The organism is Pyxidicoccus trucidator, assembly GCF_010894435.1.
Lineage (GTDB): Bacteria > Myxococcota > Myxococcia > Myxococcales > Myxococcaceae > Myxococcus > Myxococcus trucidator.
The window spans coordinates 115,344-173,014 of sequence record NZ_JAAIXZ010000002.1 but is presented as its reverse complement, the minus strand read 5'-3'; the positions used below and the strand labels follow the sequence as shown (position 1 = coordinate 173,014).

At 71.4% G+C, this 57,671-nt stretch carries 34 protein-coding genes (2 of these 34 cut by a window edge); 23 read left to right on the top strand and 11 right to left on the bottom strand.

Annotated elements, in window-relative coordinates; translation table 11 throughout:
* From G4D85_RS07315 to G4D85_RS07285, 7 genes are all read left to right on the top strand, one after another.
* Positions 1-1,367: the end of an amino acid adenylation domain-containing protein gene (locus G4D85_RS07315; protein WP_205525458.1), read on the top strand. 1,525 nt of this gene lie to the left of the window's left edge; 1,367 of the gene's 2,892 nt are visible here — the last part of the coding sequence; its start codon lies beyond the left edge, outside the window; it ends in the stop codon at positions 1,365-1,367.
* A gap of 12 nt (positions 1,368-1,379) precedes the next feature.
* Positions 1,380-10,979 (top strand): non-ribosomal peptide synthetase, encoded by a 9,600-nt coding sequence (locus G4D85_RS07310; protein ID WP_275900278.1) that lies wholly within the window; start codon positions 1,380-1,382, stop codon positions 10,977-10,979.
* 21 nt (positions 10,980-11,000) lie between these two features.
* Positions 11,001-18,008 (top strand): non-ribosomal peptide synthetase, encoded by a 7,008-nt coding sequence (locus G4D85_RS07305; protein ID WP_164009422.1) that lies wholly within the window; start codon positions 11,001-11,003, stop codon positions 18,006-18,008.
* Positions 18,005-18,982, top strand: a complete 978-nt coding sequence (locus G4D85_RS07300; protein WP_164009415.1) for a class I SAM-dependent methyltransferase — start codon at positions 18,005-18,007, stop codon at positions 18,980-18,982. Before G4D85_RS07305 ends, G4D85_RS07300 begins: the two co-directional genes overlap by 4 nt.
* A gap of 14 nt (positions 18,983-18,996) precedes the next feature.
* Entirely contained in the window at positions 18,997-20,166 is a 1,170-nt protein-coding gene (locus G4D85_RS07295) for a 1-aminocyclopropane-1-carboxylate deaminase/D-cysteine desulfhydrase (RefSeq protein WP_164009413.1), read from the top strand.
* Positions 20,167-20,228: 62 nt separating this feature from the next.
* A complete protein-coding gene (locus tag G4D85_RS07290; protein ID WP_164009410.1) occupies positions 20,229-21,809 on the top strand; it encodes a formyltransferase family protein in 1,581 nt (526 codons plus the stop codon).
* Positions 21,810-21,930: 121 nt separating this feature from the next.
* Positions 21,931-22,701, top strand: a complete 771-nt coding sequence (locus G4D85_RS07285) for a phytanoyl-CoA dioxygenase family protein (RefSeq protein ID WP_164009408.1) — start codon at positions 21,931-21,933, stop codon at positions 22,699-22,701.
* A gap of 22 nt (positions 22,702-22,723) precedes the next feature.
* On the opposite strand, the gene G4D85_RS07280 is transcribed toward G4D85_RS07285, so the two are convergent.
* Together G4D85_RS07280 and G4D85_RS07275 are read right to left on the bottom strand one after the other, a co-directional pair.
* Complete coding sequence (locus G4D85_RS07280) at positions 22,724-23,431, bottom strand: SDR family oxidoreductase (protein WP_164009406.1); 708 nt, start codon at positions 23,429-23,431, stop codon at positions 22,724-22,726.
* Between the two features lie 2 nt (positions 23,432-23,433).
* Entirely contained in the window at positions 23,434-24,378 is a 945-nt protein-coding gene (locus G4D85_RS07275) for a cupin-like domain-containing protein (protein ID WP_164009404.1), read from the bottom strand.
* 444 nt (positions 24,379-24,822) lie between these two features.
* On the opposite strand from G4D85_RS07275, the gene G4D85_RS07270 reads away from it, so the two are divergent.
* Positions 24,823-25,227 carry a RidA family protein gene (locus G4D85_RS07270; RefSeq protein ID WP_164009402.1) on the top strand — a complete coding sequence of 135 codons (405 nt, stop codon included), beginning with the start codon at positions 24,823-24,825 and terminating at the stop codon, positions 25,225-25,227.
* A 105-nt stretch (positions 25,228-25,332) separates the two neighbouring features.
* On the opposite strand, the gene G4D85_RS07265 is transcribed toward G4D85_RS07270, so the two are convergent.
* The 4 genes from G4D85_RS07265 to G4D85_RS07250 all read right to left on the bottom strand — a co-directional run bounded on the left by G4D85_RS07265 (position 25,333) and on the right by G4D85_RS07250 (position 28,323).
* Entirely contained in the window at positions 25,333-26,136 is an 804-nt protein-coding gene (locus G4D85_RS07265) for an ABC transporter permease (protein WP_164009401.1), read from the bottom strand.
* A 4-nt stretch (positions 26,137-26,140) separates the two neighbouring features.
* Positions 26,141-26,944 carry an ABC transporter permease gene (locus G4D85_RS07260; protein WP_164009399.1) on the bottom strand — a complete coding sequence of 268 codons (804 nt, stop codon included), beginning with the start codon at positions 26,942-26,944 and terminating at the stop codon, positions 26,141-26,143.
* On the bottom strand, positions 26,941-27,963 hold the full coding sequence (locus G4D85_RS07255) for an ABC transporter ATP-binding protein (RefSeq protein WP_164009397.1): 1,023 nt from the start codon (positions 27,961-27,963) through the stop codon (positions 26,941-26,943). The genes G4D85_RS07260 and G4D85_RS07255 overlap by 4 nt, the downstream gene beginning before the upstream one ends.
* 177 nt (positions 27,964-28,140) lie before the next feature.
* Positions 28,141-28,323, bottom strand: coding sequence for a hypothetical protein (locus tag G4D85_RS07250; RefSeq protein ID WP_164009395.1), 183 nt, complete (start codon positions 28,321-28,323; stop codon positions 28,141-28,143).
* 264 nt (positions 28,324-28,587) lie between these two features.
* Here G4D85_RS07250 and pip point away from each other — a divergent pair, with 264 nt between their 5' ends.
* Positions 28,588-29,556 carry a prolyl aminopeptidase gene (pip, locus tag G4D85_RS07245; protein ID WP_164009393.1) on the top strand — a complete coding sequence of 323 codons (969 nt, stop codon included), beginning with the start codon at positions 28,588-28,590 and terminating at the stop codon, positions 29,554-29,556.
* 46 nt (positions 29,557-29,602) lie between these two features.
* On the top strand, positions 29,603-30,049 hold the full coding sequence (locus G4D85_RS07240; RefSeq protein ID WP_164009391.1) for a DUF697 domain-containing protein: 447 nt from the start codon (positions 29,603-29,605) through the stop codon (positions 30,047-30,049).
* 9 nt (positions 30,050-30,058) lie between these two features.
* On the opposite strand, the gene G4D85_RS07235 is transcribed toward G4D85_RS07240, so the two are convergent.
* On the bottom strand, positions 30,059-31,453 hold the full coding sequence (locus G4D85_RS07235; protein WP_205525457.1) for a M20/M25/M40 family metallo-hydrolase: 1,395 nt from the start codon (positions 31,451-31,453) through the stop codon (positions 30,059-30,061).
* A gap of 82 nt (positions 31,454-31,535) precedes the next feature.
* On the opposite strand from G4D85_RS07235, the gene G4D85_RS07230 reads away from it, so the two are divergent.
* From G4D85_RS07230 to G4D85_RS07215, 4 genes are all read left to right on the top strand, one after another.
* Positions 31,536-31,910: a response regulator gene (locus G4D85_RS07230; protein ID WP_164009388.1), complete on the top strand. Its 375-nt coding sequence runs from the start codon at positions 31,536-31,538 to the stop codon at positions 31,908-31,910.
* A 16-nt stretch (positions 31,911-31,926) separates the two neighbouring features.
* A complete protein-coding gene (locus tag G4D85_RS07225; protein ID WP_240359130.1) occupies positions 31,927-33,039 on the top strand; it encodes a TIGR02266 family protein in 1,113 nt (370 codons plus the stop codon).
* A 280-nt stretch (positions 33,040-33,319) separates the two neighbouring features.
* On the top strand, positions 33,320-34,966 hold the full coding sequence (locus G4D85_RS07220; RefSeq protein WP_205525456.1) for an ATP-binding protein: 1,647 nt from the start codon (positions 33,320-33,322) through the stop codon (positions 34,964-34,966).
* Between the two features lie 106 nt (positions 34,967-35,072).
* On the top strand, positions 35,073-35,702 hold the full coding sequence (locus G4D85_RS07215) for a TetR/AcrR family transcriptional regulator (protein ID WP_205525455.1): 630 nt from the start codon (positions 35,073-35,075) through the stop codon (positions 35,700-35,702).
* Positions 35,703-35,708: 6 nt separating this feature from the next.
* Here the strand turns inward: G4D85_RS07215 and G4D85_RS07210 are convergent, their stop codons facing one another.
* Positions 35,709-37,112, bottom strand: a complete 1,404-nt coding sequence (locus G4D85_RS07210) for an amidohydrolase family protein (protein ID WP_164009382.1) — start codon at positions 37,110-37,112, stop codon at positions 35,709-35,711.
* Positions 37,113-37,343: 231 nt separating this feature from the next.
* Between G4D85_RS07210 and G4D85_RS07205 the strand changes: the two genes are divergently transcribed.
* From G4D85_RS07205 to G4D85_RS07195, 3 genes are all read left to right on the top strand, one after another.
* Entirely contained in the window at positions 37,344-40,700 is a 3,357-nt protein-coding gene (locus G4D85_RS07205) for a hypothetical protein (RefSeq protein ID WP_164009381.1), read from the top strand.
* A gap of 164 nt (positions 40,701-40,864) precedes the next feature.
* Positions 40,865-41,842: a PhnD/SsuA/transferrin family substrate-binding protein gene (locus G4D85_RS07200; protein ID WP_164009380.1), complete on the top strand. Its 978-nt coding sequence runs from the start codon at positions 40,865-40,867 to the stop codon at positions 41,840-41,842.
* Positions 41,843-41,850: 8 nt separating this feature from the next.
* Positions 41,851-44,559 (top strand): ATP-binding protein, encoded by a 2,709-nt coding sequence (locus G4D85_RS07195; protein WP_164009379.1) that lies wholly within the window; start codon positions 41,851-41,853, stop codon positions 44,557-44,559.
* 22 nt (positions 44,560-44,581) lie between these two features.
* Here the strand turns inward: G4D85_RS07195 and G4D85_RS07190 are convergent, their stop codons facing one another.
* The gene (locus G4D85_RS07190) at positions 44,582-44,998 is read right to left on the bottom strand and encodes a hypothetical protein (protein ID WP_164009378.1); all 417 of its coding nucleotides are present in this window, start codon (positions 44,996-44,998) and stop codon (positions 44,582-44,584) included.
* A gap of 252 nt (positions 44,999-45,250) precedes the next feature.
* Between G4D85_RS07190 and G4D85_RS07185 the strand changes: the two genes are divergently transcribed.
* Together G4D85_RS07185 and G4D85_RS07180 are read left to right on the top strand one after the other, a co-directional pair.
* Positions 45,251-46,972: a hypothetical protein gene (locus G4D85_RS07185; RefSeq protein ID WP_164009377.1), complete on the top strand. Its 1,722-nt coding sequence runs from the start codon at positions 45,251-45,253 to the stop codon at positions 46,970-46,972.
* Between the two features lie 470 nt (positions 46,973-47,442).
* Entirely contained in the window at positions 47,443-51,519 is a 4,077-nt protein-coding gene (locus tag G4D85_RS07180) for a MopE-related protein (protein ID WP_164009376.1), read from the top strand.
* 100 nt (positions 51,520-51,619) lie between these two features.
* Here G4D85_RS07180 and G4D85_RS07175 read toward each other — a convergent pair whose 3' ends face one another.
* Positions 51,620-53,911 (bottom strand): zinc-dependent metalloprotease, encoded by a 2,292-nt coding sequence (locus G4D85_RS07175; protein ID WP_164009375.1) that lies wholly within the window; start codon positions 53,909-53,911, stop codon positions 51,620-51,622.
* 173 nt (positions 53,912-54,084) lie between these two features.
* Positions 54,085-54,972 carry a ferredoxin reductase domain-containing protein gene (locus G4D85_RS07170; protein WP_164009374.1) on the bottom strand — a complete coding sequence of 296 codons (888 nt, stop codon included), beginning with the start codon at positions 54,970-54,972 and terminating at the stop codon, positions 54,085-54,087.
* A gap of 326 nt (positions 54,973-55,298) precedes the next feature.
* On the opposite strand from G4D85_RS07170, the gene G4D85_RS07165 reads away from it, so the two are divergent.
* The 4 genes from G4D85_RS07165 to G4D85_RS07150 all read left to right on the top strand — a co-directional run.
* The gene (locus tag G4D85_RS07165) at positions 55,299-56,051 is read left to right on the top strand and encodes a lysophospholipid acyltransferase family protein (RefSeq protein WP_164009373.1); all 753 of its coding nucleotides are present in this window, start codon (positions 55,299-55,301) and stop codon (positions 56,049-56,051) included.
* Positions 56,052-56,141: 90 nt separating this feature from the next.
* Positions 56,142-57,059, top strand: coding sequence for a DUF2381 family protein (locus G4D85_RS07160; RefSeq protein ID WP_164009372.1), 918 nt, complete (start codon positions 56,142-56,144; stop codon positions 57,057-57,059).
* A gap of 157 nt (positions 57,060-57,216) precedes the next feature.
* Positions 57,217-57,567: a hypothetical protein gene (locus tag G4D85_RS07155; protein WP_338052875.1), complete on the top strand. Its 351-nt coding sequence runs from the start codon at positions 57,217-57,219 to the stop codon at positions 57,565-57,567.
* 90 nt (positions 57,568-57,657) lie between these two features.
* On the top strand, positions 57,658-57,671 hold the beginning of the coding sequence (locus tag G4D85_RS07150) for a THUMP domain-containing class I SAM-dependent RNA methyltransferase (protein ID WP_164009370.1). Its footprint extends 1,156 nt past the window's final position; 14 of the gene's 1,170 nt are visible here — the first part of the coding sequence; the start codon lies at positions 57,658-57,660; its stop codon lies off the right edge, out of view.

Genomic DNA, 57,671 nt, shown 5'->3' with positions numbered 1-57,671 from the left:
ACCTGCTCACGCTGCTGTCCTCGGCGGCGAGCGAGCCGCTGGCGCCGCTGGACCGGCTGGAGTTGCTCGACAAGGAGGAGCGGCGGCGCGTGCTCGTGGACTGGGGCGACCGGCTCGGCCGCTTCACCCCTCCGCGCTCGCTCTGGAACGACGTCCTCGCCTGGGCCCGCCGCACTCCGGACGCCATTGCCGTCACGGCGGGAGACCGCGACCTCACCTATCGCGCGCTGATGCAGGAGTCGGAGGCCCTGGCCGGGGAGCTGCGGCGGCGGGGCGTGCGGCGGGAGACGCCGGTCGTCGTGGGACTCCAGCGCTCGTGCGAGCTGGTCGTCGCGCTGCTGGCCGTTCTGCGCAGCGGCGGCGCCTACGTGGCGCTGGACCCGGAGACTCCGGCGGAGCGCGCGCAGTTCATCCTGAGAGATACCGGCGCGCCGGTGGTGCTGACGTCCTCCGCCTGGCGCCATGCCTTCGCGAGTGCCCCGGCGGAGGTGCTCGTCATCGACGGGGACGGGCTCCCGTTGCCGCGGGAGGAGGCCACGCCGGAAGCCGAGCCCCCGGGGGGCGCGGTCTGCCACATCATGTACACCTCCGGTACGACGGGGCGCCCCAAGGGCGTGCTCTCGACGGTGGAGGGCTTCTACAACCGGCTGGCCTGGTCGCTCCGGGCCTTCCCCGCCGGCCCCGGAGACTCGCTCCTCCAGACGGCCGCCGTCGGGTTCGACATCTCCGTCTGGGAGCTCCTCTTCCCGCTGGTCCGCGGGGCGAGGCTGGTGGCCTCGGAGCATGACCGCGCGGGCGTCCACCCGTATCTGCCGGACGTGCTGCGCCGCGAGCGCATCACGGTGGCGCACTTCGTCCCCTCGTTGCTCGGGGTGCTCCTGGAGGGACTGCCTCCGGGCACGGAGCTGCCCCTGCGGCACGTCATCTGCGGAGGCGAGGCGCTGACGCCGGCGCTGCGGCGCGCCTTCTTCGAGCGCCTGGACGCCGGGCTCTATCAGGCCTACGGACCGACCGAGGCGTCCATCAGCCTGACCCATTGGGACTGCCGCGATGGGCGCTACGAGGACTGCGTCCCGGTGGGGCATGCCATCGACGGCGCGCTGATGCTGCTGCTCGACGGGCACCTGCACCCCGTTGCCGAGGGGACGGTGGGCGAAGTGTACCTGGGAGGGCCGTCGCTGGCGCGGGGCTACCTCGGCCGGCCGGACCTGACCGCCGAGCGCTTCGTGCCGGACCCCTTCCACCCGGGCTGGCGGCTGTACCGCACGGGCGACCTGGGGCGGTGGCTTCCCGACGGCAGCGTCGAGCTGCTGGGCCGCTCCGACCACCAGGTGAAGATTCGCGGGCTGCGCATCGAGCCGGGCTAGGTCGAGGCCGCGCTGGAGGCCCACCCGCTCGTCCAGCGCGCGCTCGTGGCGGTGCACAAGGAGGCGGGCGGCGAGCCCCGGCTGGTGACGTGGGTCGTCCCCCGGCGCGAGGCGGGCGCCTGGGCGGGGCTGGCGCGCGTGCTCCAGCGCCACCTGGCCGAGCGCCTGCCGTCGCAGATGGTGCCCACCGGGTGGGAGTTCCTTGAACGACTGCCGCTGCTGCCCAGCGGCAAGGTGGACCGCGCCGCCCTGCCCCGGCCCGGCTCCACCCGACTGCTCGAGACGCCCTACCTGGGGCCGCGCAATGCCACGGAGGCACGGCTGGCGGCGCTCTTCTCCGAGGTGCTCGGCGTGCCGGAGGTGGGCGTCGAGGACGACTTCTTCGCGCTCGGAGGCCACTCGCTCGCGGCCACTCGCCTGCTGGCCGGCATCCACGCCACCTGGGGCGCGGAGCTGAAGCTCCGGGCCGTGTTCACCCAGCCGACGGTGGCGCAGCTCGCCGCCACCCTCGCCACGGCGCGCCAGGGCGCCGAGCCCTCCGTCATCCCAGCGCTCCCGCGCGGCGGCCTCCTGCCCCTGTCCTCCGCCCAGGAACGCATGCTCTTCCTGGAGCGGCTCTCCCCCGGCATGGCGCTGCACCATGTGCCCGTGGTCTTCCGCCTCTCGGGGCCGCTCGACGTGGCCGCCCTGCGCGCGTCGCTGGACCGGCTCTTCGCGAGGCACGAAGGCCTGCGCCTGCGCCTCCAGGACGGCGCGGAGCGCGCTCGGGCGGCCTTCCTTCCTCCGGGCCCCTTCCCGCTGGAAGAGGAGGACCTGTCCCACGGGGCGGAGGCGGACCACGCCTCGCGGCTGGACACCTCGCTCCGCGAGCTGCTGCGCCGTCCCATGCCGCTGGAGCACGGGCCGCTCATCCACGGCAGCCTGTTCCGGCTGGGCGCGCGGGAGCACGTGCTCGCGCTGGTGGTCCACCACCTCGTGGTGGACCGCTGGTCCACCGAGGTGCTCTGGTCCGAGCTGCGCACGCTCTACTCGGCGCTGCGCGCGGGTTCCGAGGCGGCGCTGCCGCCGCTGCCCATCCAGTACGCCGATTGGGCCGCCTGGCAGCGGCAGCGGAGCGAGTCGGGCGCGCTGGCCCCTGACCTCGACTGGTGGGCGTCCACGCTGGCGGAGCTGCCGGACGGGCTCTGGCTGGGAGGCGCGCGGCGGCAGCAGCGCGACGCGCTTCACCGGGGCGGGCGCCACGAGGCGCGCCTGCCGCCACAGGTGCTCCAGGCCGTGCGCGCGCTGGCCGAGCGCAGCGGCACCAGCGTCTTCGTGACGCTGCTGGCCGCGTTCCAGTTGCTGCTGCGCCGCTACTCAGAGCAGGACGACATCGTCGTCGGCACGCCCGTGGCCAACCGCGGCCAACCGCAGGTGGCGGGCGTGGCCGGCCTGTTCGTCAACACCGTGGTGGTGCGCACGCGCTTCGAGCCGGCGCTGAGCTTCCACGCGGTGCTCGCGCGGGTGCGCGAGGCGGCGCTGGGGGCGCTGGAGCACCAGGAGGCGCCCTTCGACAAGGTGGTGGAGCGGCTCGGCAGGCGCAAGGGCCTGGAGCGCGCCCCCTTCTTCCAGGTGATGTTCGTCCACCAGGAGCGGTGGCGCGGCCCGCTCGACCTGGACGGGGTGCGGTGCGAGCCGCTGTCCGTGCCGACGGGGCTGTCCACGTTCGACCTCACGCTCATCGCCGAGGAGCAGGCCGAGGGCCTCGCGCTGGAGCTCGAGTACGCGGCGGACCTGTTCGCGCCGCCCTTCATCGCACGCCTGGCCGAGCACTTCTCGCACCTGCTGGTGGAGCTGCTGGCCCGTCCCGACGCCCCGGTGGACACCCTGCCGCTGGCCCCGCCCGCGGGGCTGGAGCAGGCACGCGCCGCGGGCCGTGGGCCCACGGTGCCACGGGCCACCGGAGATGCCGCGCACCGCCGCTTCAGCGCGCAGGTGGCCCGGACGCCCGAGGCCATCGCCCTGGTGGACGGGGAGCGCTCGTACTCCTACCGTCAGCTCGAGGCCTGGTCCCACCGCATCGCGAACGCGCTGCTGCGGCGGGGCGTGCGCCCCGGCATGCGCGTCGCCCTGTGCATGGAGCGCTCGGCCGCCTACGTGGCCGCCCTGCTGGGGTGCCTCAAGGCCGGAGCGGCCTGGGTGCCCATGAATCCGGCGGATCCGCTGGCGCGGCTCCAGGCGCTGCTCGAGGATGCGCGGCCGGCGGCGGCCGTCGTGGCGCGAGCGCCGCGCGGCCTCTTCGACTCGCTGGGAGAGCAGGTGCTGGAGCTGGGCGGCGAGGTGGATGCGCTCGCCGGAGAGCCGGAGACGCCGCCGCCGGACGTGGTGACGCCGCACCACCCCGCCTACGTCATCTACACCTCCGGCTCCACCGGCACGCCCAAGGGCGTCGTCGTGCCGCACCGCGCGCTGCTCAACCACCTCGCGGCCACCTGCGAGCTGTTCGGGCTGGCGCCCGGTGACCGCGTGCTGCAGTTCGCGGCGCTGACGTTCGACGCGGCCGTAGAGGAAATCCTCCCCACGCTGGCCTCCGGCGCGACGCTGGTGCTGCGGACCGAGGCGATGCTGGACTCCGCGCCCGCCTTCCTGCGCGCGTGCGACGCGCTGGGCATCTCCGTGCTGGACCTGCCCACCGGGTGGTGGCACCACCTGGTGGCGAGGCGCGAGGAGGAGGACCTGCCGCTGCCGGCCGCGCTGCGCCTGGTCGTCATCGGCGGGGAGCGCGCACTCCCCGGCCGGGTGGCGGCATGGCGGCACCAGACCGCCTCACGCCCCTCCGCGCCGCGGCTGCTCAACACCTACGGCCCGACGGAGGCCGCCATCGTCGCCCTCCAGTGCGAGCTGTCCGGGGCCGAGGGCGACGAGGCCCCCATCGGCGTGCCCCTCCCCAACGTGGAAGCCCTGGTGCTGGACGCGCGGCTGCAGCCCGTCCCCTGGGGCATGCCGGGCGAGCTGTGCCTGGGCGGGGCATGCCTGGCGGATGGCTACCTCGGACGAGGCGCCCTCACCGCCGAGCGCTTCGTGCCCCACCCCTTCTCGCGCGTCCCCGGCGAGCGGCTGTACCGGACCGGGGACAAGGTGCGCTGGCGCGAGGATGGCCGGCTGGAGTTCCTCGGGCGCCTGGATGAGCAGGTCAAGGTCCGGGGCTTCCGCGTCGAGCCCGCCGAGGCGGCGGACGCGCTGACCTCGCATCCCTCCGTGGCCGACGCGGTAGTCGCGGCGGAAGCGCCGGAGGGCGGCGCGGTGCGCCTGGTCGCCTGGGTCGCCGCGCGGCCCGGGACGTCGCTGGACGTGGTGGAGCTCCAGCGACACCTGAGGGACCGGCTGCCGGACTACCTGGTGCCCTCCCTCTTCGTCCCCGTCGAGCGCATCCCCCGGCTGTCCAGTGGCAAGCCGGACCGGCGCGCGCTCCCGCCCTCCTCGCAGGCCGCGCAGGTGGCGGGCCCGAGCTTCGAGCCGCCGCGCACGCCGCTCGAGGCGGAGCTGTGCGCACTGTGGGGCGAGCTGCTGGGGCAGCCGCAAGTCGGCGTGCACGACGACTTCTTCGAGGCCGGCGGCCACTCGCTGAGCGCGGTGGAGCTCGTCTGGCGCATCCAGGCGCGCTACGGCGTGGAGGTGTCGCTGCGCGCGCTGTTCCAGACGCCGACCGTCGAGGGCCTGGCCCGCCTCCTCGAAGAGGCAGGCCCCCGGGCCACTCCGTCAGTCCTGGCCCCCGTGGCCGGGCCCCGGAGGACGTCGGCGCCGCTGTCCACCATCCAGGAGGGCATCTGGCTCCAGGAGCAGCTCGCTCCCGGCCTCTACAACGTTCCCATCGCCCTGCGGCTGCGGGGCGCGCTGGAAGTGCCCGCGCTCGAGCAGGCGCTGGCGGAGCTGGTGCGGCGCCACGCCATGCTGCGCGTGAGGCCGCGGGCCGGCGCGGACGGCGTCGAGCAGGTGCTCGACGCCGACTTCACGCCCGTGCTGACGCGGCGGGAGCTGCAGGGGCCGCACGCCCTGGGGCCCTATCTGGAGGAAGCCGCCGCGCGGCCCCTGCTCGCCGAGAACGCGCCGCTGTTCGCCGTGGAGCTGCTGAGGCTGGACGCGGAAGAGCACGTGCTGCTGCTGCGGATGCACCACCTGGTGGTGGATGGGTGGTCCGTCGGGCTGCTGCTGCGCGAGCTGGACGTGCTCTACACGGCCCGCCTCGCGGGGCGCGCCCCGGAGCTCGCACCGGTGTCTTTCGACTTCCTGGAGCGGGCCTTCCAAGAGCGCAGCCGCCCGCCGGAGGCGCGCACGCTCGCGTTCTGGAAGCAGCGGCTGGAGGCGGTGCCGCCCGTGGGCCCGCTTCCAGCGGACCGCGCCCCGGCCGGCCGCCGCGAAGCGCGCGCGCGGACGGACGTCACCCTCCACCTGCCCGCGCGGCGGGTGGCGGCGCTGAGGGCGCTCGGCCGGCAGCGCGGGACGACGCTCTTCACCACCCTGGTGGCCGCGCTGGAGGTCTGGCTCGCGCGCCACACCGGGGAGCAGGACCTCGTCGTCGGCGTGCCAGTCCTTGGACGGGATGACGCCGGCACCCGCCTGCTCGTCGCGCCCCTGGCGGACGCGCTGCCGCTGCGCGTGCGCCTGCCGCCCGGGGCCTGCTTCAACGACGTGCTGGCGCTGGTGCGGGACGCGGTACTGGAGGGCTGGGAGCACCGCGGCCTCACCTTCCCGCAGCTCGTCAAGCACCTGGCCCCGCCGCGACTGCCCGGCGTCCACCCGTTCTTCCAGGTGATGTTCGACCTGGAGGAGACGCAGGGGGACGTGCCCGCCTCGCTGGGGCCGCTGGCGCTCGAAGAGGTGCGGGCCGCGCCGCCGCTGGCCAAGTTCGACCTGGCCGTGTCCGCGCGCGTCCTCGCGGAAGGCGCGGCGCTGGAGCTGCAGTTCGCCGCCGACCTCTTCGAGCGCGCCACGGCCCACCGGCTGGCGGCCCGCCTGGAGCGGCTGCTGGAGTCCCTCTGCGAGGAGACGGAGCGGCCCCTGCGGTTGCTGCCCCTGCTGCCCGCCGGTGAGCGCCGCTTCGTGGTGGAGGACACCAACGACACGCAGGTGCGCTGGTCTCAGCCGGTGGACCTGCCGGCCCTCTTCGCCGCGCAGGCCCGGCGCACGCCGGACGCCCCCGCCGTCACCTCGGTGGCCGGCGCGCGCACCTACGCCCAGGTGCGGCGCCACGCCGCGCGCGTGGCCGCGGCCCTGCGCCGCCACGGCGTCGGTGCCGAGCAGCCCGTCGCGCTCTACCTGGACCGCGACCTGGAGCTGCCCTCCACCATCCTCGGCATCTGGCAGGCCGGGGGCGTCTACGTCCCCCTGGACCCGATGCAGCCGCCCGCGCGCCTCCAGCGCATCCTCGACGAGTGCGGAGCGCGGGTGCTGGTGACCCGGGCCGCGAGCGCCGGCGCGCTGGGCGGCACGGGGCGCCTGGTGCTGACGCTGGAGGAGCTGGAGACGGCGGCCGCTGACGCCGGGGAGGCCCCCGCGGTGGAGCTCTTCCCCGAGCAGGCCGCCTACGTCTTCTTCACCTCCGGCTCCACCGGGCAGCCGAAGGGCATCGTCGGCACCCACCAGGGCATCGCCAACCGGGTGCTCTGGTCGCTGGGCGTACATCCGGTGGGCCCTGGCGAGGCCCTGCTGCAGCTGGCCTCCATCGGCTTCGACATCGCGCTGTGGGAGATGTTCGGCCCCCTCGTCGCCGGAGGCCGGCTGGTCGTCGGCGAGCCCGGGATGCAGCGCAGCCTGGACCGCATCGCCGAGCTCATCGCCAGCGAGCACGTCACCACCATCCACTTCGTGCCCTCGTTGCTGGACCTGTTCCTCGAGTCCCCCGAGGCGGCGCGGGCGCTGACGGTGCGCCAGGTCATCTGCGGCGGCGAGCGGCTGGCGCCAGAGCTGCTGCAGCGCTTCCTGGCCGCATCGACCGCGAAGCTGCACCATGCCTATGGCCCCACGGAGGCCGCCATCAGCGTGGCCCACTGGGACTGCCGCAGCCCGGGCGCGCCGGCGGGCGTGGTGCCGCTGGGCCGGCCCATCGCGAACGCCCGGCTGTACGTGCTGGACGAGGCGCTGGAGCCCGTCGGCGTCGGCGTGCCCGGCGAGGCGTGGATTGGCGGCGGACTGGCGCTGGCGCGGGGCTACCTGGGTGCGCCGGCGGCCACCGCCGAGCGCTTCCTGCCGGACCCTCACGCCGCGGAGCCGGGCGCGCGGATGTACCGCACGGGGGACCGCGTGCGCCGGCTGGCGGACGGGACGCTCGAGTTCCTCGGCCGCCTGGACGCACAGCTGAAGATTCGCGGCGTGCGCGTGGAGCCGGCGGAGGTGGAGGCGGCGCTGCGCGAGCACCCGGAGGTGCGGCAGGCGGCCATCGTGGTCGAGCAGGCACCGGGCGGCGCGCCCGGGCTGCGCGCCTGCGTGGTGCCGGTGGACCGGGCCGCGCGCACGGGGGAGGCGTGGCGGCTGGAGCTGCGCGGCCACCTGGCCACGCGGCTGCCGGACGCCATGGTGCCGCGCACCTTCGTCTTGCTGGACGCGCTGCCCATCACCGCCAACGGGAAGCTCGACCTGGCGGCGCTGCGGCAGGCCCAGGCCGTCACGGCGGAGTCGGAGTCCACGGCTGGCACGGCGCGGCCCCGCACCGAGGCGGAGCAGCTGCTCGCCTCCATCTGGGCGGAGCTGCTGTCGCGCGACGCCGTGGGCATCCACGACGACTTCTTCCAGCTCGGCGGCGACTCGATTGCCATCATCCGCATGCTCTCCCGGGCGCGCGCGCGCGGGCTGCAGCTGGAGGTCCGGCAGGTCTTCGCCACGCCGACGGTGGCCGCGCTCGCGGCGGCGGCCACGCAGGTGGGACCCGCGCACGCGTCGCCCTCGCGGGACGGCGACGCGCACGTGCCGCTGACGCCCGTGCAGGCCCGCTTCTTCGCGCTCGCCCCCGTCCAGCCGCACCACGCGAACCAGGCGCTGCTGCTGTCGCTGGCGCCGTCCATCGCTCCCGGCGTGGTGCGTGCGGCGCTTGAGGCGCTGGCGGCCCGCCACGAGGGGCTCCGGCTGCGCTTCCGCTCCCTGGGCAATGGCCGCTGGGAGCAGCGCTGCGAGCCCGAGGCCCGGGCCGCCTCGAGCGTGCGCCTGGAGACGGTGCCGGCCGGGGCGGAGGGCCCGGCGGCGCGGCGCGAGGCCTTCACCGCGCGCGCGGCAGGGCTCCAGGCGGAGCTGGACCTGGAGCGGGGGCCGGTGCTCGCGGCGCTCCTGGAGGAGGGCCCGGAGCCCGCGCTGCTGCTGGTGGCCCACCACCTGGTGATTGACCACGCCTCCTGGTTCGTCCTGCTGGGGGAGCTGGAGGCGGCGTGCGAACAGCTCGAGCGCGGGGAGGCCCTGCTGCTACCGCTGCCCGCCATGGGCTATGCCCGCTGGGCGACGGCGCTCCATGCGCGCGCCAACGCCTCCGCGCTGGACGAGGAGCTGGAGGCCTGGCTGCGCGTGTTGCCGGCCCCGCCGCCCCTGCTGCCCCTGGACTTCCCGGAGGCCGCGGACACCGAGGGCACGGCCGCCATGGTGGCCGTGGAGCTGGATGCCGCGCGGACGGCGCGGCTGCTGGAGGGGGCGCGCGCCCACCGCCTTCAGGTGGACGAGGTGCTGCTGGCCGCGGTGGCGCTCGCCGTGGGCGAGGTGCTGGGGATGCCTCGCGTTCTGGTGGACCGCGAGCTGCATGGCCGTGACGCGCTGGAAGGGCTGGACGTCTTCCAGACGGTGGGCTGGTTCACCACGGTGCATCCGGTGCTGCTGACGCCCGGAGCCTCGGGGGACCTGGGGGCCGTGCTCCGGGCAGTGAAGGAGCAGCTGCGCTGGGTGCCGGACCGGGGCCGTGGCTTCGGCCTGCTGCGCTACCTGCGCGAGGGCGACGCGCGCGTGGCCGCGCTCGCGGCGCGCGACGCCGCCGCCATCGGCTTCAACTACCTGGGACGGATGGATGGCGGGCCGGAGCGGGGGCGCCTGACCCACGCGGGCGCGGCGCCCGGGCCGAGCGTGGCCGCCGCCAACCCGCGGGCCCACGCCCTGGAGGTGTCGGCCTGGCTGCGGGCCGGGGTGCTGCGGGTGGAGTGGGAGTACGGCCCCCGGCACCGCCCGGAGACGGCGGGCCGGCTGGCGGAGGCCTTCGGCGCGCGGCTGGAGGCCCTCGCCCACCAGCTGCAGCGGCCGGACGCCGTCGGCTACACGCCCTCGGACTTCCCGCTGGCGCGGCTCGACGCGCGAAGGCTGGAGGCCGCCCTGGGGCGCCGGCGCGACGTGGTGGCCGTCTACCCCCTCACGCCGCTCCAGTCCGGCATGCTGCTCTCGCAGCTCGTGTCCGCCGAGCAGCGCAGCTACTTCACCCAGCTCGTCTTCGAGCTGGAGGGACCCGTGGACGAGCGGGCGCTGCGGGAGGCGTGGGACGCCGTGGGCGCACACTACGAGGCCTTCCGCACCGGCTTCCTCTGGGAGGCGCTCGACGAGCCCCACCAGTTCGTCCGCGCCTCGGTGCCCCTGCGCTGGGAGCGGCGCGACCTGGCGGGGCTGGACGAGCCCGCCGCCCGCGACGCGCTGGAGGCGCTGCTGCGGGAGGACCGGAAGGAGGGCTTCCGCCTGGACGAGCCCTCGCTGTCCCGCGTCCACCTGCTGGCGCGCTCGCCCTCGCGGCGCTGGATGGTCTGGTCCCACCACCACATCGTGTTCGACGGCTGGAGCCTGCCCCAGGTCCTCGCGGCGCTGGCCCGCGCCTACGCCCAGCGCCTGCGCGGCGAGCCCGTGGCGCTCCCGCCCGCGCCGCCCTTCTCCGAGTACGTCCGCTGGCTGCAGGGGCGGGACGTCCAGGCCCGGGAGCGGTTCTGGCGGGAGCTGCTCGCCGGGATGCCGGCGCCCACCCCGCTGGTCCGCCTGGCCCCTGGCGCGCCCCGGGGGCCGCACCGCGCGCTCGAGCTGGCGCTGCCTCCAGGCGACACCTCGGCCCTGCGCACGGCCGCCGAGCGCCTGCGGCTGACACTGCACTCCGTGGTGCTGGGCACCTGGGCCCTGCTGCTACGCCAATACACGCGGCGCAGCGACCTTGTACTGGGAGTGGTGATGTCGGCGCGCCCTCCGGCGGTGCCCGACATCGAGCGGATGGTGGGGCTGTGCCTCAACACGCTGCCCCTGCGCCTGCAGCCCTCTCCCGACCGCGACCTGACGTCGTTCTTCTCCGACGTCCAGGAGCGGATGAGCCGGATGCAGGAGCATGTGGATACCCCACTGAGCTCCATCCAGGCCTGGGCCGGGCGTGCCTCGGGAGAGCAGCTCTTCGACCACATCGTCGTATTCGAGAGCTATCCAGGGGAGCGTGAGGGTGACTGGGTGGGGACCGGTGTGCAGGTGAGGACGCTCAAGGCGCTCGAATCCACGGAGTATCCCCTTGTCGTCACCGTGTTGCCGGGCGATAGCCTCACCTTCGATTTGACCTATTCGGCCGCGGTGGACGCCGCGGCCGTCGAACGTATCGCGCGGGACTTTGTCAGGCTCCTCACCAAGGTGGGTGAGGGGCTGAATCGCTAGCCAAGTGGTGAGGGTCGCGTAATGAGGATCGAAGAGCTGGACCTGCTTGGGGGAGATGAGCGCCGTCGTGTGCTCGTGGACTGGAACGCCACGGAGAAGGCCTTCCGGCACGATGCCTGTGTTCATGAGCTCTTCGAGGAGCAGGCGCGGTCGGCGCCGGAGCGCTGCGCCGTCGAGGCTGACGAGGGCTCGCTGACGTACGGGGAGCTCAACGCCCGGGCGGACGCGCTGGCCACGTTGCTCATGGAGGCGGGGACCCGGCCGGGAGCGCTGGTGGCCATTGCCCTGCCGCCCGGGCTGGGCCGCATCATCAGCGTGCTGGGAGTGCTGAAGGCGGGTGCCGCCTGGGTGCCGTTGGATCCGGGGCTGCCGCTGGAGCGGCTGCGCTTCATCCTCGAGGACACGCGGGCGCCGCTGGCGCTCGTCACCGCGTCGCTCGCGTCCCGGCTGCGCAGCGACGCCACGGCGCTGTGGACCTGGGAGTCCCTGGAGCCGAAGCTGGCCGCGGGGGGCCTGGCGCCGCGCCGGCGGGTGGTGCCCGGGCCGGCCTACGTCATCTACACCTCTGGCTCCACGGGGCGCCCCAAGGGGGCGGTGCTGCTGCACCCCGGCCTCACCAACCGGCTGCACTGGATGCAGCGCCAGTACGCGGTGTCGCCCGACGACCGCATCCTCCACAAGACGTCGTTCGGCTTCGACGTCTCCGTCTGGGAGCTGCTGCTGCCCCTGGTATGCGGCGCGCGCCTGGTGATGGCGCCGGCCGACGCGCAGAAGGACCTCCCCGCGCTGGTGGACCTCGTCCGCTCGCGGCGCGTCACCCTGACGCACTTCGTGCCCTCGGTGCTGGAGGCGTTCCTGGAGACGGAGGGCGTGGAGCGCTGCACGTCGCTGCGCGCCGTCATCGCCAGCGGCGAAGCGCTGCCGGTGTCCGTGGAGCGGCGCTTCTTCGAGAAGCTCGGCTGTGAGCTGCACAACCTGTACGGGCCGACGGAGGCGACCGTCGACGTGACGGCGTGGGCCTGTCAGCGGAACTCCACCTACGCGTCGGTGCCCATCGGCTTTCCCATCGACAACACCCAGGTCTACATCCTCGATGAGTCCCTGGAGCCGGTGCCCCCGGGCGTCGAGGGAGACCTGTACCTGGGCGGCATCCAGCTCGCCGCGGGGTACTGGAACCGGGCGGGGCTGACGGCGGAGCGCTTCGTGCCGCATCCGTTCGGCCGCAACCCGGGCGAGCGGCTGTACCGCACCGGAGACCTGGCGCGCTTCCGGGACGACGGCGCCATCGAGTTCATCGGCCGCCGGGACGACCAGGTGAAGCTGCGTGGCTTCCGCATCGAGCTGGGTGAGATTGCCGCGGTGATGGAGGAGCACGAGGGCGTGCGGCAGGGGGCGGTGGTGGTGCGGCAGGATGTGCCGGGCGTCCAGCGGCTCGTCGGCTACGTGGTCTGGCGTGACGCGGTGTCGGGCCCGGAGGCGACTGCTCGCGAGGAGGCGCTGCGCGAGCGCCTCGCGGTGCGGCTGCCGGAGTACATGGTGCCCTCGGACATCGTCTCGCTCGAGGCGTTTCCGCTCGGGGCGACGGGCAAGCTCGACCGCAAGCAGCTCCCGGCGCCCGAGGCGCTGAAGGGGGAAGGCGACGGCGGAGGGGCACCGAGGACGCCGGCGGAGCTGGTGCTGGCGGAGGTGTGGCGTGAGCTGCTGGGCCGCCAGTCGGTGGGCGTGCAGGAGCACTTCTTCCGCATCGGCGGGGACAGCATCTCCAGCATCCGGATGGTGGCGCGCGCGCGCCAGCGGGGCCTCCAGGTGGAGCTGCGCCAGGTGTTCGAGACGCCCACCATCGCGGGACTGGCCCGCACGGCGACCTTCATCACCTTGGAGGAGGATACCGGCAGCCCCGGTGAGGCGCCGCTGTCCGCGCCGCAGCGGGCGCTGCTCGGCGCGCCGGACGGCGCCGAGCGCCTGGTGCTACGGCTGGCGTCCTCGGTATCCGAGGAGACGCTGCGCAAGGCGTTGAGCGAGCTGGTGGCGCACCACGAGGTACTGCGGCTGCAGCGCGCCTCGGGGGCGAGCACCTGGCGCGCGGAGCCGCCTGCCGCAGCCGGGGTTCCCCTCCGGGTGGTGGACGTGGCGGCGGCCCCGGGCGGCGAGGCGTGGCTCCAGGTGCTGGACGCGGCCACGGCGGAGCTGTCCGCGGCGCTCGCGCCCGAGCGTGGCGCCGTGCTGGAGGCCGCGCTGCTGCGCGGCGCCGCGGGGGAGCGGCGCCTGTTGCTGGTGGCCCACCCGCTCGCCGTGGATGTGGGCTCGTGGCGGGCCCTCGTGGCCGGGCTCGAGGCCGCGGTGGCTCCGGAAGGCGCCGCCGTCCCCGTCCCCGGGGATGCGTACCGCCGCTGGTGCCAGGCGCGTGCGCGCCAGGCGGAGGCTCCGTCGGCCCCCGAGGAGGCTGGCGGAGGGCTGCGGCTGGCCACCGGCCGGGTGCGGCACGTGAGCGAGGTCGACGCCGCGACGACGGAGCTGCTCTTCGGACGCGCTGGCGAGGCGTACCGGACGCGGCCGGAGGAGCTGCTCTTCATCGCGCTCGCCCTCGCCTCGCGCGCCGTGGTGGGGAGCCCCACCCGCGCGCTCGTCGAGGAGGACCTGCGGTCCACCGCGGGCGGTGCGGAGGTGGGAGAGGCGCCCGGGCGCTACTGCCGGTGGGTGCCCGCCTCCCTCGAGGTGGGCTCGCCGGACGACCTGCCCGCGAGCATCAAGTCGCTCAAGGAGCGGGTGCGCACCGCGGGCCAGACGCCGGCTCCGGTGGGCACCGCGCCGGCCTTCCGCCTGCGGCTGGCGCCGCGGTGGGAGGCGGGACGGCTGTTCTCCGCCGATGCGGGGGCCTTCTCGCTGGTGGGAGGGGCCGGGTCCACGGTCGACCTCGGCTGCCGCCGGACGGAGCAGGGGACGCTGGAGCTGACCTGGCAGGCGGAGGCGTCGCTGGCGGAGGCCGGGGCGCTCGCCCGGCTCGCCTCGGCGTTCGCCGCCTCGCTGGGGCGCGTCGTCGAGCACTGCTCGCGGCCGGATGCCCATGGCCGGACGCCCTCGGACTTCCCGCTGGCCGGGCTGGACCAGGCCGCGCTCGACGCGCTGCTGGAGGGCCGGCCGCGCATCGAGGACATCTATCCGCTGTCGCCCATGCAGAGCGGCCTGCTGTTCCGCAGCCTGTACTGGCCGGGCTCGGACTCCTACTTCAACCAGAACGTGCTGGAGCTCGTCGGGCCGCTCAAGGAAGAGGCCCTGCGCGAGGCCTGGGCGTGCGTGGCCAACCGCTACGGCATCCTGAAGTCCGGCTTCCTCTGGGAGGGCTTCGATGAGCCGCTGCAGTACGTCTGCCGCGAGCCGCGCATCCCCTGGGAGGTCCACGACTGGACGGAGACACCGCCGGAGCAGCAGCCGGCGCGCCTCGACACGCTGATGGCGGAGGACCGGGCGCGCCTGCTCGACCTGGCCGAGGTGCCGCTGCTGCGCCTGCAGCTGGTGCGCCTGTCGCCGGAGCGCCACTACCTGCTGTGGAGCCACCACCACGTGCTGCTGGATGGCTGGTGCCTCGCGCTCATCTGGGGAGACGTCTTCCACTACTACGGCGCGCTGGCGGAGGGACGGCACCTGGAGCTGGCGCCGGTGCGGCCCTACCGTGACTACATCGCCTGGCTGAAGCAGCAGGCCACCACGGGCGCCCCGGAGCGCTTCTGGCGCGAGTACCTGGAGGGCTTCACGGAGCCCACGCGCCTGTCCCCGTACGAGCACCACTTCGAGGCCGCGTTCTACACGCGCGAGGTGCGGCTGACGCGGGCGCAGACGGACGCGCTGCAGGAGCTGGCGCGCTCGCAGGGCGTGACGATGAACACCATCACCCAGGCGGCATGGAGCCTGCTGGTGTCCCTGCACTCGGGGAAGCGTGACGTGGTGTTCGGCGCCTCCATCTCCGGCCGCCCGCCGGAGCTGGCCGGCGTGGAGCACATGGTGGGCCTGTTCATCAACACCGTGCCGCTGCGCGCGAGCCTGCACCCCCACCTGCGCGTCTCCGAGCTGCTGCGGCAGCTCCAGACGCGCATGGCGCGGGCCGTCCAGCATGGCCACGTGCCCCTGGCGCAAATCAAGGCGTGGAGCGAGGCCTCGGGTTCCACGGGGGCCCCGCTGTTCGACAGCCTCATCGCCTTCGAGAACTACCCGGAGGACAACCTGCCCACGGGCCGCATCGCGGGCCTGGAGGTGAAGGACCTGATGGCCATGGAGAAGACGGAGTACCCCATCGGCCTGATTGCCCTGCCCGGGGCGGAGCTGGTGCTGCACCTGAACTACGACACGGGCCACTTCGACCCGCCGGCCATCGAGCGCATCGAGCGCCAGTTCCTGCGGCTCCTGGAGGAGCTGGTCGCGCGGCCGGAGGGCCGGCTGGCGGACATCAGCGCGCTGGACGTGGAGCACGAGGGCCGGTGGCTCCAGGCGTGGAGCCAGCAGGCCGCGCCGGCCCCGAAGGGGCCGGAAACCCTCCACGGGTGGTTCGAGGCCCAGGCACTGCGCACGCCGCGCGCGGTGGCGGTGACGGATGGGACCCGGAGCCTCACGTACGCGGAGCTGGACCGGCGCGCCACGCGGCTCGCGGGTCAGCTGCGGCGGCAGGGGTGCCAGCGCGGCGCGCGCGTGGCGGTCTGCGCCCCCCGCTCGCTGGAGCTGGTGGTGGGCATGCTGGCCACGCTGAAGGCCGGCGGCGCCTACGTGCCCCTCGAGCCGAGCCTGCCGGCCGCGCGCATCGCCCTCATCCTCGAGGACGCGCGCCCGGTGGTGTCGCTCGTCACGGCGGGCACCGCGCAGCTGCTCCCCGCGGCGGGCGGGGCCCGGCTGATGCTGGACGCGGACGCGGTGGACGGCGGCGCCGAAAAGGACGGGTTCGTCCCGGAGCCGCTCTCCGGGCAGGACACGGCCTACGTCATGTATACCTCCGGCACCACGGGCCGGCCCAAGGGCGTGGTGGTGCCGCACGCCGGCATCGTCAACCGCATCACCTGGTCGCTCGGCGTCTACCCGCTCGGCGGTGAGGCCAGCCTGCTGCAGAACGCGGGTATCGGCTTCGACATCTCGGTGTGGGAGATGTTCTTCCCGCTCTTCTCGGGGGGGCGGCTGGTCGTCTTCCCCTCCGAGGGGCCGCTGGACATGGACCGGCTGGTCGCCCGGCTCCAGCAGGAGGCGGTCTCCGTGGTGCACTTCGTGCCCACGCTGCTCGAGCTGTTCCTCTCGAATCCCCAGGCCGCCCGGTGCACGTCGCTGCGGCACGTCGTCTGCGGCGGCGAGGCGCTCCCTCCCGCGCTGCGGGAGCGGTTCCTGGCGCTCGGCCTGTCCGCGACGCTGGACCACGCCTATGGCCCGACGGAGGCGTCCATCAGCGTCACCCACCACCGCTGCGTGGCGGGAGAGCGACAGGACGTGGTGCCGCTGGGCCACCCCATCTCCCATACGCGCGTCTACCTGCTCGACGGGGACCTGCGGCACGTGCCAGTGGGCGTGGACGGAGACCTCTACATCGGCGGCACGCCGCTGGCCCACGGCTACTCCGGGGAGCCCGCGATGTCCGCCGAGCGGTTCATTCCGGATCCGCACGCCGCGGAGCCGGGGGCCCGCATGTACCGGACGGGAGACCGGGCGCGCTTCCTGGACGAGGGGACGCTGGTCTTCCGGGGCCGGCGCGACAGCCAGGTGAAGCTGCGCGGCAACCGCATCGAGCTGGCGGAGATTGACGTGGCGCTGGGCCGCCACCCGCTCGCGCGGCAGGCGGTGACGCTGCTGGTGGAGCGTCCGGAGCCGCACCTGGTGACCTTCGTGGTGCTCACGGAGCCAGCGCGCGACGAGGCGGACGCGGCCGGGCAGCTGGCCTCGCTCCGGCTGCACCTGACCGAGCAGCTTCCCGCGGCGATGGTGCCCCAGGAGCTGGTGCCCCTGGCGGAGCTGCCGCTGACCCACAGCGGCAAGGTGGACCGGCGGGCCCTGCTGTCGCTGCGCCAGGTGGCGGAGTCCGGGGAGCAGCACGCGGGCTACGTGGCGCCGAGGGATGCGCTCGAGCAGAAGGTGGTGCGCGTCTGGGAGGAGGTGCTGGGCGTGCGCGGCATCGGCGTGCGCGACAGCTTCTTCGAGCTGGGCGGCCACTCGCTGCGGATGCTGCGCATGGTGTCGCGCATCCGCCGGGAGGTGCCGGAGCTGGCGTCCATGGAAATCATCCACCTCTTCAAGGCGCCGACCATCGAGGACCTCATCGAGCGCTACGGCCGCCGCCCCGGCAGCGGCTGGGCCAACCCGGTGTTCACCGTCCGGGCCCAGGGGCGCAACGCGCCGCTGTTCCTCGTGCACCCGGGCGAGGGGCTGGCCATTGCCTACGCGTCGCTGGCGCCGTACCTGGTCAACTGGCCCATCCACGCCATCAGCAACCCGCGCTTCGGAGAGCCGGACCGGGCCTGGCGGAGCATCGAGGAGATGGCCGCCGAGTACCTGACCTGGGTGGACAAGAGCCAGCTGTCGGGACCGGTGGTGCTGGGCGGGTGGTCCTTCGGTGGCACCGTGGCGCTGGAGATGGCGCGGCAGCGCACCGCGGCGGGCAAGCCCGTCGAGTGCGTGGTGCTCATCGACAGCCACCACTTCGGGGCCCTGCCCCCGCAGCCGGTGGACACGGCGGCCATCGAGGCGCAGCTCGCCGCGCGCGGCGTGGAGCCGGGCTCGCCTGACGGGCGGGCGCTGGCCTTCGAAATCCTCAACGCGGGCCAGCTGGCCACGCGCCACCGGCCGGCGCCCTACAGCGGGCGCGTGGTGCTGCTCAAGGCCGCGCAGGAGGACGAGGGGGTTTCGCTCGGCGCGCGCAATGGCTGGGAGGAGTCGCTGCTGCCCGGCCTGGAGGTGCGCGTCGTCCCGGGCAACCACCACCGCCTGTTCGAGCGCGACTTCGTGCAGACGACGTCCGACGCGCTGCGCCGGGCCCTGCTGCCGCGGGACGAGAGGTCGGAATGAGCACGCCCGCGGCCATCGACCGGGCCGCCCTCGAGCGGCGGCCTCCGGAGGTCGACTTCGAGCCCTTCGAGCGCAAGCCGTTCGACATCTTCTTCCTGGACGTGGGCGGCCACCGCTTCGTCGGCCACAAGCGCGAGGCGACGCTGCGGACCGGGGGCCCGGAGCCGCTGAAGATGAAGTGCTGCCTCGTGGAGGCCTCGATGCTGCTGGGGCTCTTCGTGCGCGAGCAGCTCACCCAGGAGGGGATTTCCGTCTTCTACCGGCCCATGAGCCTGGAGGAGCGGCAGGCCGTCTTCGCCGCCTTCACGGCGGATGCGCGCAATGACCTCTACTACCCGTACACGCACCTGGTGGCCGGCACGAGGGAGGAGCGGACCGCGCCTCCCGAGTACTGGAAGCCCACGCCGCGGCAGATGCAGCACCTGGACGCCGGCGAGGTGGTCCTGCGCGAGCACACCCTTCGCGTGCTGACCGGGCTCGGCATCACCCGGGGCACCGTCTATGACCCGGCGTGCTCGACGGGGGAGTTCCTCGGCTCGCTCAAGGCGGCCCTGCCGGGCCTGCGCACCGTGGCGCAGGACCTCAGTCCGGAGATGGTGGAGGTAGCGCGAGGCCGGGTGGATGAAATCCACGTGGGCGACGCGTGGGACTCCCCCGTGCCGCCCGGCAGCATGGACGTGGTGTTCTTCCGGCTGCTCAACTTCGATGTGATGACCACGCGGCGGGCCCACGAGCTGCTGCCTCGCGTGGCCAACCGGTGCCGGGACGGCGGGCGGCTCATCGTCTTCGGGCACACGCCCGTCCTGGTCGGCGCGCCCTTCTTCGAGCGCCTGGGGCTGACGGTGGAGCGGTGCAGCGCCAGCGAGGACCACGGCCGCGTCGCCTTCCAGTACTACGTGCTGCGCAAGGAGCGTCCCCTTCCGGTCGTCGGTCCGCTCTGGTCTGATGCGCTCGCCGCCCGGGCGTCCGGGTAGGAAGGGTGGCCGGCATGGGTGGCGGTGGGGAGGAGACGGGAGCGACGCGGCCGCTCGTCGCGCGCTTCCCGGGACTGGCTTCGCTTCCCTTCGCCCCCCTCGCCCACACCCCGACTCCCGTCCAGGCCCTCCACCGGCTTCAAGCCGTGGCGGGACTGGACGTGCCCATCCTGGTGAAGCGGGATGACCTGACGTCCGCCCTCTTCGGGGGCAACAAGGTGCGCAAGCTGGAGCTGCCGCTGGGCCAGGCCCTCGCGGCCGGCGCGACGGCCCTCCTCACCGCGGGCTCCGTCGGCTCCAACCACGTGCTGGCCACGGCCCTCCACGGCCAGCGGCTGGGCCTCAAGGTGGTGGGCCTGGTCCGCCCCCAGGCCGCTTCGACGCAGGTGCGGCGCAACCTGCTGCTGGCCCACCGCCATGGGGCGGAGCTGCTGCCGCTGGAGGCGGACGTCTCCCTGCGCAGCACGGGGGAGACGGTGCGCGCGCACCTGGACGCGCTCCGGAGTGAGGGCCACCGGCCGCGCTTCATCCCCTTCGTCGGCATGGACGAGTCCGGGGCGGTGGGCTACGTCAACGCCGCCTTCGAGCTGGTGGACGCAATCTCCGCGGGCAAGCTCCCACGGCCCGACTCCATCTACGTCGCGGTGGGCTCCTCGGGCACGGCCGTGGGACTGGCCCTGGGGCTCAAGGCGGCAGGACTGCCGGTGCGGGTGGTGGGCGTGCGCGTCGTCGGCGAGGCGGATGCCAGCGAGCAGCGCCTCGCCGAGCTCTTCGCGGCCACCTGCCGGCTGCTGCGCGGCGCGGACCCTTCCTTCCCGGAGCTGTCGCTCTCGCCAGGAGACATCCAGCTCCACCATGGCGCCGTCGGGCGCGGCTATGGCTGGCTCACCCAGGCGGGGCTGGAGACCGCCCGGCGGGTGCATGAGACGGAAGGACTGTGGCTGGACGGCTGCTACACCGCGAAGGCCTTCACCGCGCTCCTGGAGGACGTGCGCGGCGGCGTGGCGGGGCGCCAGCCCCTCTTCTGGCATACCTCCGACGGGCTGGGCTGGGGCTTCCGGCCCGAGAAGGACGAGTGGCGGGCGCTCCCCCCGGCGCTGCATGGCTACTTCCAGGAGGGCGACAGCTGCCAACCGCTGGACGCGTCCTTCGCCAGCCTGGAGCCTCTCCCCGCCGACGCCTGAGGCCGTGCGGACCCGATTCCACCGAGCCCCGCGTCGGCGAGGCGATATTCGCTCCACCCTCTATGAAACCCACGTTTTCGTGCTGCATCATCGGCAGGGGCGAGCTGGCCATCCAGTGCGCGGAGCTCCTGCTCGCCGAGGGGCACCGGCTCCAGGGCCTCATCTCCGAGGACCGCCGCATGGCCGCCTGGGCCGAGCAGCACCACATCCCCCGGGTTCCCACCAGCCGCGACCTCATCCCGGGCTCTCCGCTGGCGGACATCGACTACCTGTTCAGCATCATCACAGGGGAAATCCTCGAGGCCCCGGTGCTCTCGCTGCCGCGGCGGCTGGCCATCAACATCCACAACGGCCCCCTGCCCCGCTACGCCGGCGTCCATGCCACGTCGTGGGCCATCCTGAACGGCGAGCGCGTCTTCGGTGTCACCTGGCATGTGATGACCGAGCGCATCGACGCCGGTGACATCCTGAAGCAGGTCTTGTTCCCCGTGGGGGAGCGGGACACCGCGGAGACGCTGAGCCGCGCGGGCACCCGGGCGGCGGTGGAGTCCTTTCGCGAGCTCATCGCGGAGCTGGCCGCGGGCACCGCCGTGCGGCGCCCGCAGGACCTCACCCAGCGCACCTACTTCGCCTGGAGCCGCTGCCATCCCAGCCTCGGCAGGGTGTCGTGGGAACAGGAGGCGGAGGACATCGACCGCATCGTCCGCGCCCACACGCTGGGCATGGCGCCGAACGCGCTCGGGCTGCCCTGGTGTGTCATCGGGGGCGAGCCCTTCGTGCCGCGAGAGCTCGAGCCCACCGACGTCCGCTCGACGGCCGCGCCGGGCACGCTCCTCCAGGTGGGCGCCGTGCTGCGCATCGCCACGGCCACCCAGGACATGCTGCTGCGCTCGGTGAGCGACTTCGACGGCGGGCCCAGGAGCGCGGCGGCGCTGACCGCCACCTACGGGCTGCGCGAGGGAGACCGGCTGCCCCCGCCCGACGCGGCGAGCTGTCATGCCGTCGAGCACCTGCGGAGCCTGCGGCAGCCCCAAGAGGCATTCTGGCTGCGGGAGCTGGCGGCCGCGCCTCGCACGGAGCTCCCCGCCACCGGGGACGAGGGCCCGGACGTGGCCCAGGCGCTCACCCCACCGCCCACCCTGCCCCGGGAGGCAGAGGCCTCGTGGAGCGCGCCGCTGGAGCAATGCCTGCTCACCGCGCTCCTGGTGGAGCTGGCCCGTGAGGCCGGTGTGTCCACGGTCTGCGTCGGCCTCTCCACCCCGGCGACCCGGGCGGCCGGCGCGGGACTGGAGCGCTTCGTCGCCCGCTTCCTGCCGCTCACGGTGGAGCTGCGCCAGGACCTGCGCTTCCCGGAGGCCGTCCGCGCCGTCCAGGCGCGGGTGGCGCAACTGGAGGCCCATGCCCCCTGCGCCCGGGACCTGCCGCTGCGCTATCCCGCGCGAGGGCTGCTGCTGGCCCGCTCGGTGACGGTCCTCCTCGGGGGCCCGGAGGAGCCGCCGAAGCTCGAGGTGGCCTCCCGCTCGCGAGAAGCCCTGGGGCGGGTGGTCGCCCGCGCGCGGGCACTGCTGTCCGCCGTCGCCTCCGCGCCGGACCTTTCGCTGGCACACCTGGATGGGTCCGGGACGAAGGGCGCCAGCAGGTAGCGACAGGTGGGAAGGCACCCGCCCTGGCCGAGCCCCGGAGCGGGTGTGCTATTGACGCAGCGACCGGCCGGGCCATCATCCGAGAGCGGGAGCGGAACACATGCGGCAGGAGCAACAGCACTTGCAGGTTCTCACTCCAGAGCAGGCCACGTCCTTCCTGGAGCAGGGCTTCGTGGTCGTCCGGGAGGCCTTCCACCGCGACACCGCGGCGCAGTTGCTGCCGCATGTCTGGGCCCGGGTGGAGGAGCACCCCACGGACCGCTCGACGTGGAAGCGCGCCGGCACGCAGATTGAGTCCATCATCCACGACGGGCCCATCGCGGACCTCTTCACGCCCCGCTTCTGCGGCTCGCTGGATGACCTGCTCGGCAGCGGGCGCTGGTGGACGCGGCGCGACGGGATTGGCTGGGTGGTGCTGCGCTTTCCCGACTCCAGCGCCTCCTGGCAGGCCCCCGCCACGGGGTGGCACGTCGACGGCATCCACTTCCACCACCATCTGACGTCGCCCGAGCAGGGGCTCGTGGGCATCGAGATGCTGACCGACATCGAGCCCGGCGGCGGAGGGACGGCCGTGCGCGTCGGCTCTCACAAGGCGGTGGCCCGGCTGCTCCATGAGGCCGAGCCCGAGGGGCTGCCCTACGCCAGGATGCGCGCCATTGCGGAGTCGCTCCAGGACCTGCCCGCCGTGGAGGTGACGGGCCGGGCCGGGGACGTGCTCTGGATGCACCCGTTCATGGTCCACGCGCGCAGCCCCAACACGCGCGACACGGTGCGCATCGCCGCCAACCGCTGTGTCGGGCTCCACGAGCCGATGCGGCTCCAGCCCGAACACGCGGCGAGCGCCTCGCTGGTGGAGAAGGCCATCATCCAGGCGCTCGCCGAGCGCCGCTGAGCGGCGGCGCCGGGCGCGCGAGCTACCAGGGAATCTCCCGGCCGTCATGGGCGAAGAAGCGCCCCGACTCGACGGGCGTCAGCCGGTCGATGACGCCCCTCAGTCCCAGGACGCTCTCACGAGGGGTCAGCGTCGCCGCCGGCCCGCCCAGCCCCGTCTTCACCCAGCCGGGATGCAGGCTGACGACGATGATGCCCCGGGCGGCCAGGTCGATGGCGAGCGTCCGGACGACCATGTTCACCGCGGCCTTGGAGACCCGGTAGCCGTACCGGGTCCCCGTGTCGTTCTCGGTGATGCTGCCCATCTGGCTGCCGATGGAGACCATCGTGCGCTTGTGGCTGCGCGCCACCGGCTCCAGGAAGGCCTGCGCCATCTTCATCGTCGCGAAGGCGTTGACCCGCATGGAGCGCTCCCACGACTCGTACGAAGCGGTGGCCTGCTCCAGCGTGGCGCGCCGCTCGGCCCAGCCCGCATTGTTGACGAGCAGGTCCACGCGCTCCTCCTTCAGGAGCGCGCCGAGTGCGTCGATTTGCGCGGGCTCGCCCACGTCCAGGGCATGGACGTGGACGCTGGCGGGGAACCGCTGCTGCAGCTCCAGCAGCTCCCGGGCGGCCTCGGGAGCGCGGCAGGTGGCCAGCACCCGCCACCCGTCCGACGCATACTGGGTCGCGAACTCCAGCCCGATGCCGCGGTTGCTTCCGGTGATGAGGACTGTGCGCTCGGAAGCCATCCTCAGACGGCGTCAGCCTTGATCTTCGAGTCCTTGCTGAAGGTCTTCTTCGCCTTGAGCACGTGCTGGTAGAGGTACTTCCGGTACGGCTTCATGATGAGGCTGCGCCAGCCGATGGGCATGCCCCAGCGACGCAAGGGCGAGTCCCAGAAGTGCGCGATGACGATGCAGGGCTCGTGCGCCACCGTGAAGTGCCACCAGTGCGAGGGAATGAAGAGGGACTCCCCTGCCTTCAGGTCCACCTCGTAGGGGCTTGCGTGCTCGTAGAGCGGGAACTTCTTGAGGTCGATCTTGTCGAGCCCGCTCTCGAAGGGAATCTCGCTGCAGAAGACCGCCTCGTTCTCGTCGAACCAGGCCATGCCGCTGTCCTGCAGCTTGCGGGGATAGAGGAAGCGGGAGTCGTTCGGGTGGTAGAGGATGAACTTCTTCTGGCCGTGCGCCAGTTGCGCCACCACCTCGCGGCCGTTGTGCCAGTGAATGCCACGGAAGAAGCTGACGAACAGCGCACGGCGGGACGTCTCGCTGAAGGGCTCCGGGAGCTGGTCGAGCGACTCGGCGTTCGCGATGAAGTCCGGCGTCTTGTACTCCCCGCTCAGGGTCGGCAGGAACCGGCTGATGGAGAGCTGGCACACCGAGTAGCGCTGCGTCTCGGGGCTGTGCACCTTCTTCGCGTGCACCAGGGCTTCCGCGAGCTTCATCTGCGTGATTTCGAAGTCGTCATTCACCGTGGGGCCCTTGTCGCCCCAGTCGTAGACCGGGACGGGCGAGTCCCCCGCCACCCGCGCCAGGTAGTCGAAGTCCCACTTGAGCTGCGGCGGCGGAGACTTCTTCTGGACGATGACGACGGGACGGCCCTTCTCCAGGTAGTTCTTCCGGAAGAACTCCTCGGTGGGGTCCTCGATGCGCTCGATGGGAATGCTGTTCGTTGCCGAGTACGACTGGATCACATGGTCCTCCAGGAAGCCCTCGTCTAAGCCAAGCCATCCGAGGTAGGCATTGCCTACCATACGAGGGCACACGTGTGAGAGATGTTGAAAGCCTCCTGGGCGGCCCTGTCGCTCCAGGAGATGGGCGACGCTAGCATAAGTCCTCCCACCTCCACGTCGGCATGCGGCTGAAGAACGCCAGCTTGAGCGGGCCCCACGGGCCCTCAATCCGGTTGAGTTCCTCGGAGGTGTACTTTGGCAGTCCGATGGGACGCGCCGAGGCCCTGGACGACGCTCCTGTGCCTCGCAACCTCCCATGGTGAGGCGCGAGGGCCTCTTCCGCCCGTCACGCTTGACATTGCCTGGTGACAATTACATGCAGGGCGCTCAACCGCTCGCCATGGCGGCGGCACGCCTGCCGGGCGAGCACGCGTCGCGCGAGCGCATCCACCCTGGAGAGATGCCTTGGAGCGACGAGATCTCAATCCCCCCACCGTCTACAGCCTGCCTTCGCATTTCACGCAGGCGGTCAGCGTCCCGGTGACGAACGCGCGGCTGCTCTTCATCTCCGCGCAGCTGGCGCTGGACCCGCAGGGACAGCTCGTGGGCGCGGGGGACATGACCCGGCAGGCGGAGCAGGTCTTCGACAACCTGAAGGCCCTGCTGGCCGCGGAAGGCGCCACCCTGGACGACGTGACGAAGCTGACCATCTACGTCACGGACATCTCCCAGCGCGCCAAGGTGGGCGCCGTGCGCAGCCGCTACCTGACGGGCCGCAAGCCCGCCAACACCATCGTCGAGGTGCGCCGGCTCGCCTCGGATGACTGGCTCATCGCCATCGACGCCATCGCGGTGAAGCACGAGAGCTGACCCGCCGGGGATGACAGCTCTCCCAGGAGGATACGTCCCTCCTGGAAGAGTGGGTGCACGTCGGGCGCGCCGGGCACGCCTCCTGCCTGGCTCGCGGCCACGCTGCTAGCTGCTGGCGGAGGTGTAGTGGCCGATGGAGCGCAGCCACACGCGGCGGGCCACCCAGGCGAAGGCGACCGAGCCCACCACGGCGCCGACGAGGGACCTCGCCGGCAGCCGCCCCAGCATGGCCTCGGCGGGGAAGGTGGTCATCAGCGCCAGGGGGATGACGTAGGTAAAGACGAGCGTCAGCGCACCCTTCGCCACGCCCTGGAACATCGAGGACGGCCAGCGCGCGAAGTCGAAGATGGACGTGAAGAGGTACGTGAGGTTGTCCACGCGCACGACGAAGAAGGCCGCGCTCACCGTCAATATCCACAGCGAGTAGAGCAGCAGCGTGCTGGTGCCCAAGAGCAGCACCGAGGCCAGCACGCCCGTCAGCGACGGGGCGCGCCCCAGCTGCACGAAGGCGTAGACGAACAGCCCCAGCCCGGTGAGCACGTTGAAGGCACGCCAGGGCAGGAAGCGCTGGGTGGACACCAGGAACTGCGCGTCCGCGGGCTTGAGCAGCACGAAGTCCAGCGTGCCCTTGCGGATGTGCTCCACCACGCCCGTGAGGCTGGGGTTGATGGCGCCCTCGAGGATGCCCTGCAGGAGGGTGAACCAGCCCACCACCAGCAGCGCCTCGCCAAAGCCCCACCCCTCCACCACGGGCCGCTCGCCGTACACGACGAACAGCGGCGCCAGCGCGGTGAAGGTCCAGAAGAAGGAGGTGACTCCCTCGGTGAAGAAGTCCGCGCGGTACTGGAGCGCCAGCAGCCCGGAGGCTTTGAGCTGGATTCCCAACAACCGCAAGTAGCGCCGCACCATGCCCCTAGCCTCCAAACGCCGCGAAGCGCTTCACGCCCTGCTTCCACAGAACGACGGTCAACACGCCCAGCAGCGCCACCCAGGTCCACTGCGCTCCCAGCAGCACCAGCGCCTCGCGCCAGTCGTGCGCGCCCGTCATCAGCTCCACCGGAAGGCCAATCTGGTAGCGGAACGGCAGCCAGTTGATGAGGGTGCGCAGCCCCGCGGGCAGCAATTCCACCGGGTACATGTAGCCAGAGCAGACGAAGAAGAGCACCAGCCAGACCTCCATCACCTTCAGGCTGCTGCCCAGGAAGAAGCTGAGCGCGCCAATGGCGATATTGACCAGCAAGGTGATGGCCCACCCGCCCAGCACCGCCAGCACGAAGAACCCCCACTGCCACGCGTGCTGCGGCACCGCCTTGCTGCCCACCAGCACCACGCTGAGCACCATCACCGGCACGGCCACCAGCAGGCGCATGGGGAAGCCGGCGACGTTCTCCGCCGCGTACGCCCACAGCGGGGAGATGGGGCGTAGCAGGCGCATGGCCAGCGTGCCCTGCCGCACCTCCCAGTTGATGACCCAGGCGACCCAGACGCTGGTGAGCTGGCGCACCACGAAGGTGGCCAGGAAGTAACCCACGAAGTCCGCCTGCCCGAAGCGGCCCACCGGCGCGGTGCGCGCCACCGCCATCCAGAGCACCATGTTGACCAGCGGCAGGGTGGTGGACAGCACCCAGATGAACATCTCCGCGCGGTAGGCCACCGCCTCGGCGAAGCCCACCCGCAGCAGCGTGGGCATGGCGCGCAGCGTGGTGTGCAGGCTCATGCCGGCACCGACTCGCTCGCGGTGGCCTCGGCGGTCGCCACACGGCGCGCCTTGTTCTCCGCGAACAGCTCGCTCATGACCTCCTCCAGCGGCGCGTTCTCCACCGTGAGGTCCGTCACCGGCAGCCCCGCCAGCGCACGGGAGATGGTGGCGTTGACGGCCTCCTGCGGCACCTGGAGCACCACGGCGCCCGCCTCATGCAGCACCACCCGGCCCAGCAGTTCCAGGCGCGCGGCGTCCACCTGCTCGGCCAGCCGCAGCACCACGCGCTTCTCCGGGCGCACGCGCTGCACCAGCGCGTCCAGGCCGCCGTCATAGGACAGCGTCCCCTTGTCGATGACGATGACCCGGGGGCACAGCGCCGCCACGTCGTCCATGTAGTGGCTGGTGAGGATGAGCGTGGCGCCGTACTTCTCGTTGTACCCCTTGATGAACGTCCGCATGGTGGCCTGCATGGACACGTCCAGGCCGATGGTGGGCTCGTCGAGGAACAGCACGCGGGGCCGGTGGATGAGGGCCGCGGCCAGCTCGCACTTCATCCGCTCGCCCAGCGACAGCTGCCGGGTGGGCTTGCTGATGATGTCGCCGATGTCGAGCAGCGCCACCAGCTCGTCCATCGTCTGCTTGTACTGGACGGCGGGCACGTCGTAGATGGCGCGGTTGAGCTCGAAGGTCTCCGCCGGAGGAAGGTCCCAGAGCAGTTGCTGCTTCTGCCCCATGACGAGCATGATTTTCTTGAGGAAGGCCTCCTCCCGAAGCTGGGGCACGTGGCCATCCACCGTCACCTCGCCCTCCGAGGGGTGGAGCAGCCCGGCGAGGACCTTGAGCGTCGTCGTCTTCCCGGCGCCGTTGGGGCCCAGGAAGCCCACGCGCTCGCCGGGGCGGATGTCGAAGGAAATACCATCCACGGCCTTCACGGTGGTGTAGGTCCGGTGGAAGAGCGAGCGAAGGGCCGCCTTCAGGCCCGACGGGCGCTTGTGGACTTTGTAATGCTTGCGCAGGCCGCGGACGGAAATCATGTGCGGCGGGATTTAGCGCACTCGTTCCCGGGTGGCGACTTCTCAGTTCAAGCCCGGAAGCGGATGAAAGGAGTTGATGTGGCCACCCTCGGGAGGCGGCCCCACAGTCGAAGGTCTGGCCGGCATGGACGACCCGCGCCTCTTGGGCGCCTACCTGCTCTTCTACTGGCCGGTGTCCTACGCCCAGGCGCGGCCGGTGAGGACGTCCCGCATGTGGCGGAACGCCTTCACGCTGTCCTTCAGCGCGCTCCACGCGCCCTGCGCGAGCACGGTGGCCTGCACGCGCACGAGCCGCAGCCGGGGCTCCGGAGCCGGGGTACCGCGCGCCTGCGAGGGATTCATGAGGGAGGCGACGTTCATGGGGACACTCCTGGGGTTGGGAGTCATCGAGAGTGTCCACAGCGCCCGCAAAGTCAGCGTTGCGGCCGGGCAACTTCGCCGTCACATCGACCGACCTGGAGGGTGAGGCGCGGCGGGCTGGCCGGAGTCCTGGCGGGCCAGCGTCGTCCAGCGGACGTCTCCCTGTCCCGCGGGTGGAGACGGCGGACGGCGGACGTGGGGTCCGGTGGACGGGGGCGCTCTGGTACGGTGGCGGCACCCCGTCGTCACGGAGGAGTGAGTCTCGTGTCCGTCCCCCAGAGACCCTCACGCACCCTGTACCCGCCCCTCGAGCCCTACCGGAGCGGGCGCCTGCGCGTGTCCGCGCTCCACGAGCTGTACTTCGAGGAGAGCGGCAACCCCGGCGGCAAGCCGGTGGTCTTCGTCCACGGCGGTCCGGGCGGGGGGACGGATGCGCGGCAGCGGCGCTTCTTCGACCCGGACGCGTACCGCATCATCCTCTTCGACCAGCGCGGCTGCGGGAAGAGCACGCCCCATGCATCCCTGGAGGAGAACACCACCTGGGACCTGGTGGCCGACATGGAGCGGCTGCGCGAGCACCTGGGCCTCGTGCGGTGGCAGCTCTTCGGCGGCTCGTGGGGCAGCACGCTGGCGCTGGCCTACGCCCAGACGCACCCGGAGCGCGTCACGGAGCTGGTGCTGCGCGGCATCTTCCTCCTGCGCAAGCAGGAGATTGACTGGTTCTACCAGCGGGGCGCGGGCGCCATGTTCCCGGACGCCTGGGAGCACTACCTGGCCCCCATTCCCCCGGAGGAGCGCGGGGACCTGCTGGGCGCGTACGCACGGCGGCTGATGGGGGACGACGCCAGCGTCCAGCAGGAGGCCGCGCGCGCCTGGAGCGTGTGGGAGGGCCGCACGAGCTGCCTGTACCCCAACGCGGAGCTGGTGGCGCGCAACAGCGGGGACACCTTCGCCCTCGCCTTCGCCCGCATCGAGTGCCACTACTTCCTCAACCGGGGCTTCCTGCGCAGGGACACGCAGCTGCTCGACGAGGTGCACCGCATCCGCCACATCCCCGGCGTCATCGTCCAGGGGCGCTATGACGTGGTGTGCCCGCCGGAGAGCGCCTGGGCCCTGCACAAGGCGTGGCCGGAGGCGGAGCTCATCATCGTCCCGGACGCGGGCCACTCCGCGAACGAGCCCGGCAACACGGCCGCGCTGGTGGAGGCCACGGACCGCTTCCGCGGGCGCTGAGTCGGCTAGAGTCCTCCGGGTCCACACCACCGGGGGTTCAACTCACATGAGCGCAGAGAAGACAGCACGCAGCTGGGTCGAGGAGAGCGCCCTGCGCGCCGCGGGCGCCGCCGCCATTCCCATTCCCGTGCCGGGCGCGCACACCGCGCTCACGTCCGCCATCGAGGCGTACATGATCTTCCACGTCGCCGGCATCTACGGCGAGAAGCTCTCGCTCGGCGAGGCGCTCGGGCTCGTCCCCACGCTGGGCGCGGGCGTCGTCGCGCGCAAGGCGGCCAGCAGCGTCATCGGCGAGACGGTGGGCTGGATTCCCGTCGCCGGCTGGCTCCTCAAGGGTGCCGCCAGCGGGGGCACCGCCTTCGCCATGGGCGTGGCCGCGGTGAGCTACTTCGAGAAGAAGTACCCCGCCCGCGAGGCCGTCCCCTTCGAAACCGTGTCCATCAAGGACTGGGTGAAGAGCGCCCTGGCGCACCTGGGCTTCAAGCTGAAGTAGCCGCGGACGTCAGCGGCTGCCCAGCGCCGTGGCCAGCTCCTCGTAGATGTGGATGGCGCTGCGGATGGACTTCTCCCAGTCGCCCAGGTGCAGGCTCTCGTTCTCCGAGTGGGCGTACGTGTACGGGTCCTCCACGCCGATGAGCAGCGCGGGCACGCCGCCCAGTTCGCGCGCGAAGGGCTCCACGAAGGGAATGGACGCGCCGCAGCCAATGGCCACCGCCTTGCCGCCGTAGCCCTTCTCCAGCGCGCGGAACGCCGCCTGGAACGCGGGGTGCGACGGGTCCGTGTACCACCAGCCGGACGCGCCCTCGGTGTGGAACGACACGTCCAGCCCCCACGGGCACACCTTGCGCAGGTGCTCCTTCAGTCGCTGCTCCACGTCGCGCGGCTCCAGGTCCGGGACGATGCGGATGCCCACGCGCGCCCACGCCGAGTCGCAGATGATGTTGCGCGCGTCCTTGCGGCTGCTGGCCTGGATGGCGTTGATGGCGATGCTCGGCTGCCGCCAGTTCATCTCGAACGGGTGCTGCCCGCCGCCCAGCACCTGCGCGCCCGGCAGCAGCCCCACCTGCTCACGGAAGTACGCCTCGTTGCCCGGCAGCGAGTGGATGCTCGCGCGCTCCGCCTCCGTCAGCGGCCGCACCCGCTCGCGGATGCCTTCAATGGCGATGGAGCCGTCCGGGTGCGTCAGCGTGGCCAGCATCCGGCACAGCGCCATGACGGGGTCCGGCACGGGCCCGCCCCACATGCCCGAGTGCACCGCCTGCTTCAGCGCGCGCACCTCCACGTCCACCGTGACGAGCCCGCGCAGCGCGGTGGTGATGGACGGCAGCCCCGTGTCGAAGTTCGCCGTGTCCGTGAGGACAATCGCGTCCGCCTTCAGCAGCGCCGCGTGCTTCTGCAGGAAGGCGGACAGGTGGTTGCTGCCCACCTCCTCCTCGCCCTCGATGATGACCTTCACGTTGAGCGGCAGGCGACCGGCGCCCTTCAGCCACGCGTCCACCGCCGAGGTGTGCACGACGATGCCGGCCTTGTCGTCCGCCGTGCCACGTCCGTACAGCCGCCCGTCCCGCTCCGTGGGCTCGAAGGGCGCGCTCTTCCAGGCCGCCGCATCCCCCGCCGGCTGCACGTCGTGGTGCGCGTACAGCAGCAGCGTGGGCCTGCCCGGCGCCTTGAGCACCTCCCCGTAGACGTACGGGTGCGCCCCCTCGATTTCGAGGAGCTGAACGTTTTCAAACCCACGGTCCTTCAGCAGCCTCGCGGTGGCCTCGGCGCTGCGGCGGACCTCGGCCGGGTCGAAACCAGGGAATGAGACACTGGGAATCCGGACGAGGGCCTTGAGGTCCTCGAGGTAGGCGTGCTTCTGGGACTCGAAGTGGAAGAGTGCCTTGTCGGTGGACATGGCCACCGAATAGCCCAAAAGGCAGGCAAGCGCCTCCATGTGGTCCGTGCGGTCCGCACAGGGTCAGGTATCATGCGCTCCCATGCCAGAGACTCCGACCCTGCTGCTCGTGGACGACGACAGCTTCGTGCGCCGCATCCTCAAGGACGTCATCTCCGAAACGGGCATCGAGCTGCGGCTGCTCGAGGCCGCGGACGGTGAAGAGGGGCTGGCGGTGGCCGCGCGCGAAAAGCCCGCGGTCATGTTCCTGGACCTCTTCATGCCGAAGAAGAGCGGCCTGGAAGTGCTGGGCGCCATCAAGACCGTCTCGCCGCTGACACGGGTGCTGGTCATCAGCAGCATGGACGCCGAGCCCGTGGTGGAGCAAGCCATGGCAGCGGGCGCCGTGGGCTTCGTGGGCAAGCCCTTCCATCCGCTGGAAATCGCCTCGGCCGTGCGCCAGGCGCTGGCTCACTGATTCACGGGGTGTCTGCGTGTCGTCTCCTGCTGTGGGTTACTGGGTAGCAGACAACCTGGGTCGCGTGCTGGGCCCACTGGCGCTCCAGGCCCTGAGGGAGCTCATCTCCTCAGGGCGGCTGAAGGCCGCGGTGCGGGCCTCTCGCGACGGCAACACCTGGGTGGCCCTCCAGGAGCTGCCCGAGCTGCGGGACTTGTTCGCCGCCGCGCAGCCCACCCAATCGGTGGAGCAGCAGCAGGCCGAGCGCCTCCGCACGCAGCTGCGGGGCCTGCAGAACCTGGCGGCCCACGAAATCTTCGGCATCAAGCCGCACGCGAGCCTGGACGAGCTGCGACTGGCCTACTTCCGCATGGCCAAGCGCTTCACGCCGGACCACATGGCCCCGGACACGCATCCGGAGCTGAAGAAGGTGTCGGCGGAGATCTTCGACTTCCTCTCGCGCCGCATGCGCGAGGCGGAGGCCCTCTACACGCAGGGCGCGCAGCCGGCCCGTACGGTCGCCCCGCCCCGGCTGGACCTGGGAGGCGCCACCGCCGCGCCGCCCGTGGCGCCAGCGAGGCCTCCAGTCGCGCCGATGGCGCCTCCGGTGGCCGCCATGCCGCCCCGGCCACCGCCCGTGATGCACGCGGCGGCGCCCATGCCGGCGCGCGCGCCCATCGCGCCGCCACCCGCGCCCGCCGCACCCGCACCCGTCTACCGCACGCATCCGGCGCCCGCGCCGCAGCCGCCGCCCGCCTCCACCGTCCGCAAGGCGACGACGGCGCCCACCTACTCCAGCGCCGAGTTCGTGGGCCTGGAGCGGCGCTCGGACGACCGCATCCACGCCGACGTGAAGGTGTCACTGCAGAACGCGGGCATCTTCACCGACCACCGCATCATCAACCTGTCCTCGGGCGGCCTCTTCATCGCCACGGACAAGCCACTGCGGTTGGGGACCCAGGTGGAGCTGACGCTGCGCTTCGACGACCCGCCAAGGGTCATGACGCTGCGCAGCGCCGTCATCTGGGAGAACTCGATCGAGGACGGAAAGAACCCGCGCGGCTACGGACTGCGGCTCAGCCACCTCCGCAAGGAGGAGAAGGAATTCGTCCAGCAGTACCTGACCCGCGCGAAGCCCGTGAAGAAGTGAGGCTTCCGAACTTCGCGAACTTCGCGAGCTTCGCGAGCTTCGCCCGGCGCGACTAGAGCATCTGACCGAGGAACACCGCCCCGGTCATCACGAAGGCGGCCATCACCGCCATCACCGCCTTCAGCTCCAGGTCATCGCGGCCCATCACGTTCAGGAACCTCATTGTCGTTACCTCCAGTATTGCCCCTCGCCCTTTCCTACGGGGTGCGGGGGAACCCATTGCACATGCCCCCCGGGGCTCCCCGGGGACGGCTTGCGGACACTTGGAGCGCCCCCCAGGATGACGGCTGTGTCTCCCCCTTCTGCTGTGTCTTCCCCTCTCGTGGACTACCGGTTGCTCGACAGGTTGCCCGTCGCCGTCGCCGTGGTCCGGGGTGAGCGCCTGCTGCACGCCAACGCGGCCCTGGCGACCCTCTTTGGAGTGCCCGCCGCGGAGCTGCTGGCCCTTCCCGTCACCGAGATAATCGCCCGCTTCGTCCCCGAGGAGCGCGGGTGGGTGGAGCCCATCTACGAGACCTACTCCCGGGGTGGGAAGCGCCCCGAGCAGCCCATCTGGGTCCGCATACGGCGGGCCGACGGGCAGGCACGCACCGTGTCGGTACGGCACTCGCCGGGCCTGACGCCGGAAGACACCGTGGTGCTGGTGCAGGACGCGGAGGGCGAGAACTCCGTGCGGCGGCTCACCGAGGCGCTGGCGGCTGCGGCCGCGGAGATGATGCGCTGCCGGGACGAGCAGGCGGTGATGGAGAAGGCCGTGGAGGCCGTGCACCGCCAGGGCTTCTACGTGTCCATCCTGTTGCTGGAAGGCGACATCTTCCGGCATGGGCCCATGCGCCAGGAGGACGCCAGCGTGGCCGCGGCGGAGCGGATGTACGGCATGCGCATTGGCGACGTGCGCATCCCCCGCGACGCCATGCCGCACTTCCGGGAGCTGCTCCAGCGGCGCAAGGCGGCCTTCCACCCGGACGCCTTCGCCATCGCGAGCCGCATCCACTCGCCCGAGGTGATGGAGAACATCCGCCAGCTCTACCCTCCGGAGACCCAGGGCCTGGACGCGCCCATCCTCGTGGAGGGCGAGCCGTTCGGCATCCTCTCCGTGCAGGGCACCACCATCACCCCGGGGGCCGCGGGCACGCTGGAGCTGTTCGCGCAGCTGCTGGGCAGCGCGCTGGAGAACGTGCGCCACCACCAGAGCATGACGATGCGGCTGGAGGAGGTGTCCCGGCTCCAGGACGAGCTGGTGGCGCGCGAGCGGCTGACGGTGCTGGGAGAGGCCGCGGGCGTGGTGGCCCACGAGGTGCGCAACCCGCTGGGCGCCGTCCTCAACGCGGTGGCGGTGCTGCGGCGCGAGGCGCACCTGGGCCCCACCGGGCAGGCCGCGGTGGGCATGCTGGAGGAAGAGGTCATCCGGCTGGAGGACATCGTCAAGGACCTGCTGGACGTGGTGCGCCCGCTGGAGCCGCGCCCCCGGCCGGTGCAGCTGGGCGAGCTGGTGCGCCGCGCGCTGGGGCAGCTCCACGGTCCCCCGGACGCGCCCACGCTGCGCTTCGTCGTGGACGAGGCGCCGGACATGCCCGACCTCGAAGGCGACGAGACGCTGCTCCAGCTCGCGGTGACGCACCTGGTGCGCAACGCGGTGCAGGCGTCACCCACCGGCGGCAAGGTGCGGATGTCGGTGGCGCCGTCGGAGAGAGGCGTGTGCCTGGTGGTGGAGGACGAGGGCCCCGGCATCCCCGACGTGGACCCGCGCCGCGTCTTCGAGCCCTTCTTCCTCACCCGCGCCAACGGGCGGGGGCTGGGGCTGGCCATCGTCCGGCGCGTGGTGCTGGCGCACGGAGGCACCGTGCGCGCCATGGCCCGGCCCGAAGGCGGCGCGCGCTTCGAGTTGCAGCTGCCCCTGGAGGCGGGCCGCATCTCTCCGGTGTAGCGCCGCGCCCGGGGCGGCGGCCTGCCCTATGCTCGGGGGCATGACTTCCGACGAGAGCAGCCCACGGGGACCGCGTGGGCGTCCTCCACGCCTCTCGAGAGACCTCGTGGTGGCAACCGCCGTCGCCGTCGTCCGGGAGCAGGGGCTGCGACAGCTCTCCATGCGGACGCTGGCCGAGCGGCTCGGGGCCACCCCCATGGCCGTGTACAAACACGTCGAGAGCCGCGACGCGCTCGCGCTCCTGACTGTCGAGGCCATCTTCCAACCCCTCACGCTCCCGGATGAGCGCCTGGAGCCCGTGCCCTGGCTCCGGGAGCTGGCGGCGCGGGTGCGCGCCCTCGGCCTGGCGCACCGGGGCGTCATGGAGTTCCTGCTGGATGAGGGCCCCGTGGCCCACACCACGCTCGTCATCCTCGACAGGACGGTCCGCAAGCTGCACGACGCGGGGCTCCCCTGGGACGAGGCGGGAGCGCTGCACAACACCTTCTTCTCCTGGCTGGCGGGAGCGGTCCGCAGGCAGGAGCCCTCCCCTTCCTTCCAGCGGTTCTTCGACGCGGCGGCGGCGCTGCCCGCCTCGGACTACCCCGGCCTCGCCCACAGCCTGCCGCACATGCGGGCCACGGAAGTCGAGCGCGAGTTCGAGGCCAGCCTGGGCTTCATGCTCGAGGGAATCCAGCGGCGCATCGACGCACGGACGGCCCCGGCCCCGAAGCCTCCACGGCCCGGCCAGGACTGAGCGCCCTCAGGCGTCCTTCGTCACGCCACCGCTTCCGGTGTCCCAGTGCCTGTCGAGCTCCCCCCGCTCGGCGAGGAGCGCGGCCGCTCCGCCCACGCGGGCGAGCACCGCGTCGCGCGCGGCGACCACCCGGCGCCGGACCGACGCCACGTCGACATCGACCAGGGCGCCCTGGAGCTTCACCCACCTGCCGCGGACCATCACCGACTCGACATTGCCCGCATGGGCCTGGAGCACCACCGCGTCCCGGGCGCGGTTGAGCGGCGTCAGGTTCAGCGCGTCGGCGGAGAGGACCACCAGGTCCGCCTGCTTGCCGGGACGGAGCGAGCCCGTGACGTGTCCCAGGCCCAGGGCCTGCGCGGCCTCGAGCGTCACCATCTGGAGGACGCGAGCGGCCTTGAGCTCGAGCTCCCGGGGCAGGCCCACCCGCTCGTTCGTCCTCCCGCGCTCCACCTGCAAGGCCAGCCGCATCGCGGTGAACAAGTCTCCACCGTTGCTGGAGACGACGTCGCAGCCGAGCGTCGTCCGGACGCCGCGGCGCAGCGCCCGCCCGGTGATGGGAAAGCCCATGCCCATCTGCAGCTCGCTCTCCGGCGTCACCGCGAGGGAGCCGCCGCTCCCGGCGATGCGCGCAAGGTCCTCGTCGGAGCTCCACGTGCAGTGGACGAAGAGCAGGTCCGGGCCGAGCAGCCCCTCGTCCGCCATCCGCTGGACTTCGCTCGGGCCCGACACGGGCCACGCGGAGCAATGGGCGGTGATGGGGACGCCAAGCTCGCGCGCCGAGTGGAGCTCGGCCCTGCTCTGCTCCCAGGGGACCTGCATCTCCGTCAGGGCAACGCCCAGCCGCACCAGGCCGTCATCCGAGGCCAGGCGCGTGCGCCGCAGGCGCCGGGCCTCCTGGAGCCGGCTCGCGTGCGTCGGCAGCGCGGGACTGTCGCCGGGCCCCGCCGCATAGCCGTACGCGAAGAGCGCCCGGATGCGGGCCTCCTCCAGCGCGGCGAGCGCGGCGTCCGCGTGCTCGGGGGACTGCATGCAGTGGGAGTAGTCGACGAGGGTGGTGATGCCCGCGTCGAGGGCCTCCAGCGCTCCGGCCAGGTTGGCGGCATGGAGGTCTTCGGGTCGGAACGCGGGGGCGAGCTTCACGCGGACCGCCGCCAGGTAGTCCATCACCGTCCAGTCCGCCCCGAGCGCGCGCAGCGGCGTCTGCCACGTGTGCCGATGCGTATCGATGAGGCCCGGCATGACGAGCTTCCCGCGCAGGTCGACCACGCGGCAGTCGTCGACGCGCAGCTCGGGGGCGAGCGCGACGATGAGCCCGTCCTCGACCAGGACGTCGCCGCGCGGCAGGTCCTCCTGCCCGGGCTCACAGGTGATGACCTCCGCCCCACGAAGCAGCCATCGGTCGCCCATGCGGTGCTCCTCCTGTCACGTTGACTTAGTATACGCCGTATACCAAACCCTGGCGACCGGGGGGCTCCAGGGCCGGAGCTGGCACGCCCCGCCTTCACCCAGGGTCATCGCGCCTGCACTGGCAAGCAGGTAGGCGCCTGTGTGCCACCCTGATTGTCGGGGCTAGGCAACTTCCCGGCTTATCGGCCGATGATTGGATCAGGAATTTTCCAATTCTTGAGGTTCCAATACATGGTCGCACCAACCAGCGGCGTAAGCGGTAGCAGCAGCACCGGGGCATCGGGGAACGACGCGGCGGCGGCAGCGGCAGCAGCCGAAGCAGCGCGTCGCCGTGCCGAAGAGGCCCGCAAGGCCGCTGAAGCCGCCCGCAAGGCCGCCGAGGCCGCCGCCCGCGCCGCCGCCGAGGCCGCGAAGGCCGCCGCCGCCGCCAAGAAGGCCGCCGAGGCCGCCAAGCAGCAGGCCGCCGACAAGACGAAGACGCCCCCGGAGCAGAAGAAGGCCGCCGAGGCCTCCAAGCTCGCCGAGGAGCAGGCCGCCGCCGCCGCCAAGGCCTCCCAGCAGAAGGCCCAGGCGCTCCAGAAGGCCGAAGAGAACGTCGCCATCACCGCCAAGAAGGCGGCGACGGAGATGACGAAGGCGAATGAAATCGCCAAGCGGGAGAAGGTCGCCGAGCCCTTCACCGAGAAGGACATCAAGGGCACCGAGCCCAAGAAGAACGAGCTGGCCTCCGCCTTCGAGGGCACCCGCCGCAAGGCGGACCTGGAGAAGCTGCTGGGCGTCAAGGCGCCCACGGCCGCCGAGACGCAGCAGCGGCTCGACGGGGAGAAGCAGTTCGACATCCTCAACAGCAAGCCGGAGAACCGCGCCGCGCTGGAGCAGCTCGGCATCAAGAACGGCCAGGACCTGGTCAACTTCGGCGACCGGCTGGAGGGACAGGCGACGACGGGGACCGGCCCTCGCGCCAACGACGTCCCGCTCAAGGACGTGAAGGACCAGGAGGCCCTGGGCCGCATCATCTCCGCGGCGGGTGAGACGCGCACCAACGCGGAGCTGAAGAAGACGCTGAAGGATCCGCTCTTCGCTTCGGAGGTCAAGGAGGGCAAGACGCCGAAGGAGGCCAAGGAGTCCGTCGAAATCGCCGACGCCCTGAAGCTGTCCGAGCGCGAGTTCAAGAACGTCTTCCGCAATGACAGCGCCCGCGGCGCGGCCCGCACGCTGGTCGACCCGAAGTCCTCGCCCGACCAGCGGCTGTCCGCCGCCCTCTCCCTGGGCTCCTCCATCACCCAGGGGCTCCCGCCCGAGAAGGTGAAGGAAGTCCTCGGCAACATCGGTGAGCGCATCCCCGGCAACGATTTGCTCAACCGGGGCAATGCCCAGCTCGGCAACGCCAAGGCCGCGGTCGACGCCTACACGGCGCTCTTCGACCCGAAGGCCTCGGATGCCGCCAAGGCCAAGGCCGGCGTGGCCCTGGCCACCGCGGCCAAGAACCTGCTCGGCGCCGAGGGGACACAGGCCATGAAGGACCTGGCGCCCGCGCTGCGCAAGCTCGACGGCCCCGCGCGCTTTGCCGGCGCCGGCCTCACGCTGATGGACCCGAACGCGAAGCCGGAGGACAAGGCGCTCGCCGCGCTCCAGCTCGCCGGAGAGGCCCCGGGCGCGTGGCGGGACGGCAAGGAGTTCCTCAAGACGCTCCGCGAGGCGAAGGTCCCCAACCCGGAGGGCCTGGTCACCGACGCCCAGTCGCTCGCCAACCGCACGCTGGGCGACCTGCCGGACGACCTGAAGAACAAGCTCACCGCCAACCAGGTCAGCGAGCTGGGCCAGGCCGGCAGCAAGGTGGACATCAAGGACCTCACCCCGCTGCTGCAGAAGCTCGACGCGAGCAACGCGGAGGGGCTGGACAACGTCCTCAAGCAGGTCAACAACGCCGCCAACCCGGAAGAGGCGAAGCGCTTCCTCAGCGCGGTGAACGGGCTGGACCCGAAGGTCACCGCCGAGGCGCTCAAGAACCCGGCCACCGCGGAGAAGCTCTTCAAGCTGTCCGGGAAGATGCCGCTGGACGCCACCACCGACCACCTCGGCGAGGCGCTCAAGCTGGCGAAGTCGCCGGGGGACCTCGACAAGCTCCTCACCTCGCTCGACGGGGTGGACGCGGCCGACGCCAACAAGCTCGCCAAGAGCCTGAAGGGGCTGGACGCCTCCGAGTTCAGCAAGCTCGTCAACAAGGACGGCGCGCTGGACGACCTGGCCAAGACGGTGAAGCACCTGGACGGCCAGGACCTCGACACCTTCGTGAAGCTCACGAAGAACATGGACGCGGACGGCATCGCCAACCTGGCGAAGTTCGCGGGCAAGGCCGACCCCTCCATCATCAACAACGTGCTGAAGGTGGCGGGCCCCCTCCTGGAGCACATGGACGGCCGCACCGTCGGCCAGCTCGGCAAGGCGCTCTCGCAGGGCCTCGACATGATGAGCGGCCTGCTCGGGAGGATGGGCGTCACCGTCACGGGTGAGGTCGCCGGCAAGGTCCTGAAGAACCTGAGCAAGATCGTCCCGGGCCTCGGCGCGCTGCCGGGCCTCTACGACGCGGCGATGCTCACCAAGGAGTCCGCCGAGCTCTACTCGAAGAACAAGGACCTGAGCTTCCTGGCGGCGACGGGCGCCAAGCTCAACGCGCTGGACGCGATTGGCGGCCTCGTCCTCGACGCGACGGGAGTCGGCGTCGGCGTGGACCTGGCGGCCGGCGCGGTGCTCGGCGTGGCGGAGCTCGCCATCGACATCGGCCTGCACTCCGAGAAGGCGAAGATGGAGCAGGCCGAGCAGCAGGGGAAGGAGTACGAGGCGCCGGACTGGGTGAAGGGCGTCAACCTCGTCTCCGCCGTCGCCACCGGCCCCGCGGGCATCGCCCACATGGTCGGCCACTACGGCCCGAAGGAATCCTTCGAGATGGCCAAGTGGGGCCTGCAGCAGGGTGGGAAGATCGCCGAGAAGGCCTGGGACGTGATGAAGCACGTCGGCGGGAAGTTCGTCGAGTTCGCCGGCGAGGCCGTCGAGGCGCTGAAGAACCTGGGCGAAGCGGGCGTGGACAAGCTGGAGGACCTGGCCAAGGGCACCGGCGAGCTCGCGGAAGCCGCGGCGGAGAAGGCCCAGCAGGCGCTGAAGGACGTGGCGAAGACCACGGGCGAGGCGGCGAAGAAGGCGGCCGAGGCCATCTCCCGCGGCGTCGACGCGGGGGCGACGTGGGCGAAGGACGCCGCCACCGAGCTGCTCAAGGACGGGGTCGGCGCCATGAAGGACGTGGCGAAGGCCTGGGCCGACGGGATGTCCGACGGCGCGAAGGCGGTGGTCGACGGCCTCGAGAACCTGGGTGAGGAGGGCATCGAAGCGCTGCAGGACCTGGGCAGCCTGGGCGGTGACGTGGCGGAGTACACCGTGGGCAAGCTCAAGAACCTGGCCGACGCCGGCTTCGACGCGGCGAAGGATGCACTCGGCGTGATTGGAGACCTGGGCGGCAAGGCCGGTGACCTGGCCAAGGACGTGCTGGGAGGGTTCGGCGACGCCGCCAAGAAGTTCATCCCCGGCATCTAGGCCGCTCGCGACACGGCATCACCCGAAGGCCCCGGTGCTTCACGCGCCGGGGCCTTCTGTTTTCACCGCTTGGAGAACAGGCCACGGAAGCGGCCGGCCGCTCTCTTCGCGCTCGGCAGAAGTCCGCGCGGTGACGATGTTTCCCCAGATACCGGGGGAGAGTGATGTCGCGATTCGTCATGGGGCTGCTGGCCCTGAGCCTGCTGGGGTCCACCCTGCTGCTCTCCGGGTGTACCGGACGTGACGCCCCGGAGTCCTCGCCCGCCGCCGGGCAGACGACCGCTTCCGCGCTGGAAGCGAGGCCTCGCGAGCAGCGGCTCCCCGGGCCGCCCATCCGCATCGCGATGAGCGCGGCGTTCGTGTCCGAGTCGGGCATCGGCGTCTACTCGAAGCTCGCGGACTGGCTCGCGGGGCAGCTCGGCCGGCAGGTCGAGTTCGTGAGCGGCTTCTCATACGGCACCATCAGCGAGATGATCGACGACGGCGCCGTGGACGCGGCCTTCATCTGTGGCTACCCCTACGTGCTCAAGCAGGACGGGCCCGACCCCACCATCGACGTGCTGGCCGCTCCGGTGATGAAGGCCCCCCGCTACGGCAACCAGCCCCTCTATTTCTCCGACCTCATCGTCCGGAGCGACAGCGGCTTCCGCCGGTTCGAGGACCTGAAGGGCGCGACGCTCGTCTACAACGAGGAGAGCTCGAACTCCGGCTACAACATGCCCCGCTCCTTCCTCATCGAGCGCGGGCTCACGGAGGGCTTCTTCGGGAAGGTCCTCCGCTCGGGCTCGCATGAGGAGTCCATCCGGATGGTGGCGAGCGGCGAGGCCGATGCGAGCTTCGTCGACAGCCTGGTGCTCGACTACGACCGGGAGCTGCACTTCGGCTCCGCCGCCGACGTCCGGGTGCTGATGTCGCTGGGGCCCGAGGCCATCCCCCCGGTGGTTGTCTCGACGACGATGGAGCCCGAGCTGCGGCGGCGCATGGGCTTCGCGCTGACGCACATGCACGAGGATGCGGGGGGGCGCCAGATTCTCGACGAGGCGTTGATCAGCCGCTTCGAACCCGTGGAGGATGCTCATTACGATGGAATCCGCCGACGCCATGCGCTCGCGCAGCGTGCCGGGTTCCTGAGTCTCAAGTGAGGCGCACCATGCGGTTCGGGGGAGACCTGGCGCGGCTGCGGTCCGGATTGATGCTGCGGATCGCCCTGCTGCTCTCCCTGTTCCTGCTCTTCCTGGGCGTGTCGCAGGGGCTCATGGCCGAGGTGGCCCGGACCCGGCGCGCGGATGCCGCCACGCTCAACGTCGCGGGCTCGCTCCGGATGCTGGCCGAGCGCTACACCCGTGAGACGAACCTGGCCCTGGTGGGGCTGTCCCAAAGGGATTGGCCGCTCCTCATGGAGGAACGCGCAGAGGCGCAGCTGACCGCCCGGCAGTTCCACGAGAGCGTGCGGGCCCTGCTCGCGGGTGGCACCGTGGAGCTGGGAGGACTCCAGGTCGCCATTCCCGCGGTGCGGGACCCGGACATCCTGGGCGCGCTGAGGACGCTCGATGAGGACTTCCGCGAGCTGGAGCACGCGGGCGTCCTGGCGCTCCGCGCCGAGCGCAGCGAGCTGACGGACAACCCGCACATCGACAGCATCCAGCAGAAGTCGGACGAGCTCGTCGAGCAGACCGACCGGTATGTGGCCCGGCTCCAGCGACGGAGCGACCAGACGATGGGGCGGCTGCGGTGGTTGCAAGGGGGAACGCTCCTGGCGGGCCTGGGCCTGTTCGCCGTGCTCCTGCTGTTCGTGTACCGCCGCGTCGTGCTGCCGCTCGACGCGTCGGTGCGGGCCGTCCAGCGGAGCGAGGAGATGCACCGGGCCCTGTTCGAAGGTGCGCTCGTGGGGCTGTGGCAGGTGTCCGGCGGCCGCTTCGTCCGCGTCAACCGGCTGGCGGCGGGCCTGTTCGGGAAGACGGAGCCGGCCGGGCTCGAAGGCCGTACCCTGGATGACGTGCTCGGAGCCGCGGCGACGCCGTTCCGCGCGCAGCTCGCCGGAGGGGGCACGGTCCGGGAGCATGAGCTCGAGCTCTCCGACGGGAAGGGAGGATGCCGCTGGCTGGCGTTCTCGGCGTCCCAGAGCTCGGACCGAGACCTCATCGAAGGCACGGTGGTCGACATCACCCCCCGGAGACGGGCCGAGCAGGCGCTTCGGAAGACCCAGGCACGGCTGCTCGAGGCGGCACACCGCGCGGGACAGCTTCAAATCGTCAGCTCGCTCGTCGAGTACTCACAGGCCCTCATCTTCGTGAAGGACTCGCAGGGGCGGTTCCTCAGCATCAATCGCCGGCTCGCGGAGGTCATCGGCGCTCGCGAGAGGGAGGAGCTGCTCGGGCGGACCGACGCGGAGCTCTTCCCGGCGGAGGTGGCGCAGCGCTTGCGGGAGTCGGACCGCGAGGTGCTCGAGGCGGACGCCGCCCGCGAGTCCGAGGACATCTTCCCGGGGCCTGATGGGCCTCATACCTACCTGGTGCAGAGGTTCCCGCTGAGGGACGCGACCGGGGCCGTCCACGCGGTGTGCGGCATCGCCACCGACATCACCGAGCGCAAGCGGGCCGAGGAGTTCCTGCAACTGCTGTCGGACACCAGCCGCCGGCTGGCCTCCTCCCTGGACTTCGAGGTGACGCTCGACACGGTGGCGCACCTGCTGGTCCCCACGCTGGCGAGGACCTGCGTGCTCCTGGTGCAGGAGGCCGGGAACGGCGAGCCCGCCCACTGGCGGGAGGTGTTCGCCGACGCCGATGCGGAACGGGAGCGGCGCATGCGGGCGCGGGGGCTGGGAGTCTCGCCGGAGCAGCTCGAACGCTGGCTCCAGGCCGCGCGTGACGGACGCGGCGCGTGCACCCCCGTCCGGGGGTCCCCGCCCGAGGCCCCTCCCTCCTGGGTGACGCCGCTGCGGGTCCGGGGTGAGGTGCTGGGCCTGTATGTGCTCTACCCCGAACCGGGGCGCCTGACGTACTCCGCGGCGGAGCTGGCGCTCATCGAGGAGGTCTCCCAGCGCGGGGGACTGGCCATCGACGCGGCGAGGCTGTACCGCCGCTCACGCGAGGCGACGCAGGCGCGGGAGGAGTTCCTCTCCATCGCCTCCCACGAGCTGAAGACTCCGCTCACCTCACTCAAGCTGCACCTGCAGTCCGTCGAGCGGGAGGCGATGCGCTCCAGGCCAGGGCCCGAGTCCGCGCGAATCACCCGGCTGCTCCACCTGGCGGACCGCCAGCTCAACCGGCTGAGGGAGCACATCGACAACCTGCTCGACGTGTCGCGCATCCTCACCGGGCGGATGGAGCTGAACTTCGGGGACGTGGAGCTGTCAGAAGTGGTGGGTGACGTGTTCGCGGGGCTCGACGAGGAGCTCACCCGGAGCCGCATCCCCATCCGGTTCGAGCACGACGGGCCCATCCACGCGCGGTGGGACCGCCCCCGCATCGAGCAGGTGGTGGCGAACCTGGTGGGCAACGCCATCAAGTATGGCGAGCAGAAGCCGGTGCGGGTGTCCGCGCGGGCCCAGGAGGACCGGGTGTGGCTGAGGGTGCAGGACCATGGGCCGGGCATCGCCCCGAAGGACCGGGAGCGCATCTTCCAGGTCTTCGAGCGGGCGGTGCGGGGGACGAACATCTCCGGCTTCGGCCTGGGGCTCTATGTGACGCGGCAGATAGTCCAGGCGCACGGGGGCTCCATCCAGGTGGAGGAGACACCGGGAGGAGGCACCACCTTCGTCGTCGAGCTGCCGGTCGACCCGGAGTCGCCGACGGCGCCGGCGGGCGGGTTGCGCCAGCCGGGCCTGGGCTCCGGAGGTGAGAGCCACGCGATGTGCTGAGCGGGCCCGGGCACCGCCTGGCTCAGGGCTGGTACGTGCGAATCGAAATCGCCGTCATGTGCGTCATGAGCAGGTACTGCTGGCCCATGCGCCGCAGCTGCGGACCGAACTCGGGGCGCTCCGCGCTCGCCTGCTCGATGAGCCACGTCAGGGACGTCTCCGCCGACTTCAGCCCCGCGAGGATGTCCTTCGGGTCGACGCCGCCCGCGATGCGCTTCTTGAAGGCCGCCGTCTGGCTCTCGACGTACGCCTCGGGCGTCCGGTTCACGAGCCCGCTGATGAGGTTGTCGAAGGAAGCCCCGACCGCCACCAGCGTGGGCTCGCGCGGCGCCTCGGTGTACGACTTGAGCTCGGCCGCGCAGAGGCTGTCGTAGAAGTGCAGGACGGCGCGTTCGCGATTCTCTCGGTAGAAGGTCTCTAGATGCTGCTCGGGCGTCACGGTCAGACTCCAGGACGTGGCGCGCGGGGGGGGGTGTGGGGGGCACAAGCGCGGACGTCTCCCGCGATAGTAGGGGCTCGGGCGGCCCGGTTTCACCAGGGTCGACAACGCCCCCGGCAGCCAGCCCGGTCGGTCGCTTCTCGGGAGCACGGTTCTCCGGGCACGCGGCGGCCAGGGCCGCTGGACGGAAGAGCGGGCCCTGGCGAATGATGTGTCGCGCCGCTTTCCTTGGGATTTCCTGAAAGAGACCTCATGACTCTTCACCGCGCCCTGGTCGTGCTCCCGCTCCTCGCACTCCTCGGGTGCGGCGACACGACGCCGGAGCTGGCGGCCCAGGCGCGGACCTCCGCGACGCTCATCGCCGATACGGCACTCCAGCCGACTTCGGACGGCTCCAGCGTCAACGTCACCGCGGGGGATGGCTCGACGGCGGGGCTCTACCTGAAGGTCACCGATACATCCGACCAGAGCTTCGTGCGCGCGAAGACGGGCTTCAGCACCGGCGACATCACCTTCGGGCTCCCAGCCGCGCCCGCGGGCACGCTGGCCCGGGTGGAGGTGCTCGTCCGGACGGGCAATGTGGGGACGACCGCTGCCTCGGGAACGCTCCAGTTCGAGGTGCTCGACGGCGCCACGTCGCTCGGCACCTTCACGAAGACGCTCGCCAGCGCCACGACCACGACTGATGACACGGGCACCGTCCTCACCTCCCGCACGCTGACGGGCCAGAGCCAGCTCCGCGTGAAGGTGACGCTGACGAACACCTCGGGCGCGGTGAAGCTCGCCCGGCTCTCCCTCAACCTCGTGTACCGCCCGGCGCCGGCGGCCGTCTCGGGAGCGATGACGCGCTCCGGGGTTCCGCCCGCGAGCGCCACCTATGTCTCCAGCGCCATCGTCATGCTGAACTGGAAGGACCTGGAGACGGCCGACCAGGTCTTCAACTGGGTGCCCCTCCGGAACGCCGTGGCCAACGTCACCTCGGGCACGAGCGTGACGAACGTGAAACTCCGCATCATGGCGGGCATCGCCGCGCCTGCCTTCGCCAAGCGGGCGAACGACGGCGCGGGCCCCCAGTTCGTCAATGCCCCGGCCACGTCGGAAGGCCCGGCCGTCGACTGCTCCGGCGCCGGTGAAGGCGGCGTGGGCGGCTACTACCCCGCGGGCGCGGGGTGTGTGCCGTTCTTCTGGTCCCAGGCGTACCTGGCCGAGTACCGCGAGTTCATGAGCGCGCTCCAGGCGGAGCTGCTGTCGAACCCGACGACGTATGGCGGCAGGACGTTGGACCAGCTCGTCAGCACCGTCGTCGACTCCGCCTGCATGACGGCGTACGCCGAGCCGTTCTACCGGGCGCAGAAGCAAGGGTACACCCACCAGCGCCTGGCCAACGCCGGCCTGTCGCACCAGACCGACCTCGACTGCCACCTGGGAGCCATCGACGTGCACCGCGACGTCTTCGGCACGTCCCGCCGCACGGCATTGGCCATCAACAAGTGGGACGTCGTGCAGCCGGGCTGCACCGTCAGCAGCACGGCCGACGAGTGCCGCCTCCAGGTCTGGTCCAACAGCGCGCCCTGGGGTGTCCGCGAGCTCCTGGAGGGCTACGCGAAGTCCCAGCTCACGTTCGGCGGCGAGCTGCTCCTGGAGGTGCAGAACAACGGCATCGGCGAGGTGGCCACCGACAGGTGCACGGGCACGGGCACCGGGCAGACGAGCTACTTCTGCTACCTCCGCGACTACAGCGGGCCCCGGGGCGTGCAGACGGAGAACTGGCAGAACCTCAACTCGAGCTGCACGGACCTGTACCTCGCCCTGGACAACGCCGTGGCCATGAACAGCCACTTCGCCGAGCTTCCCGGCGGCTTCGGCGTCTGCAACCACAGCATCCTCGCCTGCTACGACGAGAAGCTGCGCGACTTGCAGGCAGGCCAGCCGAATGGCTGCGACTGCGTCTCGACGCCGTCCTGCCGGCAGTAGTCGGGGCGCCTCCGTCCCACCTGCCTGTCAGGACGACAGGGCCACGCGGTACACGCCGTCCGCCGGGTAGCGCACAGATTCTCTGCATCGTTTTCCCCCTCGTCGGCTCCCTTGAGCCGAGGGGGTGGTCTGCGCTGCCTGCGCCAATGAGCCTGGGTCGAGCCGAACACCCTCTCATGCACCGCAGAGAGAGCAATCTGTCCATGGCCCGTAAGCAATCACCACCCAGTAGCAAAAACAGCCCAGCCGCGTCTGTCCTCATGACGCCAGGCTGAGGCGACAAAAACCACCGCCTCTCGCTCCATTCCCCAGGTCAGGACGCACAGGACACGCCTCCGCGCGGGGGGTGCACGCACCCTCCGGTAGGAGGTGTGTCTCGTCACGTCCTGTCTGGGGAATGGAGTCCCACCCAACGTCATCGCCTGGCCCGGGAGAGGCAGGGCGCATGGATGACGCTCAGGAGCAGTGACTTGAAACGACAATGTCTGGAAGTGCCGCGCAGCCGCCTGACGTGGTGTACCGCCGTCCTCCTCCTGGCCTCCCTGGGCTGTGGCGGGCCGGAGCCGGTGCCTGGCAGCGAGGAAGCTCCCGCCACGACGCGCCAGGGATTGGCCGCCGTGCGGGTGCCTCAGACGGTGGCCGCGGGCGCCTATCACTCGCTGTTCCTGCGCAAGGACGGTGAGGTCTGGGCCTGGGGTCAGAACACGGCCGGGCAGCTCGGCACGGGGAACACCAGCACCACGCCCCTGCCCCAGCCCTCGCGGGTGAACGGGCTGCCGCCCATCAAGGCCCTGGCGGCGGGTGTCGCCCACTCGCTGGCGCTGGATGTGGACGGCAACGTGTGGGTGTGGGGGCAGAACGCCTCCGGGCAGGTGGGCCTCGGTATCGCCGGGGGTACGGTGCTGGTGCCGACGAAGGTGACGCTGCCCGGCATCCAGGCCATCGCGGCCAACGGCAGCTTCTCGCTCGCGCTGGGGACGGATGGCCGGCTGTGGGCCTGGGGCCAGAATACGTCCGGCCAGATTGGCACGGGCGCCACCAGCCCCTCGGTGGCCACGCCCGTGGTGGTGGCGGGCCTGCCCACCATCCGGTCCATGGCCGCCGGCCTGAACCACGCGCTGGCGCTGGATGCGGACGGCAAGGTGTGGGGCTGGGGGCAGAACACGGCCGGGCAGGTGGGCACCGGAGCCACCAGCACCAACGTCCTGGTGCCGACGCAGGCGGCGGGGCTGCCGCGCGCCACGGCCATTGCCGCGGGCGGGAGCCACTCCCTCGTCATTGACGAGCAGTTCGGCAACGTGTGGGCCTGGGGTCAGAACACCTTCGGCCAGGTGGGCACCGGCAGCACCAGCACCACGCCGGTGCTGGCGCCCACGGCAGTCACTGGCCTGTTCGCCGTCAAGGCCATCTCCGCGGGCCACTTCTTCTCCCTCGCCATCATGGGTGACGGCTTCGTGAAGGCCTGGGGCCACAACGTCTCCGGTCAGCTCGGCAACGGCGGCACGGTGAACAGCGCCGTGCCGGTGAGCGTGACGGGAGTGGCGGATGCGAAGGCCCTGGCGGCCGGCGCCCAGCACGCGGTGGCGCTGCGGCCGGGGTGCCCGGTGTGGGCCTGGGGCAACAACGGCCAGGGACAGCTCGGTACGGGCAGCACCTCGACGGTGGCGACGACCGCCCCCGTGTCGGCCCTGATCACCAACACGTTCTACTTCGACGGTGACATGGACGGGTTCGGGGACGAGTACGTCGTCGAGTACGCGTGTGAGCCCTCCCCTGGCTTCGTGGAGGAAATCGACTGCGACGACTACATGCCGACCACCTACCCGGGGGCTCCGGAGGAGTGCAACGGCGTGGATGACAGCTGTGATGAAGCCGTGGACGAGGGCAACCCGCGCGGCGGCGAGACCTGCGCGACGGGGAAGCCGGGCGTGTGCGGCGCGGGGACGACCGCCTGCGTCGCCGGCAACGTGGCCTGCGAGCAGGTCCAGGCCGCGTCCGCCGAGCAGTGCGACAGCCTGGACAACGACTGTGACGGCGAGTCTGACGAAGGCAACCCGGGTGGACTGCAGGCGTGCTCCACGGGGCTGCAAGGCGTGTGCGGCGAGGGCGTGACGTACTGCACCCACGGCGCCATCGACTGCGTGCAGAAGGAGGATGCCTCGGCCGAGCTCTGCGACAGCAAGGACAACGACTGCAACGGGCAGCCGGACGACGGCCTGTCCTTCGTGGCGTGGTACCGCGACCAGGACGGCGACGACTACGGCCTGACGGACCAGGCGGTGCAGGCCTGCGCGAAGCCCTCGGGCCACGCGCCGAACCCGGGCGACTGCAATGACACCAACGCAGTCTTCAACCCTGGCGCCATCGAGGTGTGCGACGGCATGGACAACGACTGCGATACGCAGGCCGACGAAGGGCTGCCCACCCAGGCCTGGTACCGCGACGCGGATGGCGACGGCACCGGCAACGCGGGCGAGACCGTGCAGAACTGCCGTCAGCCCGCGGGCTTCGTCGCGGACGCGACCGACTGCAATGACGCCAGCGCGGCCATCAAGCCCGGCGGCACGGAGGTCTGCGACGCACTGGACAACGACTGTGACGCCCAGGTGGACGAGGGGCTGATGGGCGCCTGGTACCGCGACGCGGACGGTGACGGCTTCGGCGATGCGGCGCAGGAGACACAGGCCTGCGCGAAGCCCACGGGCTACGTGGCGAGCTCCAGCGACTGCAATGACTCCAACGCGGCCATCAAGCCGGGCGCAACGGAGGTGTGCGACTCCGTGGACAACAACTGCAGCGGCGCGGTGGACGAGGGCGTTGCCATCCTGACCTGGTACCGGGACGCGGATGGCGACACCTACGGCACCTCGACCAACACCCTGCAGACGTGCAGCCAGCCCTCGGGCTACGTGGCGGCCGCGGGCGACTGCAACGACGCCAGCGCGAGCATCAAGCCCGGTGCGACGGAGGTGTGTGACAGCGCCGACAACAACTGCAATGGCTCGACGGATGAGGGGGTCGGCTCGACCTTCTACCGCGACGCGGACGGTGACGGCCACGGCAACGCGGGCCTGCCGACGCAGGCGTGCTCGCAGCCCTCCGGCTACGTGTCGAACACCACCGACTGCAACGACTCCAGCGCGAGCATCAAGCCCGGGGCCACGGAGGTGTGCGACAGCGCCGACAACAACTGCAACGGCACGGTGGACGAGGGCGTCGGCTCGACCTGGTACCGCGATGCGGATGGCGACGGCTACGGCAATGCCAGCCAGTCGAGCAATGCGTGCTCGCAGCCCTCGGGGTACGTCTCCAACGTCGGCGACTGCAACGACTCCAGCGCGAGCATCAAGCCCGGAGCCACGGAGGTTTGCGACGGCGTGGACAACAACTGCAGCGGCACGGCGGACGAAGGCGTGGGCTCGACCTTCTACCGCGACGCCGACAGCGACGGCTACGGCACTGCCAGCCAGTCAACCCAGGCGTGCTCGCAGCCCGCGGGCTACGTCTCCAGCTCCAGCGACTGCAACGACTCCAACGCCGGCATCCGGCCTGGTGCCTCCGAGACCTGTGATGGTGCCGACAACAACTGCAACGGCACGGTGGATGAAGGCGTGAAGTCGACCTGGTTCCGCGACGCGGACAGCGATGGCTACGGCAATTTGAACCAGTCCACGCAGGCGTGCTCGAAGCCCTCGGGCTACGTCTCCAACGCCGGCGACTGCAACGACTCCAGCGGGAGCATCAGCCCCAGCGCCTGGGAGGTCTGCGACGGCTCTGACAACGACTGCAATGGCTCGGTGGACGACGGAGTCGGCTCGACCTGGTACCGCGATGTGGATGGCGACGGCTACGGCAACTCCAATAATACGAGAGAGGCGTGCTCGCGGCCCTCGGGCTACGTCTCCAACGACGGCGACTGCAACGACTCCAGCTCGAGCACCCGGCCTGGAGCCACGGAGTTGTGCGACAGCATCGACAACAACTGCAACGGCATGGGTGACGAGCCCGCGAAGCAGACCTACTACCGCGACGCCGACGGCGACAGCTACGGCACTTCGAGCGTGTCGACGCAGCAGTGCTCGCAACCTTCGGGCTACGTCTCCAACACCAGCGACTGCAACGACTCCAACGCTGGCATCCGGCCTGGAGCCACGGAGGTGTGCGACTCGGCGGACAACAACTGCAACGGCTCGGTGGACGAGGGCGTCGGCTCGACCTGGTACCAGGATAAGGATGGCGATGGGTATGGCAGCCCTCAGTGGCTCCTGGCCTGTTCGCGGCCCTCGGGCTTCGTATCCAACGCCAGCGACTGTGATGACTCCAACGGGGGCCTGCATCCAGGGGCCACCGAGGTCTGCGACGGCATCGACAACAACTGCAGCGGCGCGGCGGACGAAGGGAGCGTATGCAGTTGCTCGCCAGGTGAGACCCGGTGCAACGGAACGTGCATCAACACCACCGACGACTTCAATAACTGCGGAGGCTGCGGAGTCCGGTGCCCCAACTACAAGTTCGAGTGCATCGATAGCGTCTGCGAATACATGTGAGGCAGCAGCTCATGCAGTGAGCTGTTGCCCCCGGTAACGCACGGAAGGGGCCTCCTGGCGGCTGTGTACCGCCAGGAGGCCCCAGGCGCTCCCGTAGCTGTCAGCGGTAGTAGGGAGACAGGGCGGCGGTGATGCGGGCCACCAGGTCCTCGGTCTGCATCCGCTCCGGCTCGCTCAGCGAGGGCAGGCTGGCGGTCAGCGCGTCGCGCAGCTCACGCAGGGCGGCGTACGCGCCCAGCGTCTGCATGGCCTTGAGGACGTCCACCATGGTGCGGCGTGCCTCGTGACTGCGCACCCCATCCGTGTTGAGCAGGATGGCCTTGATGTCCGGGAGCATCAGCGACATCAGCTCCGGAGTCGCGCGCGGGTTGGCGGAGAAGTGGCCGCGCTCCGACGCCGGGTCCAGGTAGAGCCGCGCGAAGATGCGTCGAACGAACTCGTCCGCGCGGGCCGGGTAGTCCGCCCGGGCGCCCGGGGGAATCACCAGCGGCGGACGGACGCCCTCCATCGCCAGGGAATAGGCGGTGACCTGCGCCTCGGGCGACGCGACGCGCACGAAGTTGAGGAGGGGGTGTATCTGGTAGATGAAGTAGTAGACGAACCGGCTCCAGGGGAGCGTGCTGTTCAGCATGGAGTCCCGGGCCGAGTGGTACAGCGGGCCGACGGACCCGGTGATGGGCTCGGAGGAGCGGTCGTACGTGTTGCAGTACGGGTCCGTGCGCCGGTCCTCGTCCGTGCAGAACCCATCCGTGGGCGGCTGCGGCGACATTCCATAGAGATAGCGCACGGCCTGCACGTCATACGAGCCCGGCGTGTCCAGGTAGACCGCGTCCTCGTACTGGAGGTAGTCCATCACCGTGGTGGACAGGGGGCTGTTGGGGCTGCCGTCGTAGGCGAGCGAGCCGTAGAAGTTGTGCCGCAGCCCCAGCGTATGGCCGACCTCGTGCAGCATCAGCCCCGTGAGGAGCCGCTCCACCTTCTGCTTCTTGGTGAGTCCCGCCAGCTGGCCGTGGCCCGGAGTCCCGGCGCTCACCCGTGCCGCGCGCATGGCCGAGGCATCCAGGTCACACAGCGGGCGGCCCCGCATGCCGGCCCAGGACAGACGGAACGGGGCGCGGGCCTCCGGCTCGGAATGGGCGGCCTCGAGGGCCGCGTCATCCCCGAGCTCGCTGGCCGCGACAATCACCCAGGTCACCGGGAAGTAGATGCTGGCCCCTCGAATCTCGCCGGTGTTGGGGTTGGTCCTCCAGTCCGCCATGGCGAAGGGCATCTCCTCGTCCGTGTCGAAGATGACGACGTTCTTGTCGTCGTCGGCGAAGCTCAGCGAGCTGTCACCGATGGCCACCTGGAACACCGGGAAGCCGAACACCGAGTTCCAGCCCTCGATGCCGCGCTTCATCGCGCCCACGAGGTCAAAGTCCTGGAAGCGCGGGTCCTGCTGCGCCTTCAGGACATGCTCGGTGATGTGCCATTGAATGGGCTTCATTCCGGGGTGGACGTTCCACTTCACCGCCACCTGCTCGATGACCTGGGCGGCGGTGTTCGGGACGATTCGCCGCTCGCTGCGGAAGTAGTGCTCTCGCGGCGGCAGCGGGGTGGGCGTGTAGCCCGGGCCCTCGGAGTACCTTCGCAGGGAGATGCCCAGGGTGCCGGCGGTCCGGAAGAGGTTGTCCTCCATCCACCAGATGGAGGCATCAGGGTCCGGCACCTCCGCGTAGCCCGTGTAGACCTGCTCGAAGGTGATGCCATCCGCGATGCGCCGGAAGCGCTGCGCGAAGCTCAGCTCCACCTGGAAGCGGACGCCGTCCTCGCCACGCTCGTCCCCCACGACGCCGAAGCGATTGAGGCCCGCCGTGGGGTCGATGAGCACGTACTGGCTGGAGCCCGGCAGGCGATTGAACGCGGCATGGTCGGTGACGATGGGGTACGCGTCGACCAGCACCTGCGGATGGAACACGTCGCTCATCTGCTTGCGCGTGTCGACGTCGAAGACGAAGAGCTTGCCGTTCTGCTCCTCGAAGCTCACCACCCGCGTGCCCAGGGTGGTGGCCGCGGTGTAGACCACGCCACCGGGGTGGGCCTGCTTGGAGTACGCGGAGAGGAACCACTTCTTGTCCAGCTCGTTGCGGCGGATGGCCAGGTAGAAGCTGGCTCGCGCGTCATCCACCGCGCCGGCGAGCCGCTGGGACACCTGCTGCTGCTGCTCGGCGCTCACCGCGCGGGGGATGGCGACGAAGGCCTCCTCCAATTCCACCTGGAGGACGGACTCGGGGGACGCGGGCGCTTCGGGCGTGGACGCTCCCGAGGTGTCGCCGCAGCCCGTGCTCAGGGCCAACGCCAGGGAGACGGCGCCCCACCAGGCGCGCCGCGTGTGAGGACTCCAATGAGACATGAGGGACTCCGGACAGCCGGAGGGAGGGATTTCCATCCGGTCCCGGTACAACGGCACGCGCCTGGAGCCTCCTCAGCCGCCCCGCGCCGAACGAGGGGATGCCCTCCGCCGCGAAAGGAGTCAACCGCTCGGGCGATATGAGCTTCACGGGTTGGCGTTGAAGCCCGCCCTGCTCACCCGTACGTCTCCCGCTTGATGCGCTTGTCCTGGATGCCCAGCGCGTGGAGGTGACCGAGCACCGTCTCCATGAAGCGCGGAGTGGCGGGCGTGCGCGTCTCCAGCGCCTTGCGCCTGTCCCACGGCGTAATCGCCGGGCCGCACGCGTAGACGAGGCAGGTGTCCCGGTCCGGAATCAGCTCCTCCAGCAGCGCCTGGGCCACGCGGCCCTTGCGCACGGTGGGGCCGAAGCGTGACTCGTCCGTCTCACGGGTGAGGGTGTGCACCACGCGCACGCGGTCCGGGTGCGCCTGCTCCAGGGCGACCAGCTCCTCGCCGTAGAGCACGTCGCCCCACGTCTTGCTGGAGAAGAGGAAGGTGTGGCGCAGCTTCAGGCCCCGGTGGAGCGCGTCCTTCAGGATGGCGAAGTTGGGCACCGCGCCGGAGCCGGCCACCAGGTGGAGGATGTGCCCGGTGCGCTGCTCCACGTCGTCCGGCAGCACGTACGGCCCCATGAAGCCCAGCACCTTGAGGCGCGCGCCGGTGAGCCGGCCGTGCACGAGGAAGGGGGACAGGAGCGGCGGGTACCGGGTGAGGCCGGGGATGAACTCCTCATCTTTGATGGTGATGGCCACCAGCGGCTCGTGCGGCGCGGAGGCGAGCGAGTAGGAGCGCTGCGGCTCCTTGCGGCCCTTCTGTTCCTGGAGGTAGGCCGACAGCCGCCCGAGCGCGGGGAACTGGTGCGGGTCGATGTTGAGGAACTGCCCCGCCTTGTACTCCGGGGGCGTCCCGCCGAAGTCGAGGAACAGCGTGGCCGTGTCATGCGTGTCCATGCGCACGCGGGCGACGGTGACCTCGTACTCCACGGGCTTCCGGGTGCGGGACAGGGTGGCTTCGGCGCTCATACGCCCTTCCCATAGCCCAACCCACCCCCGGGCGCCGATGGCTTTGCGCCAGCGCCTGACGCGGGCCAACGTCCCGGTGCGGTGTCACGCGTGGCCGTGCCAGGGCGGTAGGGGTCTGTCCCGCGGTGCCGGAAGAGCGTTGGCTGCATGACGGCCCGCCATGCGGGCGGGCTGCATGTGGGCAGGGGTGCTGACCTGTGCCGCAGGCGGGACTACATCTTCTGGTGGGTAGTGGCGGGACTGGGGCGCCAGCATCAATTGCCGCCCGCCTGGGCTCCAGCCGAGCCATGCTCTCGGGCCGTCCCCGAGATGGAGGCGACCGACGCGTGCTGCGCATTCTCTTCGAGCTGATGGCCAGGCTGCCGGAACGGGCGCGCCGCCGCGTGGTGCGCGCGCTGATGAACCGCGTCTGGGACACGCTGGCGAATGAGGTGGTGGAGGGCCGGGAGAACATTCCCGACGAGCCCTGCCTCTTCATCTGCAACCACCTGTCCAACGCGGACGGCTTCACCCTGGACCGGGCCTTCCGTCCGCGACAGGTCAGCTTCCTGGCGGGGGTGAAGCTCCAGAGCACGACGATGACGCGGCTGGCGTCGGAGGTGATGGAGACCATCGCCATCAAGCCCAACTCGCCGGACATCGAGGCGATGCGGCGGGCGGTGGAGACCCTCAAGGGCGGCCAGCCGGTGCTCATCTTCCCGGAGGGCGCGCGCAGCCGTAACGGCACGTTGCTGGAGGCGAAGAAGGGCGTGTCGCTGATTGCGAAGCGCGCGGGCGTGCCCGTGGTGCCGGTGGCGCTGCGGGGCACCGAGAAGCTGATGCCCATCAACGACTCGGACATGGGCGGGGAGCGGCTCTACAAGGCCGACGTCGTCGTGCGCTTCGGCCGGCCCTTCCGCGTGGAGGACCTGGAGGCGGAGTGCGCCGGCGCGGACGACGCGCGCCAGGCCCTGGTGGACGCGATGATGCGCCGGGTAGCGGCGCTGCTGCCGCCCGAGTACCGCGGGGTGTACGCGGAGGCGCCGGCCCACGTCCCCGGGGGCTCGGAGCGCGAGCGGCCCTCCGCGCCCTCGCCGTGAGCGGAGGCCCCTTCCGCGGCCAGGGATGAAGACGGCACCGCCGTGGTGGGTAGTGACGTGGGCATCCCTGCTGATAGGTTGTGCGCCACCATGTGGCGTCCCCTTCCCTACCGGGCTGTGTCGCTCCTCGTCCTCCTGGCCTCCGCGGCGCTGGCGCAGGACCGTGAGTCCTCCACCATCAGGACGTTCATCGTTTCGGACCACCCGGCCGAGGAGGCGCACCGGCTTGCCGTGGCCGGCCAGGTCGCGACGGTGCTCCGCTTCGAGCAGCCCTGCGACGCCACGCGGACCCGGCTGCTGGGCTGGGAGGGCCGGTTCGAGCCACCTGCCGTCATGGGGAAGCTCGTGGTGCTGGTGCCGCTGCGCGACCTCGCGGACGATGAGCGCGTCCCCCTGCTGGTCACGCTCACGGATGGAACGGAGCTTCCATTCCTCGTGGGCCCGCCTCGCGAGGAGGCCGGGCCGGACCAGCAGGTGAACGTGTTCAGGAACCGCGAGAGCTACAACGCGGTGCTCTCGGCCCTGTACGACTCGCTCGGACGGGAGAGTCTCCTGAGGAACGAGAACGAGCGCTTCCGGAAGGAGGAGACGTCGCCGGACCACGCGCTGGCCGCGCTGCTGGTCTCTGGCGACATCAAGCAGACGCCGTTTCGCCTGATGCGGAAGTGGTTGTTCAAGGAGCCGGACGCCGACCTCAATATCGAGGCCTTCTCCGGCAAGTTGAAGGCCGCCGTCCTCGTCACCGTCAAGAATCACGACTCCAGGCGGCCCTGGCGCTTGAAGGAGGCCCGCCTCATGACCACGCCCGGGGGTGTGATGCGCACGGTCGCCATGCGATCGACCCTCCCCGCGATTCCACCCGGTGAAGAAGGTCTGCTCGCTTTTATCGTGGATAAGAGCGCGTTCGTGGATGCAGGCAGGCCCACGCAATTGGTGCTGGAACTCTTCCGTCACGATGGACTCCGACAGGCCATTGTCGTGCTGGATCATCGGCTCGCCCGCGAGTAGGAGCGAAGGCATGACGGCAATGAGACTCCTCTCCCTGCGATGCGTGGTCCTGCTCGCGGCCTGCGCCAGCTGCGCCACAACGGGCCCGGGTGGAGTGCCCCTCCGACCGGATGGGTCCCCAAGCTTTGAGGAGTGCCCAGCAGAAACCCTCAAGGCAATGCGCTACCTGCGCGTGCGGGTAGGTGACGGCGCCTCTGTCGAGCTCGACGCGAATCAGGACGACGTCAGTCCCATTACGCTCTATGACGGCCCCGTCGAGAGCGTTCTGTTTGGTGATCTCGGCACGCTTGGAACCGGCACGCGACTGTATGGGCAGGTCTGGACGGGAGGGCCACAGGTCGTCGTCCGCTACTACGAGGCCCATCCGCTGGACGGAGACAGGGTGCCCATCTGCGCGGTGGCCAGGTTGTCAAAAGGCCAGATGCGGAAGTTGCCCGGGTCGAAGCCGGGAATGGCCATCCTCGAGTTCTCCACCGCTGCCGTCTACATCGTGGAGGAGTTCCGGTGAGTCGCCGCGTGCCGGTCCGAGGCCCCCGGGCATGTCGCCATGAAGCCATTCCCACCATGAGTCGTTGCAGCCCGCGCTGAGACACGGACAATGGGCCCCGCCGT

Bases quoted from the DNA above. Each gene is read 5' to 3' on its own strand.
- G4D85_RS07305 (WP_164009422.1), top strand. From the start codon at position 11,001: ATGAGGATCGAAGAGCTGGACCTGCTTGGGGGAGATGAGCGCCGTCGT.
- G4D85_RS07300 (WP_164009415.1), top strand. From the start codon at position 18,005: ATGAGCACGCCCGCGGCCATCGACCGGGCCGCCCTCGAGCGGCGGCCT.
- G4D85_RS07295 (WP_164009413.1), top strand. From the start codon at position 18,997: ATGGGTGGCGGTGGGGAGGAGACGGGAGCGACGCGGCCGCTCGTCGCG.
- G4D85_RS07290 (WP_164009410.1), top strand. From the start codon at position 20,229: ATGAAACCCACGTTTTCGTGCTGCATCATCGGCAGGGGCGAGCTGGCC.
- G4D85_RS07280 (WP_164009406.1), bottom strand. From the start codon at position 23,431: ATGGCTTCCGAGCGCACAGTCCTCATCACCGGAAGCAACCGCGGCATC.
- G4D85_RS07265 (WP_164009401.1), bottom strand. From the start codon at position 26,136: ATGGTGCGGCGCTACTTGCGGTTGTTGGGAATCCAGCTCAAAGCCTCC.
- G4D85_RS07260 (WP_164009399.1), bottom strand. From the start codon at position 26,944: ATGAGCCTGCACACCACGCTGCGCGCCATGCCCACGCTGCTGCGGGTG.
- G4D85_RS07255 (WP_164009397.1), bottom strand. From the start codon at position 27,963: ATGATTTCCGTCCGCGGCCTGCGCAAGCATTACAAAGTCCACAAGCGC.
- G4D85_RS07250 (WP_164009395.1), bottom strand. From the start codon at position 28,323: ATGAACGTCGCCTCCCTCATGAATCCCTCGCAGGCGCGCGGTACCCCG.
- G4D85_RS07240 (WP_164009391.1), top strand. From the start codon at position 29,603: ATGAGCGCAGAGAAGACAGCACGCAGCTGGGTCGAGGAGAGCGCCCTG.
- G4D85_RS07235 (WP_205525457.1), bottom strand. From the start codon at position 31,453: ATGTCCACCGACAAGGCACTCTTCCACTTCGAGTCCCAGAAGCACGCC.
- G4D85_RS07230 (WP_164009388.1), top strand. From the start codon at position 31,536: ATGCCAGAGACTCCGACCCTGCTGCTCGTGGACGACGACAGCTTCGTG.
- G4D85_RS07220 (WP_205525456.1), top strand. From the start codon at position 33,320: ATGACGGCTGTGTCTCCCCCTTCTGCTGTGTCTTCCCCTCTCGTGGAC.
- G4D85_RS07210 (WP_164009382.1), bottom strand. From the start codon at position 37,112: ATGGGCGACCGATGGCTGCTTCGTGGGGCGGAGGTCATCACCTGTGAG.
- G4D85_RS07205 (WP_164009381.1), top strand. From the start codon at position 37,344: ATGGTCGCACCAACCAGCGGCGTAAGCGGTAGCAGCAGCACCGGGGCA.
- G4D85_RS07200 (WP_164009380.1), top strand. From the start codon at position 40,865: ATGTCGCGATTCGTCATGGGGCTGCTGGCCCTGAGCCTGCTGGGGTCC.
- G4D85_RS07195 (WP_164009379.1), top strand. From the start codon at position 41,851: ATGCGGTTCGGGGGAGACCTGGCGCGGCTGCGGTCCGGATTGATGCTG.
- G4D85_RS07185 (WP_164009377.1), top strand. From the start codon at position 45,251: ATGACTCTTCACCGCGCCCTGGTCGTGCTCCCGCTCCTCGCACTCCTC.
- G4D85_RS07175 (WP_164009375.1), bottom strand. From the start codon at position 53,911: ATGTCTCATTGGAGTCCTCACACGCGGCGCGCCTGGTGGGGCGCCGTC.
- G4D85_RS07170 (WP_164009374.1), bottom strand. From the start codon at position 54,972: ATGAGCGCCGAAGCCACCCTGTCCCGCACCCGGAAGCCCGTGGAGTAC.
- G4D85_RS07160 (WP_164009372.1), top strand. From the start codon at position 56,142: ATGTGGCGTCCCCTTCCCTACCGGGCTGTGTCGCTCCTCGTCCTCCTG.
- G4D85_RS07155 (WP_338052875.1), top strand. From the start codon at position 57,217: ATGCGCTACCTGCGCGTGCGGGTAGGTGACGGCGCCTCTGTCGAGCTC.